The 57,671-nt window shown below is 39.1% G+C and carries 61 protein-coding genes (1 of these 61 running past the window's edge); 36 read left to right on the top strand and 25 right to left on the bottom strand.

Annotated features, from left to right (window positions below; genetic code table 11):
- The 15 genes in view from nuoF to AC1DDK_RS17960 are tightly spaced (at most 59 nt apart) and all read left to right on the top strand, a layout consistent with a single transcriptional unit that may run on beyond the window.
- Positions 1-897: the 3' portion of an NADH-quinone oxidoreductase subunit NuoF gene (nuoF, locus tag AC1DDK_RS18030; RefSeq protein ID WP_172662139.1), read on the top strand. Its footprint begins 471 nt before the window's first position; the window shows 897 of its 1,368 coding nt (coding positions 472-1,368); its start codon lies beyond the left edge, outside the window; it ends in the stop codon at positions 895-897.
- A gap of 5 nt (positions 898-902) precedes the next feature.
- Entirely contained in the window at positions 903-1,907 is a 1,005-nt protein-coding gene (locus AC1DDK_RS18025) for an NADH-quinone oxidoreductase subunit G (RefSeq protein ID WP_048903399.1), read from the top strand.
- Positions 1,907-2,944: an NADH-quinone oxidoreductase subunit NuoH gene (gene nuoH / locus AC1DDK_RS18020; protein WP_172662138.1), complete on the top strand. Its 1,038-nt coding sequence runs from the start codon at positions 1,907-1,909 to the stop codon at positions 2,942-2,944. Before AC1DDK_RS18025 ends, nuoH begins: the two co-directional genes overlap by 1 nt.
- A 36-nt stretch (positions 2,945-2,980) precedes the next feature.
- A complete protein-coding gene (locus AC1DDK_RS18015) occupies positions 2,981-3,478 on the top strand; it encodes a NuoI/complex I 23 kDa subunit family protein (RefSeq protein ID WP_048903401.1) in 498 nt (165 codons plus the stop codon).
- 59 nt (positions 3,479-3,537) lie between these two features.
- Positions 3,538-4,035 (top strand): NADH-quinone oxidoreductase subunit J family protein, encoded by a 498-nt coding sequence (locus AC1DDK_RS18010; RefSeq protein ID WP_048903402.1) that lies wholly within the window; start codon positions 3,538-3,540, stop codon positions 4,033-4,035.
- Between the two features lie 8 nt (positions 4,036-4,043).
- The gene (gene nuoK, locus AC1DDK_RS18005) at positions 4,044-4,364 is read left to right on the top strand and encodes an NADH-quinone oxidoreductase subunit NuoK (RefSeq protein WP_216854440.1); all 321 of its coding nucleotides are present in this window, start codon (positions 4,044-4,046) and stop codon (positions 4,362-4,364) included.
- Positions 4,365-4,386: 22 nt separating this feature from the next.
- Positions 4,387-6,279: an NADH-quinone oxidoreductase subunit L gene (nuoL, locus tag AC1DDK_RS18000; protein ID WP_337717140.1), complete on the top strand. Its 1,893-nt coding sequence runs from the start codon at positions 4,387-4,389 to the stop codon at positions 6,277-6,279.
- A gap of 21 nt (positions 6,280-6,300) precedes the next feature.
- Positions 6,301-7,767 (top strand): complex I subunit 4 family protein, encoded by a 1,467-nt coding sequence (locus AC1DDK_RS17995; RefSeq protein WP_172662137.1) that lies wholly within the window; start codon positions 6,301-6,303, stop codon positions 7,765-7,767.
- 4 nt (positions 7,768-7,771) lie between these two features.
- Positions 7,772-9,145 (top strand): NADH-quinone oxidoreductase subunit N, encoded by a 1,374-nt coding sequence (locus tag AC1DDK_RS17990; RefSeq protein ID WP_172662136.1) that lies wholly within the window; start codon positions 7,772-7,774, stop codon positions 9,143-9,145.
- A gap of 45 nt (positions 9,146-9,190) precedes the next feature.
- Entirely contained in the window at positions 9,191-9,853 is a 663-nt protein-coding gene (locus AC1DDK_RS17985) for a DedA family protein (protein ID WP_172662135.1), read from the top strand.
- Between the two features lie 8 nt (positions 9,854-9,861).
- On the top strand, positions 9,862-10,416 hold the full coding sequence (locus AC1DDK_RS17980; protein WP_048903407.1) for an inorganic diphosphatase: 555 nt from the start codon (positions 9,862-9,864) through the stop codon (positions 10,414-10,416).
- Entirely contained in the window at positions 10,416-11,732 is a 1,317-nt protein-coding gene (locus AC1DDK_RS17975; RefSeq protein WP_337716956.1) for a hemolysin family protein, read from the top strand. Before AC1DDK_RS17980 ends, AC1DDK_RS17975 begins: the two co-directional genes overlap by 1 nt.
- Positions 11,733-11,743: 11 nt before the next feature.
- Positions 11,744-12,448 (top strand): 16S rRNA (uracil(1498)-N(3))-methyltransferase, encoded by a 705-nt coding sequence (locus AC1DDK_RS17970; protein ID WP_337716954.1) that lies wholly within the window; start codon positions 11,744-11,746, stop codon positions 12,446-12,448.
- Complete coding sequence (locus tag AC1DDK_RS17965; protein ID WP_337716952.1) at positions 12,445-13,101, top strand: DUF4159 domain-containing protein; 657 nt, start codon at positions 12,445-12,447, stop codon at positions 13,099-13,101. The genes AC1DDK_RS17970 and AC1DDK_RS17965 overlap by 4 nt, the downstream gene beginning before the upstream one ends.
- Before the next feature lie 2 nt (positions 13,102-13,103).
- Positions 13,104-13,601: an acyl-CoA carboxylase biotin carboxyl carrier protein subunit gene (locus AC1DDK_RS17960; protein WP_337716950.1), complete on the top strand. Its 498-nt coding sequence runs from the start codon at positions 13,104-13,106 to the stop codon at positions 13,599-13,601.
- A gap of 55 nt (positions 13,602-13,656) precedes the next feature.
- On the opposite strand, the gene AC1DDK_RS17955 is transcribed toward AC1DDK_RS17960, so the two are convergent.
- Positions 13,657-15,243 carry an SUMF1/EgtB/PvdO family nonheme iron enzyme gene (locus AC1DDK_RS17955; protein ID WP_288883470.1) on the bottom strand — a complete coding sequence of 529 codons (1,587 nt, stop codon included), beginning with the start codon at positions 15,241-15,243 and terminating at the stop codon, positions 13,657-13,659.
- A gap of 212 nt (positions 15,244-15,455) precedes the next feature.
- Between AC1DDK_RS17955 and porV the strand changes: the two genes are divergently transcribed.
- Both porV and ispF read left to right on the top strand, forming a co-directional pair.
- Positions 15,456-16,634, top strand: a complete 1,179-nt coding sequence (gene porV, locus AC1DDK_RS17950; protein ID WP_337716948.1) for a type IX secretion system outer membrane channel protein PorV — start codon at positions 15,456-15,458, stop codon at positions 16,632-16,634.
- A 26-nt stretch (positions 16,635-16,660) separates the two neighbouring features.
- A complete protein-coding gene (ispF, locus tag AC1DDK_RS17945; protein WP_172662128.1) occupies positions 16,661-17,137 on the top strand; it encodes a 2-C-methyl-D-erythritol 2,4-cyclodiphosphate synthase in 477 nt (158 codons plus the stop codon).
- Between the two features lie 55 nt (positions 17,138-17,192).
- On the opposite strand, the gene AC1DDK_RS17940 is transcribed toward ispF, so the two are convergent.
- The 11 genes from AC1DDK_RS17940 to vapB form a co-directional block, all read right to left on the bottom strand.
- Positions 17,193-18,068, bottom strand: coding sequence for a pirin family protein (locus tag AC1DDK_RS17940; RefSeq protein WP_337716946.1), 876 nt, complete (start codon positions 18,066-18,068; stop codon positions 17,193-17,195).
- Between the two features lie 40 nt (positions 18,069-18,108).
- The gene (locus tag AC1DDK_RS17935; protein ID WP_172662126.1) at positions 18,109-18,639 is read right to left on the bottom strand and encodes a YceI family protein; all 531 of its coding nucleotides are present in this window, start codon (positions 18,637-18,639) and stop codon (positions 18,109-18,111) included.
- 87 nt (positions 18,640-18,726) lie between these two features.
- Entirely contained in the window at positions 18,727-19,323 is a 597-nt protein-coding gene (locus AC1DDK_RS17930) for a Crp/Fnr family transcriptional regulator (RefSeq protein ID WP_172662125.1), read from the bottom strand.
- Between the two features lie 9 nt (positions 19,324-19,332).
- On the bottom strand, positions 19,333-19,491 hold the full coding sequence (locus tag AC1DDK_RS17925; RefSeq protein ID WP_172662124.1) for a FeoB-associated Cys-rich membrane protein: 159 nt from the start codon (positions 19,489-19,491) through the stop codon (positions 19,333-19,335).
- Between the two features lie 50 nt (positions 19,492-19,541).
- Entirely contained in the window at positions 19,542-20,729 is a 1,188-nt protein-coding gene (locus AC1DDK_RS17920; RefSeq protein ID WP_337716944.1) for a hypothetical protein, read from the bottom strand.
- 2 nt (positions 20,730-20,731) lie between these two features.
- Positions 20,732-21,565: a type 1 glutamine amidotransferase gene (locus AC1DDK_RS17915; RefSeq protein WP_337716942.1), complete on the bottom strand. Its 834-nt coding sequence runs from the start codon at positions 21,563-21,565 to the stop codon at positions 20,732-20,734.
- Positions 21,562-22,668, bottom strand: coding sequence for a carboxylate-amine ligase (locus AC1DDK_RS17910; protein ID WP_337716940.1), 1,107 nt, complete (start codon positions 22,666-22,668; stop codon positions 21,562-21,564). The genes AC1DDK_RS17915 and AC1DDK_RS17910 overlap by 4 nt, the downstream gene beginning before the upstream one ends.
- Before the next feature lie 27 nt (positions 22,669-22,695).
- Complete coding sequence (locus AC1DDK_RS17905; RefSeq protein ID WP_337716938.1) at positions 22,696-23,691, bottom strand: ATP-grasp domain-containing protein; 996 nt, start codon at positions 23,689-23,691, stop codon at positions 22,696-22,698.
- Positions 23,692-23,711: 20 nt separating this feature from the next.
- A complete protein-coding gene (locus AC1DDK_RS17900; protein WP_337716936.1) occupies positions 23,712-24,425 on the bottom strand; it encodes an esterase family protein in 714 nt (237 codons plus the stop codon).
- 565 nt (positions 24,426-24,990) lie between these two features.
- Positions 24,991-25,254, bottom strand: coding sequence for a type II toxin-antitoxin system VapC family toxin (locus tag AC1DDK_RS17895; protein WP_288883073.1), 264 nt, complete (start codon positions 25,252-25,254; stop codon positions 24,991-24,993).
- A gap of 105 nt (positions 25,255-25,359) precedes the next feature.
- Positions 25,360-25,566: a type II toxin-antitoxin system VapB family antitoxin gene (gene vapB / locus AC1DDK_RS17890; protein ID WP_288883074.1), complete on the bottom strand. Its 207-nt coding sequence runs from the start codon at positions 25,564-25,566 to the stop codon at positions 25,360-25,362.
- A gap of 215 nt (positions 25,567-25,781) precedes the next feature.
- On the opposite strand from vapB, the gene AC1DDK_RS17885 reads away from it, so the two are divergent.
- Positions 25,782-26,603 (top strand): alpha/beta hydrolase, encoded by an 822-nt coding sequence (locus tag AC1DDK_RS17885; protein WP_288883075.1) that lies wholly within the window; start codon positions 25,782-25,784, stop codon positions 26,601-26,603.
- Here AC1DDK_RS17885 and AC1DDK_RS17880 read toward each other — a convergent pair.
- Together AC1DDK_RS17880 and AC1DDK_RS17875 are read right to left on the bottom strand one after the other, a co-directional pair.
- The gene (locus AC1DDK_RS17880) at positions 26,600-27,262 is read right to left on the bottom strand and encodes an oxidoreductase (protein WP_337716934.1); all 663 of its coding nucleotides are present in this window, start codon (positions 27,260-27,262) and stop codon (positions 26,600-26,602) included. The genes AC1DDK_RS17885 and AC1DDK_RS17880 overlap by 4 nt on opposite strands.
- 10 nt (positions 27,263-27,272) lie before the next feature.
- Positions 27,273-27,482, bottom strand: a complete 210-nt coding sequence (locus tag AC1DDK_RS17875; protein ID WP_337716932.1) for a hypothetical protein — start codon at positions 27,480-27,482, stop codon at positions 27,273-27,275.
- Between the two features lie 138 nt (positions 27,483-27,620).
- On the opposite strand from AC1DDK_RS17875, the gene typA reads away from it, so the two are divergent.
- Together typA and AC1DDK_RS17865 are read left to right on the top strand one after the other, a co-directional pair.
- Entirely contained in the window at positions 27,621-29,420 is a 1,800-nt protein-coding gene (typA, locus tag AC1DDK_RS17870) for a translational GTPase TypA (protein WP_337716930.1), read from the top strand.
- 92 nt (positions 29,421-29,512) lie between these two features.
- Complete coding sequence (locus AC1DDK_RS17865; RefSeq protein WP_337716929.1) at positions 29,513-30,229, top strand: 3-ketoacyl-ACP reductase; 717 nt, start codon at positions 29,513-29,515, stop codon at positions 30,227-30,229.
- Between the two features lie 5 nt (positions 30,230-30,234).
- On the opposite strand, the gene AC1DDK_RS17860 is transcribed toward AC1DDK_RS17865, so the two are convergent.
- From AC1DDK_RS17860 to AC1DDK_RS17850, 3 genes are read right to left on the bottom strand one after another with little or no spacing between them, the layout of a single operon-like run.
- Positions 30,235-30,966, bottom strand: coding sequence for an AAA family ATPase (locus tag AC1DDK_RS17860; protein ID WP_337716927.1), 732 nt, complete (start codon positions 30,964-30,966; stop codon positions 30,235-30,237).
- Positions 30,967-30,974: 8 nt separating this feature from the next.
- Complete coding sequence (locus AC1DDK_RS17855; RefSeq protein WP_172662114.1) at positions 30,975-31,724, bottom strand: glycosyltransferase family 2 protein; 750 nt, start codon at positions 31,722-31,724, stop codon at positions 30,975-30,977.
- A gap of 20 nt (positions 31,725-31,744) precedes the next feature.
- On the bottom strand, positions 31,745-33,016 hold the full coding sequence (locus tag AC1DDK_RS17850; RefSeq protein WP_288883082.1) for a glycosyltransferase family 4 protein: 1,272 nt from the start codon (positions 33,014-33,016) through the stop codon (positions 31,745-31,747).
- Between the two features lie 169 nt (positions 33,017-33,185).
- On the opposite strand from AC1DDK_RS17850, the gene AC1DDK_RS17845 reads away from it, so the two are divergent.
- Entirely contained in the window at positions 33,186-33,935 is a 750-nt protein-coding gene (locus AC1DDK_RS17845; protein WP_337716925.1) for a class I SAM-dependent methyltransferase, read from the top strand.
- Positions 33,936-33,938: 3 nt separating this feature from the next.
- Here AC1DDK_RS17845 and AC1DDK_RS17840 read toward each other — a convergent pair whose 3' ends face one another.
- The 7 genes from AC1DDK_RS17840 to upp form a co-directional block, all read right to left on the bottom strand.
- Positions 33,939-34,838 (bottom strand): glycosyltransferase, encoded by a 900-nt coding sequence (locus AC1DDK_RS17840; protein ID WP_288883085.1) that lies wholly within the window; start codon positions 34,836-34,838, stop codon positions 33,939-33,941.
- A gap of 4 nt (positions 34,839-34,842) precedes the next feature.
- Positions 34,843-35,466 (bottom strand): class I SAM-dependent methyltransferase, encoded by a 624-nt coding sequence (locus AC1DDK_RS17835; RefSeq protein WP_288883087.1) that lies wholly within the window; start codon positions 35,464-35,466, stop codon positions 34,843-34,845.
- A gap of 82 nt (positions 35,467-35,548) precedes the next feature.
- Positions 35,549-36,889: a flippase gene (locus AC1DDK_RS17830; protein WP_172662421.1), complete on the bottom strand. Its 1,341-nt coding sequence runs from the start codon at positions 36,887-36,889 to the stop codon at positions 35,549-35,551.
- A 23-nt stretch (positions 36,890-36,912) separates the two neighbouring features.
- The gene (locus tag AC1DDK_RS17825; RefSeq protein WP_172662109.1) at positions 36,913-37,302 is read right to left on the bottom strand and encodes a hypothetical protein; all 390 of its coding nucleotides are present in this window, start codon (positions 37,300-37,302) and stop codon (positions 36,913-36,915) included.
- A 30-nt stretch (positions 37,303-37,332) separates the two neighbouring features.
- Positions 37,333-38,073: a DUF4476 domain-containing protein gene (locus AC1DDK_RS17820; protein WP_337716924.1), complete on the bottom strand. Its 741-nt coding sequence runs from the start codon at positions 38,071-38,073 to the stop codon at positions 37,333-37,335.
- A 55-nt stretch (positions 38,074-38,128) separates the two neighbouring features.
- The gene (locus tag AC1DDK_RS17815) at positions 38,129-38,818 is read right to left on the bottom strand and encodes a YjjG family noncanonical pyrimidine nucleotidase (protein WP_288883090.1); all 690 of its coding nucleotides are present in this window, start codon (positions 38,816-38,818) and stop codon (positions 38,129-38,131) included.
- A 12-nt stretch (positions 38,819-38,830) separates the two neighbouring features.
- A complete protein-coding gene (gene upp / locus AC1DDK_RS17810; protein WP_172662106.1) occupies positions 38,831-39,475 on the bottom strand; it encodes a uracil phosphoribosyltransferase in 645 nt (214 codons plus the stop codon).
- Between the two features lie 172 nt (positions 39,476-39,647).
- On the opposite strand from upp, the gene uvrB reads away from it, so the two are divergent.
- The 15 genes from uvrB to rfbA all read left to right on the top strand — a co-directional run bounded on the left by uvrB (position 39,648) and on the right by rfbA (position 55,858).
- Positions 39,648-41,684, top strand: a complete 2,037-nt coding sequence (uvrB, locus tag AC1DDK_RS17805; RefSeq protein WP_288883094.1) for an excinuclease ABC subunit UvrB — start codon at positions 39,648-39,650, stop codon at positions 41,682-41,684.
- Complete coding sequence (locus tag AC1DDK_RS17800; RefSeq protein ID WP_337716922.1) at positions 41,684-41,884, top strand: YwbE family protein; 201 nt, start codon at positions 41,684-41,686, stop codon at positions 41,882-41,884. Before uvrB ends, AC1DDK_RS17800 begins: the two co-directional genes overlap by 1 nt.
- A 180-nt stretch (positions 41,885-42,064) precedes the next feature.
- A complete protein-coding gene (locus AC1DDK_RS17795) occupies positions 42,065-42,325 on the top strand; it encodes a DUF4834 family protein (protein WP_172662104.1) in 261 nt (86 codons plus the stop codon).
- An 84-nt stretch (positions 42,326-42,409) separates the two neighbouring features.
- On the top strand, positions 42,410-44,893 hold the full coding sequence (locus AC1DDK_RS17790) for a hypothetical protein (protein ID WP_337716921.1): 2,484 nt from the start codon (positions 42,410-42,412) through the stop codon (positions 44,891-44,893).
- 224 nt (positions 44,894-45,117) lie between these two features.
- On the top strand, positions 45,118-45,969 hold the full coding sequence (locus AC1DDK_RS17785) for a UDP-2,3-diacylglucosamine diphosphatase (RefSeq protein ID WP_337717138.1): 852 nt from the start codon (positions 45,118-45,120) through the stop codon (positions 45,967-45,969).
- A gap of 117 nt (positions 45,970-46,086) precedes the next feature.
- Positions 46,087-47,073: a glycosyltransferase family protein gene (locus AC1DDK_RS17780; RefSeq protein WP_337716917.1), complete on the top strand. Its 987-nt coding sequence runs from the start codon at positions 46,087-46,089 to the stop codon at positions 47,071-47,073.
- Positions 47,074-47,102: 29 nt separating this feature from the next.
- Positions 47,103-48,083: a DUF6427 family protein gene (locus AC1DDK_RS17775; protein WP_172662101.1), complete on the top strand. Its 981-nt coding sequence runs from the start codon at positions 47,103-47,105 to the stop codon at positions 48,081-48,083.
- An 80-nt stretch (positions 48,084-48,163) separates the two neighbouring features.
- Entirely contained in the window at positions 48,164-48,919 is a 756-nt protein-coding gene (locus tag AC1DDK_RS17770) for a type III pantothenate kinase (protein WP_337716916.1), read from the top strand.
- Positions 48,882-50,192: a BamG family beta-barrel-assembly machinery protein gene (gene bamG / locus AC1DDK_RS17765; protein ID WP_337716914.1), complete on the top strand. Its 1,311-nt coding sequence runs from the start codon at positions 48,882-48,884 to the stop codon at positions 50,190-50,192. Before AC1DDK_RS17770 ends, bamG begins: the two co-directional genes overlap by 38 nt.
- Positions 50,192-50,764, top strand: a complete 573-nt coding sequence (locus AC1DDK_RS17760; RefSeq protein ID WP_337716912.1) for a hypothetical protein — start codon at positions 50,192-50,194, stop codon at positions 50,762-50,764. Before bamG ends, AC1DDK_RS17760 begins: the two co-directional genes overlap by 1 nt.
- A gap of 127 nt (positions 50,765-50,891) precedes the next feature.
- Positions 50,892-52,988: a peptidylprolyl isomerase gene (locus AC1DDK_RS17755; protein ID WP_337716910.1), complete on the top strand. Its 2,097-nt coding sequence runs from the start codon at positions 50,892-50,894 to the stop codon at positions 52,986-52,988.
- Positions 52,989-53,052: 64 nt separating this feature from the next.
- Entirely contained in the window at positions 53,053-53,568 is a 516-nt protein-coding gene (locus AC1DDK_RS17750; protein ID WP_172662098.1) for a DUF2480 family protein, read from the top strand.
- 30 nt (positions 53,569-53,598) lie between these two features.
- Positions 53,599-54,375 carry a DUF3108 domain-containing protein gene (locus AC1DDK_RS17745; RefSeq protein ID WP_172662097.1) on the top strand — a complete coding sequence of 259 codons (777 nt, stop codon included), beginning with the start codon at positions 53,599-53,601 and terminating at the stop codon, positions 54,373-54,375.
- A 6-nt stretch (positions 54,376-54,381) separates the two neighbouring features.
- Complete coding sequence (locus AC1DDK_RS17740) at positions 54,382-54,960, top strand: DUF3109 family protein (protein WP_172662096.1); 579 nt, start codon at positions 54,382-54,384, stop codon at positions 54,958-54,960.
- Between the two features lie 37 nt (positions 54,961-54,997).
- Positions 54,998-55,858, top strand: coding sequence for a glucose-1-phosphate thymidylyltransferase RfbA (gene rfbA / locus AC1DDK_RS17735; RefSeq protein ID WP_288883107.1), 861 nt, complete (start codon positions 54,998-55,000; stop codon positions 55,856-55,858).
- Positions 55,859-56,655: 797 nt separating this feature from the next.
- Here the strand turns inward: rfbA and AC1DDK_RS17730 are convergent.
- Positions 56,656-57,671 (bottom strand): nuclease/transposase family protein (locus AC1DDK_RS17730; RefSeq protein ID WP_477634018.1); only part of this gene is annotated, 1,016 nt, incomplete at its 5' end.

Raw genomic sequence — 57,671 nt, 5'->3', positions numbered from 1 at the left:
TTGGAACTATATGTTCAACCAGGTGGCGGTGCATATATTTGTGGAGAAGAAACCGCATTATTGGAGTCTTTAGAAGGTAAAAGAGGAAATCCCAGGATTAAACCTCCTTTTCCTGCAATTGCAGGGCTTTACGGATGTCCAACTGTAGTAAACAATGTGGAGTCTATTGCGGCGACTGTGCCTATCATTAACGATGGTGGTGATGAGTATGCCAAAATAGGAATCGGCAGAAGTACAGGTACTAAACTGATTTCAGCTTCTGGTAACTTAGTGAGACCAGGTGTATATGAAATAGATCTGGGATTGCCTGTAGAAGAGTTTATTTATTCTGATGAATATTGCGGAGGTATCGCAAACGGTAAAAGATTAAAGGCTACTGTAGCCGGGGGATCATCTGTTCCTATCTTACCCGCAAATCTAACCCTGAAGTTAGCGAATGGCGAACCAAGATTAATGAGCTATGAATCGTTGTCAGAAGGTGGTTTTGCTACTGGATCAATGATGGGTTCTGGCGGTTTTATCGCATTTGATGAAGATCAGTGTATTGTTAGAAACACCTGGAACTTCGCTCGTTTTTATCATCATGAAAGCTGTGGACAATGCTCTCCTTGTAGAGAGGGAACAGGATGGATGGAAAAAGTGCTGCACAGAATAGAGTATGGCCATGGTAAAATGAGCGATATTGACCTATTGGTTGATGTTTCTAAAAAGATTGAAGGAAACACAATCTGTCCTTTAGGCGATGCGGCAGCATGGCCGGTTGCAAGTGCAATCAGACATTTCAGAGATGAGTTTGAATGGCATGTTAAAGAGCCAATCAAATGTTTAGATACTAATTATGGTTTGGCAAATTATGCTGAGCCTATTGCGAAAGCAGAAGTTACGACAGGAAATTAACAATCATGAGTGACAAAGTTAAGGTAACCATAGACGGGATAACAGTAGAAGTAGCACCCGGCACAACTATTCTAAATGCTGCAAGGCAAATAGGTGGTGATATAGTGCCTCCTGCAATGTGCTATTATTCCAAATTAGAAGGTAGCGGAGGAAAATGCCGTACTTGTATTGTTAAAGTTAGCAAGGGGTCTGAGAAAGATCCCAGGCCAATGCCAAAGTTGGTAGCATCATGCCGTACAACAGTTATGGATGGCATGGAGGTTCAAAATATCACTTCTCCGGAAGTTATTGAAGCGCGAAGCGGTGTAGTAGAAATGCTACTGATCAACCATCCTTTAGACTGCCCTGTTTGTGATCAGGCAGGAGAATGTGACCTTCAGAATCTTGGATATGAGCACGGTTTGCAGAAAACCAGATATGAATTTGAGCGCAGAACTTTTGAACGTATCGATATTGGAGATAAGATCCAGTTACATATGAACAGATGTATTTTATGCTATCGTTGCGTATTTACTGCCGACCAGATTACAAACAAACGTGTACATGGTATTTTAAATAGAGGTGATCACTCAGAAATTTCTACCTATATACAAACAGCTGTAGATAATGATTTTTCCGGAAACGTGATTGACGTATGCCCTGTTGGAGCATTAACCGATAAAACATTCAGATTTAAAAATCGTGTTTGGTTTACCAAGCCAATTGACGCACACAGAGATTGTCCTACATGCAGTGGTAAAGTTACTTTATGGTATAAGGGAGAAGATGTGCTAAGGGTTACAGCACGTAAAGATATTTATGGTGAGGTGGAAGAATTTATCTGCAATACCTGCCGCTTCGATAAAAAGAAAACGGCTGATTGGGTAATTGAGCATCCCACTCATATTAGCGATACTTCCGTTATTGCTTCTAACCATTATGAAACCTTAAAGCCTTTGCCTGTTATTCAAAACAATCCTCAATTACAACAGGCAAATAAAGTAGAACTAGAAAAAACAACCAAATTCTAATGGATATAGCTTTTGTAATAGAAAAATTTGTACTGGTTGCCATCATATTTGGTATCAGTTTATTGATTGCTATGTACTCTACTTATGCTGAGCGGAAAGTTGCTGCCTTTTTACAGGACAGGCTTGGACCAGACAGAGCAGGGCCTTTTGGGATACTTCAGCCATTGGCTGATGGGGTTAAAATGTTCATGAAGGAAGAGATTATTCCTTCAAACGCCAGTAAGTGGTTATTTATGGTAGGACCGGGATTGGCCATGCTTACCGCTTGTATTGGAACAGCAGTTATCCCATGGGGCAGCAATATAACCATCGGAGATCGTGTTATTCCATTGCAGGTAACGGATATCAATGTAGGTATTTTATACATCTTTGGTGTGGTTTCACTAGGTGTTTACGGAGTAATGATCGGTGGCTGGGCATCAAATAATAAATACTCATTGCTAAGTGCCATTCGTGCGGCATCGCAAAATATCAGCTATGAGATCGCTATGGGCTTATCTATTATTGCTTTGTTGCTCGTTACAGGAACAATGAGTCTTAAAGAGATTGTGGAACAACAACATGGCTGGCACTGGAATATACTTTACCAGCCCTTAGGGTTTGTCATTTTTATGGTTTGTGCCTTTGCAGAAACCAATAGGGCTCCTTTTGATTTGCCGGAGTGTGAAACCGAGCTGATTGGTGGTTATCATACGGAGTATTCTTCAATGAAACTGGGCTTCTATCTATTTGCTGAATACATCAATATGTTTGTGTCATCAGCAGTTATGGCTACGCTTTATTTTGGAGGATATAACTATCCGGGTATGGATTGGGTATTGTTACATACAGGACCGGTTATTGGTCCTCTGATTGGAACGTTTGTATTTTTTATAAAAATATTCGCATTCATATTTTTCTTTATGTGGGTACGCTGGACAATCCCTCGTTTCCGCTATGATCAATTGATGCACCTTGGCTGGAAGGGTTTAATTCCTTTGGCTATCGCTAACATCATTATCACAGGAATTGTGATTGCAATAATTGAAAAGTTTTAACTACCCGCACTAGCGGATAAATAATAAGGAGGTTTAATGGAACCATTAACCAGTAAAAAGAAAGTATTAGAACAAAAACCATTAACGTTTGCAGAACGAATGTATCTGCCTGCAATAGCCAAAGGTTTGTCTGTTACAATTAGCCACCTATTTAAAAAAGAGGCTACCATAAGATACCCTGAAGTTGAAAGAGAATTCTCAACCAACTTTAGAGGGATGCATTCTTTGAAAAGAGATGAGCAGGGAAGAGAGCGTTGTACTGCTTGTGGGTTGTGTGCGCTGTCCTGCCCGGCTGAAGCGATCACTATGATTGCTGCAGAACGCAAGCCTGAAGAAAAGGAACTCTATAGGGAAGAGAAGTATGCTGCAGTATATGAAATTAATATGTTGCGCTGCATTTTCTGTGGTTTATGTGAAGAAGCCTGTCCAAAAGAAGCAATCTACCTGGATGGCCCAATCGTACCTGCCGATTATCTTCGTAAAGATTTTATTTACGGGAAGGATAAATTGGTAGAGCAACCATTGAATAAATAGTAATTTAGTATACAATGCCTGTTAAGGGCCTTTTAATATAAACAGTTTAAACATAGATAATGGGTACTTCAGTATTCTATTTCGTAGCAACATTAAGCGTGATCTTTTCACTGATGGTTATTTTTTCAAAAAACCCGGTGCATAGTGTGCTTTATCTGATTGTTACATTCTTCACATTTACGGTTCACTACATTCTGTTAAACGCACAGTTTTTGGCTGTGGTAAATTTCATTGTTTACATGGGTGCAATTATGGTTCTATTCCTTTTTGTGCTGATGTTACTGAACCTCAATAAGGATAACGAGCCGTTAAAATCAGGAGCAGTAAAAGTTGTCGGTGTGATCGCAGGATGCTGTCTTGTGGTTACTTTGGTTGGATCCCTAAAGGCTACTGCAGTGTCTGATCCGGTGATTTTAAGAAATCCTAATTTGGGCTTACTGAAAAATCTGGGCAAGGAATTGTTCGGCCCTTTTATGTTGCCCTTTGAACTTTCATCAATCTTATTGCTTTCTGCGATGGTTGGTGCAGTATTGTTAACTAAAAAAGAAAAAGTATAGTGGAGAACATGACTCAACAATTGCAGGGCGTACCACTTAACCACTACATCTGGCTAAGTGCTATTATTTTCACCATTGGCGTTATTGGAGTATTAACCCGCAGAAACGCTATAGTTATATTTATGTCGGTTGAATTGATGCTGAATGCAGTTAATTTGCTGCTAACAGCTTTTTCAGTGCATAACAATGATCCATCCGGACAGGTTTTTGTGTTTTTCATAATGGCTTTAGCTGCTGCAGAGGTTGCGGTGGGCTTAAGTATTATTGTGATGGTGTATAGAAATACACAGTCAGTAGATATTAATGTGTTGAATCGCCTTAAGTGGTAATATTAAGTATAGATAAAAAATGATAATAGATTTAGTTTGGCTGGTTCCGTTGATTCCTCTGATTGGTTTTATAATCAATGGCTTGGGAAGAAACACATTATCTAAAAGCCTTATTGGTTTTATAGGAAGCAGTGTTATTTTTGTTTCTTTTGCGATCAGTGTTGGTATATTTCTGGCCTTAGGTGCAGACGCAAATAAATCTCATGAAATTTTTCTTTTTGATTGGATAAATGCCGGTGCGTTACATATTCCGGTATCTTTTCTGGTAGACCCGTTAAGTGCTATAATGCTACTTATTGTTACCGGAGTAGGGTTTCTGATCCATATCTACTCAATCGGATATATGCATAGCGATGAAGGATTCGGTAAGTTTTTTAGCTACCTGAACCTGTTTATCTTTTTTATGCTTTTACTGGTATTGGGATCAAACTACATCGTAATGTTCATTGGATGGGAAGGGGTTGGGTTATGCTCTTACCTTCTGATCGGGTTTTGGTATACAAATAGTAGCTATGCTTCTGCAGCTAAAAAGGCTTTTGTGATGAACCGTATCGGTGATCTGGGCTTTTTGCTGGGTGTATTCTTTATCTTCACTACTTTCGGAAGTGTAGAGTTTTCTAAAATATTTCCTCAGGCAGCTAATATGCTCCCTGGAAACACAACCATAGCGCTTATCGCATTGTTGTTATTTATCGGAGCCTGCGGTAAATCTGCTCAGCTACCTCTTTTTACCTGGTTACCTGATGCGATGGCTGGACCAACACCTGTTTCAGCCTTAATACATGCCGCAACCATGGTTACTGCCGGTATCTATATGATCGCCAGATCTAACCTGATCTTTGATTTGGCCCCTTTAATTCAACACGTAATTGCCATCGTTGGCCTTGCTACCGCTATTGTAGCGGCAATTATTGCACTCACGCAAACAGATATCAAAAAAGTACTTGCTTATTCTACTGTATCACAATTGGGATACATGTTTTTAGGTTTAGGTGTTGGCGCATATAATGGAGCTTTCTTCCATGTGATTACTCACGCATTCTTCAAAGCATTATTATTCTTGTGTGCAGGATCTGTTATTCATGCCTTACATCACGAACAAGATATGAGACATATGGGCGGTTTACGTAAAAAACTACCTGTAACTTTTATCACAATGCTTATTGGTACCATTGCTATAGCAGGGCTTCCTCCTTTTTCTGGATTCTTCTCTAAAGACGAGATTTTGGCACATGTGTACCTGCACGATAAAGTAATGTGGGGAATTGCAGTGTTTGGCGCGTTTCTTACTGCATTTTATATGTTCAGGATGTTGTTCCTTACTTTTTACGGTAAATATCGCGGAACGCATCATGCCGAAGAAAAAATTCATGAATCACCTAAATCAATGACAATTCCTTTGATCGTGTTGGCGGTATTGTCAGCCCTTGGTGGTATCATTGGTGTGCCTGAGGCTTTGGGCGGAAATCATTGGTTATCACATTGGCTTTCTCCGGTAATTAAGCATACCGGGGAATCACCGGATCACGCTACTGAATATATCCTTATGGCAGTTTCTGTGGTTGGTGTTTTAATCTCTATTGCAATAGCATATGGCAAATACATCAAACAAAATCACATACCGGCTTCAGATGAAGCTAAACGTTCTGTGCTGGCAAACCTGTCTTACCATAAATTTTATTTTGATGAGATATATGATGCATTAATTAGAAAACCTTTGGATGCAATTTCAGTATTCTTCTACAAAATCGTAGATAATAAGATCGTTGATGGTATTGTGAACAGCTTAGGCTGGGGAACTACCGAAGCCAGTAAAGGTTTGCGTTTAATACAATCCGGCAATGTTGGGTTTTATATTTTTATGATGGTGGTAGGAATCATCTCATTGTTATTGTATACTTATTTATCTCTATAAAAGATCGTTCAAGAAAACATAATGGAACAACTTTTACTACTTCTTATATTCTTACCATTGCTAGGTGCCTTGGTTACCGCTCTTTCCGGAAATGCAGCAAAGCATGTGGCATTGGTTTCGGCAATTGTCTCTTTAGGTTTTGCATTGGCGATGGTATGTAATTTTACACCTGATGCCAGCACCCAATTTGTGGTAAACTACTCCTGGATTCATGATCTTGGGATAAATTTCCACGCTGGTGTCGACGGAATAAGTATGATTACAATACTATTGACCAACGTGTTAATACCATTAATCATATTGGCAAGTTACCAGCATAGCTACAAAAGTTCAAATGCATTCTTTGCTTTAATTCTTTTCATGCAAAGCGGATTGTTAATCGTATTTACCGCTCTTGATGCTTTCTTGTTCTATATTGGCTGGGAAGCAGCATTAATTCCGATTTACTTTATCTGTGCAGTTTGGGGCGGAAAAGATCGTATTAAGGTAAACATGAAATTCTTTGTTTATACCATAGCGGGTTCGTTATTTATGCTCCTGGGATTGATTTACCTGTACTTACAGAACCCTGCGCATAATTTTGATATCCAGGCGTTCTATAATCTTAATTTGGATGCAACACAACAGGGCTGGATATTTTGGGCTTTCTTTATTGCTTTTGCAATTAAGATGCCTGTATTCCCCTTCCATACCTGGCAGCCAAATACATATACCGAAGCTCCTGCTGCCGGTACTATGTTATTGGCGGGTATCATGCTTAAAATGGGTATTTACGGGGTTATCCGCTGGTTGTTGCCTATAGTTCCTTCCGGAGTTCAGGATTGGGGTCATGTTGCAATTATACTGTCTGTTATAGGAATCGTATATGCATCAATTATCGCATTTACACAAAAAGACGCAAAGCGTTTGGTGGCTTATTCTTCAATTGCCCACGTTGGCCTAATCAGTGCAGGTATTTTTGCGTTGAATACACAGGGCATGCAGGGTGCAATGATTCAGATGCTTAGTCACGGTATCAATGTGGTAGGTTTGTTTTTTGTGCTTGACATTGTTTCAAGCCGTTTGAAAACAAATAGAATAAGTGAATTGGGTGGAATCGCCAAACAGGCACCAGTATTGGCAATTACGGCTTTGATCATCGTTCTTGGAACGGTTGCATTACCTGGAACCAACGGCTTTATAGGAGAATTCCTGTTGCTGATAGGCGTGTATCAGTACAATATCTGGTTAGCTGTTTTTGCAGGATTAACAATTATATTCGGGGCAGTTTATATGTTCAGGATGTACCAGAACATTATGCTGGGCAAAACGAATGATTTAACAATTACCTTTACAGACGTTAAAGGTTCGGAAAGGATAGTACTATATATCATTTGCGCACTAATTATTGTATTAGGCGTTTATCCAAAACCAATTCTGCAATTGTCTGAAGCATCAGTGCAGCATTTAATAGAACAAGTAACACAAAAATTAACATCGGTAAACTAAGCAAATGAATATCATAATAACAATTACTGTTACAGCTTTAGTAGTGCTTTACGCAGGTTTGTTTAAGGCTAAAAAAGCATTATTACCCATTACTCTTATTGGATTGCTTATTTCACTGGCTTTTGTTGCTACTTCATGGAACACTAATCAGACCTATTTTGGCATGATGCAGATGGATAATTTTGCATTGGCTTTTTCAGGTATAACCATCCTGGGTACATTGTTTGTATTTCTACTTACACAAAATTATTTTGCAGCGGATAGTGAAAATATTGCTGAATATTTCACACTAATATTATTTGCACTGGCAGGTATCATCATCATGGTTTCTTACAAGAACATGTCCATGTTGTTTATTGGCATTGAGATTATGTCTGTTTGTTTATATATACTTGCGGGTATTCGGAAAAGTAACTTTGCATCTAATGAGGCTTCATTGAAGTACTTTTTAATGGGAGCATTCTCAACAGGATTCTTACTATTTGGCATTACCTTGATTTATGGTGCGACAGGCTCGTTCGATTTGGAGACCATTAATCAGTATTTAGTGGGCAATTACAAATCCATCTCCCCGATGTTTTATCCGGGTGTAATTCTGATGTTAATAGGATTGAGCTTTAAAGTAGGAGCTGCACCGTTTCACTTTTGGACACCGGACGTATATGAGGGTGCGCCGACTTTGATTACAACTTTTATGTCCACAGTAGTGAAAACTGCAGGTTTTGCTGCCTTTTTACGCCTGTTTGCTGATACTTTTGCTCCGCTTCATGATTTCTGGCTACCACCACTAGTTGCAATTGTTTGTATTACATTGTTTATTGGAAATGTTACTGCCTTATTTCAAAAGAACTTTAAAAGAATGCTTGCCTATTCGAGTATATCTCATGCAGGTTACTTATTGTTTTCGTTAGTAACCTTGTCTGCAAACTCATCAAATAATGTATTGGTTTATGCAGCAGCTTATACTTTTGCCAGTATCATTGCGTTTGCGGTGCTAATTATGGTTAAACAGAAAACAGGTAATGATCATTTTGACAGCTTTAACGGACTGGCTAAACGCAATCCACTAACTGCTTTGGTGCTCACAATAGCGATGTTATCGCTGGCCGGTATACCGCTAACAGCAGGATTTATCGGGAAGTATTTAATGTTTCTGAATGTAATGGGAGAGTATCAGATCCTTCTTGTTGCATTCGCTATTTTAAATGCCTTGGTTGGCTTTTACTATTATTTTAAAGTAATCGTGGCCATGTACTTTAAAGAGGGTAATGAAATTGAGCTGGAAGTACCGCTTCAATACAAAGCAGTATTGATTTTTTCAGTTGTAATTACATTATTTTTAGGGGTATACCCTGCGGTAATTTTAAATTTGATATAACCATTTCTCTAGATAATTATTTGTAGTTTTACGAGTAATTGAACTATGCAAGATTTCTGGACCTCATTACAGCATTTTATCGACCCTGAAAAATTACTTAAAGAAGGTGGTTTTTATGTTGTAATGTTCGTTATTTTTGCTGAAACTGGTTTATTTTTTGGGTTCTTCCTACCAGGCGATTACCTTTTATTTCTTGCGGGCATGTTTGTAGCAACAGGAAAGTTGGATGTAAATATCTACGTGCTTATCCTGGGTTTATGCCTTTCTGCCATTTCAGGTAATTTTACCGGGTATTGGTTTGGTCGAAAGACGGGCCCTGTACTCTATCATAGGAAGGACACTTTCTTCTTTAAAAAGCGTTATTTGAAAGCTGCCGAGGAATATTACAACAAACAGGGAGCTTTTGCTTTAATAATGGGAAGATTTGTTCCGATCGTCAGGACTTTTGCCCCGATTTTTGCTGGCGTAGTTAAACTAGATTTTAAGAGATTTGCATTATATAACATTGCAGGTGCAATATTATGGATAGCTTCCTTAACTTTGCTTGGTTATTTCTTAGGTAAAAGATTTGAAAAAGAAATAACCGATTATTTATTATACATAATTATAGGCTTTATTATTGTTACGACCATTCCGCTTATCATCACGTTCGTGAAAAAGAAGGTGGTAAATAACACAGATAAAGAAACAACAAATACAGAACAATAAAATAAAAAATGAATAATTACGATCATCATCCATGGCACAGCGTTTCTCCAGGCGATAATTTACCTGAAATTGTTAATGCCATTATAGAAATTCCAAAAGGTTCAAAAGCGAAATATGAAATTGATAAAGAGTCTAATCTGATTAAATTAGATAGAGTATTATTCTCTTCAGTGATGTACCCCGCTAATTATGGGTTTATTCCACAAACCTATTGCGATGATAATGACCCTCTTGATATTTTGGTGTTATGCTCAGTGGATGTTTATCCATTGTCAATTATCGAGGCGAAAGTTATCGGCGTAATGCATATGGTAGATAACGGCGAACAAGATGATAAAATCATTGCGGTAGCTAAAAACGATATGTCGGTTAATTACATTAATGATTTGGCTGATCTGCCTCCGCATACAATGAAAGAAATCGTTAAGTTCTTCCAGGATTATAAAGCACTGGAAGAAAAGAAAGTAACTATCGAACATCTGTTGGGTGTAAGATATGCACATAAAGTCATACAGGAAAGCATTGCTCTCTATGACGAAAAGTTTAGAAATAAGAATTCTTAATGGAAGGTCTCAAGATATTTTTAACATTCTTCTTAGTAGCGCTGAACGGATTTTTCGTTGCAGCAGAATTTGCAATTGTAAAGGTTAGGGCCTCGCAAATTGAAATTAAAGCGAAATCCGGAAGTAGGGTTGCAAATATCGCAAAATACATTACCCAGCATCTTGATGGCTATTTAGCCGCAACACAGCTGGGTATTACGCTTGCCTCTCTTGGTTTGGGTTGGGTCGGTGAATCTGTGATGCATAACATTGTTCACGATGCGCTGATTAACTTTAATTTATCAGAGGTTTACATTACCTCTATATCTACGTTTATTGCATTTCTATTTATTACGGTAATGCACATCGTATTTGGAGAATTGGCACCAAAGTCGGTAGCAATACAAAGACCTGTGGCTACAACATTATTCATTGCTGTTCCCCTTCAGGCATTCTATTGGCTATTCAGACCTTTTATATGGGTTTTAAACGGCCTGGCTAATATAATCCTTAAGCTGTTTGGTATTTCCAATGTAGGTGGACATGAATCAGTACACAGTACAGAAGAGTTGTATTATTTATTGGATCAGGGTAAAGAAAGTGGCGCGCTGGATACCAATGAACACGAACTGATTAAAAACGTTTTTGATTTTAATGAGCGAGTTGTTAAAAATATCATGGTTCCAAGAACCAAAATTTCTGGAATTGAATTATCTACACCTAAACAGGAAGTTGTAGAAACAATAATTGGCGAAGGATATTCAAGGATGCCTGTTTATGATGACATTATCGATAAGATTATCGGAATTGTTCACGCAAAGGATATTCTCCCATTATTGGCGGGTAATAAAGAATGGTCTTTAAGTGATATTATCAGGAAGCCATATTTTGTACCTGAAACAAAGAAAATAAATGACCTGCTAAGTGAACTTCAACAGAAGCGCATTCAAATTGCTATTGTCATTGACGAATTCGGCGGTACAGCCGGAATGGTAACGCTGGAAGATATCGTAGAGGAGATTGTTGGTGAGATACAGGACGAGTATGATGAGGAAAAACCAACTGTTGAAAAAATATCTGATACAGAATTTATCATTAATGCTTATGCAACTGTTTATGATGTAAATGAGCATTTACCTCATGATCTGCCCGAAGATGAGGATTTTGATACAGTAGGAGGGCTTGTGTCTCATGCATTTGGAAAGATCCCTGAAGTAGGTGATAGCGAAGAATGTTATGGGTATTTATTTACGATCTTAAAGAAAACAGAACAGAATATAGAAACCATAAAACTGGAGCTCGTGATTAGCAAGAGTGATATGGTCGACAACCATTAATCTACTTTGTAATGCATGTTTTTTATACACCAGACATCATTTCTGATGATTATGTCTTAAATGAGGATGAAAGCAGGCATTGCATAAAGGTTTTAAGATTAAATATTGGTGCCGAAGTTTACCTTATTGATGGCGTTGGAGGACTTTACAAGGCTGCAATTGTAGGCCAGACAAAGAGAAACGTTGAACTAAAAGTTCTGGAAGCAACCCATAACTACAACAAGCGGAATCATCGGCTGCATATTGCTATTGCACCAACTAAAAACATAGATCGATTAGAATGGTTTCTGGAAAAAGCGACTGAAATAGGGATAGAAGAGATCACGCCAATAATTTGTGATCGTTCTGAGCGTCGTGTAGTTAAAGAAGACCGGTTGGTTAAGGTCGTTACTTCTGCTGTGAAGCAATCCCTTCAAGCCTATCATCCTATAGTTAATCCTCAGATAAACTTTTCCGATTTCTTAAAAATAGAAAATACCACTAATAGGATGATAGCGCATTGCATTGATGAGTCTTCCAGGCAGTACATCAGTCAAATTGCTGAACCTCATCAGCATTATACCATCCTGATCGGACCAGAAGGTGATTTTACACCGATGGAAATTGATTTGGCTTTGCAGAATGGCTATAAACCCTTAACTTTAGGTAATACACGGCTGAGAACAGAAACCGCTGCTTTAGCGGCCTGTTTTGAGGTGAATTATTTAAATCGATGAAGTTTAAACCCCTTTTTTTCGCCGGAATAATTTTGATATGCTCAAGCTTTTATTCCCCTACTTATAAATTAGCAAAACTAAAATATAATGGTGGTGGCGATTGGTATGCCAATAGAACCGCACTTCCCAACCTTATCGACTTTTGTAACAAGAACCTGCAAACAAACTTTGCCCCGCAGGAGGAAATTGTTGAGGTTGGAAGTGCAGAAATATTTAATTACCCATTCGTATACCTTACAGGACATGGGAATGTCGTTTTTAGTGGTGCTGAAGCCAGTAACCTCCGTAAATACTTAATCGGTGGCGGCTTCTTACACATTGATGATAACTACGGACTGGATAAGTTTATCCGTAAAGAAATGAAGAAAGTATTCCCTGAATTAACATTCACAGAATTACCAGCCAATCATCAGATATACAATCAAAAATTTAAGTTTCCCAATGGCCTGCCCAAGATCCATGAACACGACAATAAAAGACCTCAGGGTTTTGCATTAATCTGGGAAGGACGCATCGTTTGTTATTACACTTATGAATGCGATTTGGGGAATGGATGGGAGGATTATGGAACTTACCCTGGAGATACTCAGGATAAGCGCTCCAGCGCGCTTAAAATGGGCGCAAATTTAATTCAATACGCATTAACACAATAGTTATGAAGGTAAAAGTCAACGAACACTACAATTTCAATGTCGAAATAAACAATAATTCAATGAGTGTTAATGGTTTGGAAGTAACTTTAGATCCAAGAAGTTTGGGGAATAACCATACTCACGTGATCTACAATAATAAATCCTACAACATAGAGGTCGTCTCCGAAAGTAAAGCTGATAAAACAAGTGTCATCAAGGTAAATGGAACTACCTATACCATCGCAATGGAAGATCAATATGATCAGTTACTTAAGCAATTGGGCATGGATAGTGCTTTGGCCAATAAGGTTAGTGAAATTAAAGCCCCTATGCCAGGCCTGGTTTTGAGTGTTTTGGTTACTGAGGGGCAACAGGTGAGCAAAGGAGATAGCTTACTGGTGCTGGAGGCCATGAAAATGGAAAATGTTATTAAATCTCCAGCTTCGGGAATGATTAAGAAGATCCTCATCAATAAGGCAGACAAGGTAGAGAAAAATGAAATATTGATACAATTTCAATAAACAAAAACGGGGGCCACATGACCCCCGTTTTTGTTATATCAAAATAAAAATATGTTTATCTCTTGCCAGCTTTAAAGGCCTTTTGCGGTTTAGTCTTGAATTGCGGTTTTCCCATAGATCTAATTTCAGAGGCACCAAGCATTGTCATTGCACACCTGAAGCCAATGTCGGCTGTTGATTCATCCTGTTGAAGGAATCTTCTGGTTGCAGGATTTAACCACATGGCCTGGTCATCCCATGATCCACCCTTATATACCCTGGATTTATCCGTAATAAGTGTAATTTCACCATACAGGTCATTTGCCTTGTCACGGTACCCTCTTTGATCGGCGTAAGTATTCACAGAATCTGCAGGTTTACTCGCAGCGGCTTGTTTTTCCGCCCATGTTTGTTTTCTTGCCGATACAGCTGCAGTCATCACAGGACGGTTGTGTTTGTCTATTTCTATCCTTCCGGTACTGGGATCGGCTATTTTTTTATCCTCATAAAAGTTTCCTCTGTAAGGGTTAAACGCATCGGCAGCCTCAAAAGTTTTGGAGCGATAAACATCCGCAACCCATTCATTTACATTTCCAGCCATATTGTACAAGCCGAAATCATTTGGCGTGTAAGATCTTACCGGAACGGTTAGCCCGCCTTTGTCATTTAAAGAACCTCCAACACCCATATAGTCACCTTTTGTTCTTTTGAAGTTGGCTAATATCAAACCACGGGTTTTTTTCTTTGCAGAGCTTAACCCCAGCCCATTCCATGGATAAATTTTGTTTTCATGAATGTTTTCGTACTCCGTATTGCCAATTAATCCAAGTGCAGCATATTCCCATTCGGCTTCAGTTGGCAGGCGATACGGTTGTTTTAAAATCCCGTCTTCCAGTCTTACCGTTCTGGTTGCACCTTTCCCATTCGCGCCGGCATCGGCAGCTTTAGCACTGGTAGGGCTTAGATCTTTCATCGCCTTTTTACCTTTATCATTATGCTGGCCACTTAGGTAGGTTTCCGTATTAAAAGGTGCTGTCGGTCTTTCGCTTGCCTCGGCAACACCGCTTCTGGTATCCCCGTTTATGTCTTTAAAGCTCGTCATATAACCCTGATCCCTGAGGAGCAATTCGTTCACCCGATCAGTTCTCCAGTCACAATACCTTGACGCCTGTTCCCAGGTAACCCCAACTACCGGATAATCCTGGTAGGCAGGGTGCCTTAAATAATTGTCCACATAAGGTTCATTGTATGATAACGGTCTTCGCCAAACCAAGGTGTCGGGTATTTCGTTATAATAATATTCGTAATCAGTTGGATAATTGGTTCTTATCCAATTTAGGTATTCCAGCCAGTTCGTGTTCGAAACTTCCGTTTCATCCATATAAAAAGAAGAAACAGTAGTTTCTCTTTTATGGTTGTAATCGCTTAGTTCTTGTCCTGCAACATTTATTGCGCTACCACTCATTACAAAAACACCGCCTTCAATTTCGACCAGGCCGGGACCGGGTCCTCTTTTGAATTTATTGTTGACCTGAAATCCTCCATATTCCTTTTTATTATAGGCTAATCCTGTCTTGTCCGAAGTTCCTGATTTAGATTTACAGGAGACAAGGGAGGCTACAAGTGCGAGATATGCAAGCGAGTATAGGTATGATTTTTTCATTGGATTGCGCAAATAGTTACTCTAAAGGTTAAAACTACACAAAAAAAGGTGTTCGCTCCAAAAAAACTTTTTTTATAAAATTGAAACAAATTATCTCCGAACAGAGTTTTCAGGTAGGATATTATTCAAATGCTTTGTAAACCGGGGGAATACTTTGAAATTTAGCAGCACTATGTTAACTTGCGTGCAATAGTATTAATTATACGGGACGCATGAATTTAAGGTACACTGTAAAAACTGCATTAAGCATTTTTTCGCTGGCAACAGTTGCTACAGGACTGTTTGCCCAAGAAGTACAGCCAGGTACCCAAACAAATGGAAGTGTTCCAAATAATATCATTACAGCGGTCCCTTTTTTGTTGATTACTCCTGATGCCCGGATCGGAGGCATGGGAGATGCTGGAGTGGCAATTGCTCCGGATGCAAACTCAATGAGTATAAACCCTTCTAAACTAGCTTTTTTAGATAAACCATATGGATTTTCCGCTTCTTATAGTCCTTGGTTAAAAAGCCTGGTTCCTGATATTAATCTGGCCTATTTAAGTGGGTTTTATAAACTTGATGACCAGAGTACCCTGGGGAGCTCTTTAAGGTATTTTTCTTTGGGTGAAATACAGTTCGTAGACATTAACCAGCAAGATCTAGGAGTTTATAGTCCAAATGAACTAGCATTGGACGTAACCTATGCCAGAAGATTTGGCAGCTCGTTTTCACTAGGTACCTCATTGAGATACATTTATTCCAATTTGTTGTCAGGTCAGTTTGCAGCAGGACAGCAAACGCAGGCTGGCTCAGCAATTGCAGTTGATGTTTCTGCATATTACAAAAAACCGACTATTTTCCTGGGTAAAGATGCGATCCTCTCCGCCGGAATTAACATCTCAAATATTGGAACAAAAATCAGCTATGTACAGGGTGGGGAAAAGAACTTTCTGCCCACAAACTTTAAAATAGGAGGAGCCTCAACCTTTTTAATCGACGATTACAATCAGTTTACTTTTGCGCTTGATTTTAACAAGCTTCTGGTGCCAACTCAACCAATATATGATGAAAATGGAAGGATCTTAGCGGGAAAGGATCCTGATCGCTCGGTACCATCTGGAATATTTGGTTCATTTAGCGACGCTCCGGGAGGATTTTCAGAAGAATTAAGGGAAGTTAATATCGCTGCAGGCGTGGAGTATTGGTACAACCAGCAGTTTGCGCTAAGAGCCGGGTATTTTTATGAGAACCCGCAAAAGGGTGATAGAAGATATTTTACACTTGGTGCCGGATTAAAATACAATGTCTTCAATATCGATTTTGCGTATCTGGCGGCCAATGCACAAAAGAGTCCATTGGCAAATACATTACGCTTTACATTGCTTTTCAATTTTGGCGATGCCAAATAACAGTATATAACAACATAATTTAACAAATGAAAATTAAAGTAGGGTTTGGGTTCGATGTGCATCAGTTAAAGGATAATCACCCATTTGTAGTAGGCGGAGTTCATCTGGAACATCATAAAGGAGCTTTTGGCCATTCCGATGCAGATGTTTTGCTCCATGCAATTTGCGACGCCTTGTTAGGCGCTGCGAATTTAAGAGACATTGGCTTTCATTTTAAGAATACCGACCCTCAGTGGAAAGGAATAAGCAGTCTGATCCTCCTAAAGGAAAGTGTAAAGCTTCTTAAAGACAAGGGATGGCAGATTGGTAATATCGATGCAATGCTTTGCCTGGAAGCGCCAAAAATTAATCCCCATATTCCCCAGATGCAAAAGAATATAGCGGAAGCAATTGGAATGTCTATTGATGATATTTCTATAAAAGCGACCACCAATGAGCAAATGGGCTTTATAGGCAGGGAAGAGGGCGTAGTCGCCTACGCGGTATGCCTTATCGAGAAATAGAAAAACCGGAGGGCTGTAAAGCTTTCCGGTTTCCTAAAAATCAAAAAAGTACCTATTATTCGTCAAGGTATCCAAATTTACCCTGGTTGTAATCATTTATCGCTTGCTGTACCTCTTCTGGCTTGTTCATTAAGAAAGGTCCGTACTGAGCAATCGGTTCATTTATCGGCTCGCCGCTTAATATCAGGATAATGCAGTTTTCCAAGGCCTCAGCTGTTATTATCGAACCGTCATTTTTGAAATGAACAAACTGATCAGTTTTGGCAATTTCAGTATCATTAATTTTTACACGACCTTCTATAACTACAAAACCAGTATTGTGTCCGGCAGGAAAATTAAAAAATGCTTTGCCTCCTTCATTTAGCCGGGCATTGAATAAATTAAGTGGGGTAAAGGTGGTTGCAGACCCTCTGGTCCCGTTATAGTCACCTGCAATTACCTCAATTTCACCAGCTCCATTCTCCAGATTGTATTTTGCCATCTCGCTATGCTTTACATCCTGATACCTTGGTGAGGTCATTTTATCTTTTGCAGGTAAATTCACCCACAACTGAACCATTTGAAAGGCTCCGCCTTTTTTACTGAACTGCTCTTCATGATATTCTTTATGTAATATCCCACTTCCAGCGGTCATCCATTGCACATCACCGGGATAAATTACACCGCTGTTGCCTGCGCTGTCATGATGTGCAACTGCGCCATGGTATGCAATGGTTACCGTCTCAAACCCTCTATGAGGATGAACACCTACACCTCTGGGCTCGTTACGTGCAGAGAATTCTATCCTGGCGTTATAGTCCAGCAGAAAGAATGGACTCATTTTAATTTTATAACCTTTCGGAAAAAAATTGTGCACCCTAAAGCCATCGCCAACCATATGAGGTGCCGGCGCATTTAAAATGGCCGACACCGTTTTAGTTTTTGCTTCCATTTTTCTCTTTAATTTTTTATGGATGCTTGGTTTTAATTGTTTAGGCTTGTTTTACAAACTGTAATTCACCTGCTATTTTTACTGCCTCACTAACCATAACACCACCAGTTTCTAATGCCGCATTCCATGTTAGGCCAAAATCAGTTCTGTTTATTTTGCCGCTTAGCGTAAAACCAGCTTTTGTATTGCCCCATGGATCAGTTGCGATACCACCAAATTCAGCATTCAATTCTACCGGTTTGGTAACGCCTTTAACTGTCAGATTTCCATTTAAAATGTAATCATCACCGTCTTTTGTTAATGAGGTAGATTCAAAAGTGATTTTAGGGAAATTTTCTGCATCAAAAAAATCAGCACTTTTTAAGTGATTGTCTCTGTCAGCGTTTCCGGTATTGATAGAGGAGGTTTCGCCTTCAAAAGTAACCTTTCCGTTTTCGAAATCGTCACCTTCTGAAGTTAATGTCGCGCTGATCAGGTGCAAACTACCGGTTACAGTAGTAATCATTAAGTGTTTAACTTTAAATTGTAATTCGCTGTGGGTCGGGTCTAAAACCCATTGTGTAGTTGCCATAATATTGTTTTTTTAAGTTGTTCTTTAATTACAACACAAAATTACAAACAGATGTTTGGCCCCACATTGACCTATGATAAGAAAACACTAAGGTTTAAAATGCTTATGCGCCAGGTCTTTACGGACCCTGCTTAATGATTCAGGTGTAATGCCTAAATAAGAGGCAATCATCCACTGTGGCACCCTTAAGGTAAGATTTGGATATAATTTTATAAAATTCAGATAGCGTTCTTCGGCTGTAGCACTTAAAAGCATATTGATCCTTTTCTGCATAAACCGGATGGAATTATTGAGCATGGTGCTATTAAGGTCACTCATGCAGGGAACATGCTTTGCAGCATCATTCATAAAATCCTTGTTTACTGCAATAGCTGTTGTAGGCTCAATGGCATCAATAAAAAACTCTGATGCTTCATTGAACATCCCGTTACGTTCCGAAAGCCACCATTGTTCGGGGGCAAACTGAATGATATGCGTCTTCCCCTTACTATCTATTGAATAACTGCGTAACAGACCACTTAAAACAAAAAAGCCATGAGATAAAACTTCGCCCTTCATCAGGATCATCTCGTTTTTATCGAAGGTTTTTACTTTAAGTTTGTCAGAAATGAGGCCAAACTGCTCATCAGTTATCGCTACTTTGTTTTTTAAATAAGTTTTAAATGGCTCAAGTAAGGCTGTCATAGATAAAATCTATTTCTTGTCTATTTTAACATTGGAAAAATCTACGCCACACTTGCAGTTGGAACCACAGCCACCATTTTTAGGTGCTATTGAGCGATAAACGATGCGGCCAACATAAAATAATGCCCCCGCAAACAGTATAATTACCAGAATAGTCTGAATATCCATATCCCAAAATTAGTTAATGCCTGCTTCTCGCAGGTCTGTTAATTGTAAATTTACTTTTCCATAAGGCCAATCGTGCCACCAACCCAATCAAAGTCTTTATTGTATCTCACGCCAATCATTTTTCCTCTGCTTAAGCGTGCTAAATTAATGCACAACTGGGGCTCCTGGCCATCCGCCCATAAATACATCAATCTGATTTCCAGTTTTACCCCACCATCCGGCGATTGCACAATGGGCTCATAAACAACTTTTCGCTGAAGTATCCAATTCTTCGGGTCTTTAATTTCAGCGATGTCCGCTTTTGTTACATCAATAATCACACCCATGCCTGCAAAAGAAAACAAGGGTTTTAAAACATAGTTTTCGAGATCTGAAGGGATTTCAGTTAACGTATCTAGGAAATGAGTTTCTGGTACAAATTCGCTTTTCAAAAAGGGCATGGTATATTTACTGATCCTGTAAAACCAGTTTGGGTGTGTGATCCATTCCACATCAATTTCTGATCGGGGATCAAAGCATTGCTCAAAAAGAGCTGTTTTATCTTCAACTTCATCAAAAATCAATCGGTTGTAAATCCTTTTTAACCGTATTTTTTTTCCTTCCTCTTTATAGAATAGCGCATTCCCTTCTTTAAAGATATCTGTCAGGCTCAAAATTTTTATACCTAAATATTTTTGGGTAATTAAAAAATCAATTGCTGTTTTTTGATTCGGCGCATCAATATCCATTAGTGCTACCTCCTGAGGTGCGTAATCGCCAATAATTACCCTTTTAAGTAGGCTAACGTATTTCTGCTCATCCAATCCATTAAAAAACGGGGTTAAAGCCGCAGGCAATTCATACGACTCCTTATAAACCCTCCCCAGCTCAGGCTGAAATCCATATAAGGAGGGGAAACCCTGCATTTCAATTAGCTTTGGTGTCAAAAGACCATTTGCATCCTTGCATATCCCAAAATCGAAAGTTAAAAAATGCGGGTGTTCATTTTCATTTGGAACATTCCAATTTGAGGGAATAGCATCTTTAGTAAGTGCCTTAAAGTCAGGCTGCTTTATGAGTTTTATGATTTCTTCCCCTGCATCAATTAGTTTCTTCTGCAGATCTGAAGGAATAAACACAGGAGTTTCGGCAACTCTAAAAGGGATGCTTGTTAATCCGGATTCCAGAATTTTTAAAAAGCTTTTGTACTTCTGTTCCGTGAAGGAACTGTTAAACTGGCCCCTGTATTTGCTAATCATAGTTACGCTTCCTGTAAGGCATTTAATGCCTCAGTTAAAAAGTTAGGCAGAATAACACTCTGCGTGAGTTTAATTCTATCAGGATTGTCAAGACTTGACAACATGTCTTCATATTTTTCCTGCCCGTAACTCTCGGTAATTGCTTTCTTCTTATCATCCTGTAACAGATACATTTTCATCCCAACAGGATCTGCCTCGGGATGAAACTGTGTTCCGATTATTTCGTTGGTAAAACGAACCGACATTACACAGCGTTCCAAATCAACATGTGGTCTTTCTTTTTCCAAAGCCAAGACCTTGGCCTGCGAGTTGGAAAATAGCACATCATCAGGATTTATCACCTGCCAGTCGCGACTGTCAACAGCATATAATGGATTAGGTAAACCACTAAAAATTAAATCATTTTCCCCTTCTTCCGTTAAAAACACAGGAAAAATGCCAAAAGCGGTTGATTTTCGTCTGATCACTTCTCCAACATGATACTTTCTGCAAGCCATTTGAAAAGAGTGACAGATTAAAAAAACGTGTTTTTTCTGTTGGCTGATCTGATTATGGGTTTCTATTTTACCTAGCAGGTTAAAAAAGTCACTTTCCCATTTTTCCCCCACACCATCAAAGGGACTTCCCGGGCCCCCGCTTGAAATATAGATATCATAATGCTCATCAGGGATTTCTCCCCGCTGTCTTAAGTCAAAAATATCATACCCCAGATCTATATCATTCTCCACGCGATAGCGCAACAAGATTTCCTGTATCCCACGCATCCCCTGGTTGGTCACGCCATTATTCATGTCAATTACGGCAACCCTAATCTTATTTCTATCTATTATGCTCACTGCTTAGCCCCAATTAATGTTTGAGTAGTAATGTAGTCTACTACGGCCTCAAAGTTACCACTTTGTTCGTAAACAGCCAATTGCCTATCAGCCCCGGTTCCATTCTCAAGTATTTTAAGTACATAGTTGATCTCATTTCTGCAGCCCAGATCATCTACCACATCGTCAATAAAATCCAGTAATTCCAATATCAGATTTCTGCAGTTTACCTCCATCTCCTTACCAAAATCAATTAGATTCCCGTCAATGCCGTAACGGGCAGCCCTCCATTTATTTTCATTTATCAGGGCTCTGGAATAGCTGATAAATTTCATATTCTGCAGGCGTAGTTTATACAACTTGGCACAAAGGGCCTGAAATAAGGCTACAAAAGCCATGGTTTCATCAATCAACATTGGACAATCGCAAATCCTGAACTCTATGGTTTCAAAGAAAGGGTGTACCCTGATGTCCCACCATATTTTTTTGGCATTGTCAATGCTATTGGTCTTAATGAGCAGCTTAACATAGTTGTCGTAATCTTCAATGCTATTGAAAATATCAGGAATGCCCGTCCTGGGGAACTTATCAAACACCTTAGTTCTAAAAGATTTGTATCCCGTGTTCCTGCTTTCCCAGAAGGGGGAATTGGTAGATAGGGCAAACACATGCGGTAAAAAATAGCGCACCTGATTTGCAATATGAATGGCAAGCTCCCTGGATTGGAAACCGACATGTACATGTAAGCCAAAAATCAGATTGGATCTTGCAGCCTCCTGCAACTCATTTACGATTTCACTATAACGTGGATGCTCAGTGATCAGCTGTTTTTCCCAATGGGAAAAAGGATGTGTGCCTGCCGCACCAATTCTTAACCCTTGCTCCCCTGCCAGCTGCGAAACCGTATACCTTAATTGCGAGATTTCGGCTCGTGCCTGCTCCGTGTTTTTACAAATTCCTGTTCCTACTTCTACAACAGCCTGATGCATTTCAGCTTTAACCTGATCTTTATGTATTTTTTGAGCCGCTTCAACTATTTTTTGATCATGTGAGGTAAGTTCACGGGTTACCGGATCAACCACCATGTATTCTTCTTCTACACCAAGCGTAAATTCATTCATCATAATTCATTCCCTCCTGTTTATCCCTGATTATTTTTTTGTAGCGGGAGCTTTTTTAGGTTTGGTTTTACCGTCTAATGATAACCCTGCCGCCGAGGCTTTAACATACGCTCCCCATGTTAAATTGTCTTGCCCGTCGATTTGAGCCTTTGCTCTTTCTATTGCATACTGTGCCGAGGTTTCAACAACCCAATCAAAATTCTCCTGGCCAACACTGGTTACCTCAGCGTCAGGTGCCGGATTACAGAAATCAATGGCATAGGGTATTCCATCACGTACAGCAAATTCTACGGTGTTAAAGTCATAACCCAAAAACTGATTCAGTTTTATCACATAGTCGTGAATGGTTTTTAATAATTTCTCGCTCGAAGGAGGGGTGTTTACCTGGTAGCGCAGGTGAAAAGGATTACGCGGTTCATATTGCATTATCCGAACATATTTGCCACCGATACAATAGCACCTAAAATATTCTTCAAAAACGATTTCTTCCTGAAGCATCATCACTGTCTTTTTTGTCTGACTATGCTTATCAAAAAAATCTTCCATATCATGTAGCTTGTAAACTTCTTTCCACCCTCCGCCATCAAAAGGTTTCATATATGCGGGGAAACCTGTGTATTCAAAAATAGCCTCCCAATCCAAGGGAAATGCCAGATTGCTGAACGATTCGTCAGAGGTGTCATCAGGTTGTTCGTAAGAAGGTATCAAAGCCGTTTTAGGGACAGGAACTCCAATTTTTACGGCCAATGCGTTATTAAAAAACTTTTCGTCGGCACTCCACCAAAAGGGATTGTTTATTACGGCGGTTCCTGTAATCGCCGCGTTTTTTAGCGCAGAACGATAAAAAGGAACATCCTGAGATATTCGATCGATAATCACAGCGTAGTCCAATGCTTTAGCCTGAAATATTTTATCAATATTTACAAATTCGGCTTTAATGTCCTTTCCTGCAATCTCGTTTACGCGCTTTACAAAAGCCTCGGGGAAAGATCTTTCTTTGCCGAACAGTATTCCGATTTTTTTCATGGTATATATTTTAGATGTTTTTAGTTAAATGATAATTGTGATAGGTATTCCGGCAGCATCTTTCGCCATATGGGCCAGTCATGATCTGCATTCTCTTTCACATCCAGCCAATGGTTAATTCCCTTATCGGTTAAAATCTGCGACAATCGTTCATTATCTGGCTTGCATATATCTCTTTCAGCTGTACCCAGTATTATTTTCATGTTCCATAGCTCCGGATTATTGTCATTTGGTAAAAAATCTACCGGATTATTAAAGTAAACCTCATCATTATAAAATCCGTCCAATTGCGATCTAATATCAAAAACCCCACTCAGGCTAAACATATGGCTGACCAGCCATGGGTGCCTGAAAGCAAAATTTGCCGCATGATATCCTCCAAAACTACAGCCTGCAGTGATGATTTTGGAATGCCCTGTTTCCTGACGGGCCATTGTCGAAACCTCTTCCAGTAATAGCTTGTCGTAACAAATATGATTTTTTACCCTGTCGGCCGGATGGATGCCTTTGTTGTACCAGCTCAAACCATCAATGCTGTCAACACAGTAAACCTTAACTTTCCCTTCATCTATAAACCACTGAATAGATTCGATCATTTTAAAGTCCTTATTTTCAAAATACCTCCCCATACTGGTAGGAAAAAGGAGGATTGGATAGCCGCTGTGCCCAAAAGCGAGCAATTCAAAATCGGCACTTAAGTTATTGCTGTGCCACTTTTTATATTCCTCTTTCATCCGGTAAAATTTAGATGCTTTAAGATAAGAAATAAAGAATGTTAAAAGCAAGCAACCTGCTTATTTCTTACACTAAATATCATTTATAGTTCCCCCCGCAACATCTAGAACGCCGCCAAAGAAGAAAAACATTGTAGCTTTAACAGATCTTTTGGAGGTGCTTTGTGTAGAGCAAGTAATAATAGCAATATATTGCCTTCATCATTTTATAACGGTATTGTCAATTGGATACTTGTAATGTCAATGGTTCTAATGGTAAGTATCTTTCTGCTCTTAGTGTCTAATCCTTAAGGATCAATATAGGCTAAATGAATATTCGAAACATAATTGTAGGGATTTGTTTTAAACAAGTTCAAGGGGGGCATCGGTGACATTGGTCAATTGAAAGAATGCTCCAATTTGGAATTATGGGGAGACACCCCTAGGAATAAAAGAAAATCAAATCGTAAACCCTGTGCACAGTAGCGATACAACATATGCGCCGACAAAAGAACAATAAATTCAGGAAACAGCATAAAAGGCCCCTTATATCAAAGTCAGATCCAGAAGCATTACCAAAGAAGCTTTACAGGGTATTTAGGAAATTTTGGTCTTTTCCGACAATTGTCAACCCTTTAACAATAGCTTGAGAGATGATCATTCTATCAAAGGGGTCCCGATGATGAAATTCCAAACCAATCAAGCCGGCGGAATGTTCAAAAGTTAGGGGAAGAAATTCAAAGCCATTTTTTATTGCCTGGAGCTGTAACTCTTCATAAGAAATGCCTAGTTCCAGCTTTCCAAGACTTACTCTTAATGGCAATTTTCCAAAATGAAACAAGACTGACATAGTTCAATTGCCTATTGTCTTCAACAGTCTTTCTTGCTTTGGCCGATAAGTCATCACTTCCATTCAAAAACCAAAGAAAAGTATGGGTACCCAGCAGATATGCCATTACGTATACTCCTTAAAGTCTTCTAAAGGGGCATTAAAATCATCAGACAACGTGATCTTACCTTTTAGACTGCCAAATTTAGCGACACCAGCCTTATGATCTTTTTTCTTCGCCTTTTCCATCAAAAAATCGATAAAGTCATTCGCCTCCGATTTAAGATCAGGTGGAAGTGTTTCTAGTTTTGCATAAAGAGTCAAGCTGGTCATACCTTAATTATTTCAGTTAAACACAAATTTAATGAATATTTCTACAATAACCATGCTGAAAAACACACCTTACATTTTTACATTTTTTGACGCAGCGAAAGCCCTTCATATTATGCTAAATGTCTGTTTGATATAAAATTACACACCAATTATTTTAATTTTTAATAAGAGTATTACTTTTGCAGTGCATTTGAGAGAAGGGAAATTGCTGAATTATGTATACTACACTAACACTTCCGGAAGTTATTAAAACTGAAAAAACCATACCATCTAAACATCTTAAAAGAGGAGTAGAGCTTGAAATCTTTGTTCCAGACAACCTTTTGGGGAATGAACAATTAAATCTGCTGTTGTTAAACGATGGTCAGGATACAGAAGAATTAGCGTTGCAACACACACTTGCTGCCCTTTATGGCCAAAACAAAATAGAACCCCTGGTCGTGGTGGCTATAAAAGCTTCAAAAGATCGTTTACAAGAATACGGAGTTGCTGGTGTACCTGATTTTCAGGATAGGGGAAGCAAAGCGCAGGCTTATACAGATTTCATTATTAAAGAGCTTATTCCTTTCATACAAACCACAGTTGAGTTTCCGATAAATGGGAAGCGTGCTTTTGGGGGATTCTCGCTTGGCGGATTAACCGCGTTTGATATTGCCTGGAACAATGATAACTACTTTGATGCTGTCGGTGTTTTTTCAGGATCATTCTGGTGGCGTAAAAAAGACCTTAAAGATGGTTATACAGATAGCGATCGTATTTTGCATCAGCGAATTATTGATACGGAGGTCAAACCGGAATTAAAGTTCTGGCTGATGACAGGTACTGAAGATGAGCTTGCCGATCGAAATAAAAACTTTATCATCGATTCCATTGACGATACCATTGATGTGATCAAAGAGCTTTTAAAGAAAGGCTACAAGAGACCTGATGATATCGCGTACTATGAAATGGTCGGAGGCAAACACGAATTAAAGACCTGGGCCAAAGCCATGTCGCCATTTCTGATTTGGGCTTTTGGGAAAAAGAATCTTTTTTAAATCTGTCCGAGTGCCTGAATCTGATCCGAAGAGTAAATAAATACACCTTTTTTATCAGTTAATGATTCTTTAAGCATTGCTGAGGCAACAGTTTCAATTTTGATGCTTCTGTATTTTTTTAAACCACCAATTAAGATTGGGTTGAGCAGACGCATCAGACCTATCAAAATTCTTTCTGCACAGCGTTTTTCTTTGCGATCACCATCAAGCAGCGAAGGGCGATAAATATAAATGCTTTTGAAGGGGATCGCCTTTAGATCTCTTTCTACCTCTCCCTTGGTTTTGGGGTAGAATAAGGATGAATTGATATCTGCACCCATTGAAGAGATCAAATGATATGAAGTAGCACCATTGTTTTGCGCAATCGAGCCAATGTCTAAAGGGTACCAGTAGTCAATTTTTTTATATTGTACTTTATCCGGGGTTTTACTGTTTGTGGTGCCCAAACAACAAAATACCACATCTCCGGTAATACCTGCTGCGTACTGATCTATATGATCAAAATCAACAATCAGTTCTTTTAGCTTTGGATGTTCAATATTTAACTTTTTTCGCCCAATAGCAAGCACCTCACTATAACTAGGGTTATCCAGTAGTTGTGCCAATAAGTTGTTGCCTATCAATCCACTCGCACCAAGTAATATTGCTTTTTTTGACATTTAAAGGAACTTATTTTTGAATATCTATGGTTTCGTCCGATTGGTCTCCACTTCCGGCTTTATAGGAATAATCTCTTGCTTTTTCGTCAGCAAGCTCATTGCCCTCGTGTTCATTTTCACAGTTTTCATCCAAACGGTCATTCCACTCATCTAGTCCTGTTTTATTGTGCTGGTCCACTTTTGGCGGATTCTGTTTATCGGTTTTTTTTGTTTTGCTCATCACCGTTGTAATTTAGTATATATGAAACATCTGAAGGTATACATTGTTTAAAATTAAAAAGAGTTAAATGCCTCTTAACTAATGTACTGAAATCTCGATAATTAATCTTATCTTTGCGCCAAAAATTAGTAGCATTTTATGCAAAAAATAAGAAATATAGCTATCATAGCCCACGTTGACCACGGTAAAACTACACTGGTCGATAAGATCTTACACTCTTGTTCAATCTTCCGCGATAACGAACAATCGGGAGATTTAATACTTGATAACAATGATTTGGAGCGTGAGCGCGGTATTACCATCGTGTCAAAAAACGTTTCGGTTCAGTATAAGGACGTTAAAATCAACATTATCGATACCCCTGGTCACGCCGATTTCGGTGGTGAGGTAGAGCGTGTATTGAAAATGGCTGATGGTGTATTGTTATTGTGTGATGCTTTTGAAGGTGCCATGCCTCAAACACGTTTCGTAACTCAAAAAGCTTTAGCTTTAGGTCTAAAACCTATTGTTGTTGTAAATAAAGTTGATAAAGAAAACTGTCGCCCTGAAGAAGTTTACGAACAGATCTTCGAATTGTTCTTCAACTTAGAAGCAACAGAAGAGCAACTTGATTTTCCAGTAATTTACGGTTCATCTAAACAAGGATGGATGAGTACTGACTGGAAAGTACCTACAACAGATATTTTCGCACTTTTAGACGCAGTTGTTGAGAAAATTCCTGCTGCGCCAACAAACGACGGTACTTTACAAATGCAAATCACCTCTTTAGATTATTCATCTTTCGTAGGTCGTATTGCAATTGGTCGTGTACACCGTGGCGTAATTAAAGAAAACCAACCGGTTACTTTGATTAAACGTGATGGTAAAATGGTAAAATCAAGAGTAAAAGAATTATATACTTTCGAAGGTTTAGGAAAAATCCGTGCCACTGAAGTAAAATCAGGTGATATCTGCGCAGTGGTAGGTATTGATGGTTTTGACATTGGTGATACTATTGCTGATTTCGAAGCTCCGGAACAATTGCCTGTAATCAAAATTGATGAGCCAACAATGAACATGTTGTTCACAATCAATAACTCACCGTTTTTTGGAAAAGAAGGTAAATTCGTAACGTCTCAGCGATTAAAAGAGCGTTTATACAAAGAAATTGAGAAAAACCTTGCACTTAAAGTTGTAGAAACTGAGTCTCCTGATTCTTACTTGGTGTACGGAAGGGGTATCCTCCATTTATCAGTATTGATCGAGACCATGCGTCGCGAAGGATATGAAATTCAGGTTGGTCAGCCGCAGGTAATCATCAAAGAAATTGATGGTAAAAAATGTGAGCCTATCGAAACCTTAATCGTTGATGTACCGGGTGAAGTTGCTGGTAAGGTAATTGAATTGGTAACACAACGTAAAGGAGAGTTATTGATCATGGAACCAAAAGGAGATTTACAACATTTAGAATTTGATATTCCTGCACGTGGTATTATCGGTTTAAGAAATAACGTGTTAACTGCTACAGGTGGTGAAGCGATTATGGCCCACCGTTTCAAAGCATACGAACCTTGGAAAGGTGTTATCCCTGGTAGATTGAATGGCGTATTGGTTTCTATGGAAAAAGGAAGCACTACAGCTTATTCAATTGATAAATTACAGGATCGTGGTCGTTTCTTTGTTGATCCGGGAGTAGATATCTACGAAGGACAAATTTTAGGAGAGCACATCCGTGATAATGACTTGGTAGTTAATATTGTAAAAGGTAAAGCTTTAACTAACATGCGTGCTTCTGGTACAGATGATAGTCAGCGTATTGCTCCGGCAATTAAATTCTCTTTGGAAGAAGCTATGGAATACATCCAGGCTGATGAGTACATCGAGGTAACACCGTTAAGCATGCGTTTACGTAAAATTCACTTAACTGAAGCTGCGCGTAAGCTTAATAAAATTGTATAAATAGGAAATTTTCTATTGATAAGTCATAAAGCCTGTTTCGCAAGAAACAGGCTTTTGTTTTTTGTTATTTTTGAATTTTAATAAAAGATACTATGGAATCATTAAAAGGTAAAAACGCAATCATTACCGGAGCAGGTAAGGGAATAGGAAAAGCAATGGCTATTGCTTTGGCACAGGAAGGCGTCAATATAGGTCTAATGGCCAGAACAATATCGGATTTACAAATTCTTGCAGAGGAATTAAAGCAATATGGGGTTAAAACAGCAATTGCTACAGTCGATGTTTCTGATATTGAAAATGTGAATGACGCGGTTACAAAGGTTAAATCTGAATTGGGTGTAATTGACATTTTAATTAATAATGCCGGAACTGCTTCTTTTGGGCCTTTCCTGGAGTTGGAACCGTCAAGATGGGAAGAGATTGTTAAAGTAAACTTATTTGGTGCTTATTACACCACCAGGGCAGTTTTACCTGAAATGATAGAAAGAAAAACCGGTGATATTATTAATATATCATCTACAGCAGGTAAAAATGGCGCGGCAGTAACCAGTGCCTATAGCGCTTCAAAATTTGGTTTAATAGGAATGTCAGAGTCGTTAATGCAGGAAGTGCGTAAGCACAACATCCGCGTAAGCACGCTATTGCCAAGTACCATTGCAACCGATATGGCTAAGGATCTCAAATTGACTGACGGAAATCCCGATAAGGTGATGCAACCAGAAGACTTTGCCGAATTGGTTGTTGCCCAGTTAAAATTAAACAGAAGGGTATTTGTAAAAGAAGCAGGTCTTTGGTCTACAAATCCGTAATCTGGCTATTCAAATAAAAACCTGAAGTAGGCATCCGGATTTTCCAGAAAACCTCTGGTTAAACGGTAATGCTCCGTTTCTTCGTAGCAGGTCTCTTTTAGTCCGTCTTCGCCGAAATTAAAGATTTGTGAATTAGGATAACAAAGAAGCATCGGGGAGTGAGTCGCAATCAGAAATTGCGCCCTTCCCGATCTTTCGAGATTATTAATGATTGACATAAAGGTCATCAGTCTGGTTGGTGATAATGCAGCCTCAGGCTCATCCAGAATATAAATTCCACTCTGAAACTGATTTTGAAAAAGAGCCAGAAATGATTCTCCATGTGATTGATGATGAAGCGATTTTCCTCCATACGCCTCAAATATCCTGGGATCAGATAGGGCTATTTCATCTATGTAATCTGCAAAGTTAAAGAAGCTTTCTGCTCTCATAAAAAATCCTTCAGTAATACGTCTGGGTATCCATTGTAAGCCCAGATGTTGTGTTAATGGATTTTCATAGCCCTCAAAATTATGTCCGGTATTTAAGTTATGATTGCGATTTCCTCCGCGCAGGTTAAATCCACAATGTTCTGCAAGTCCTTCCAGCAAGGTAGATTTGCCTGAACCATTTTCTCCAACAAAAAAGGTAACATTGCTGTTTATTTTTAACAGTACTCCTTCCTTAAACGCAGGGATAGAAAATGGATAATCAGGTGCATCTATTTTAGGTAACGATATTTGACGCAAAAAAGGCATTTATGAAACTAATCGTTGGTTCTGCGGTGACGGATAAAATACTGAGCCAGGTTAATCCCGATAAAAATATGATTAATCAGGTTTGGAATTAGACCGTAATACTTTGTGAAGATGTGAAACCGCTCTTTAAGACTAGCCAGATGCTTTTTCTTAGAAATTCCGCCCACCAGATATTTGGCCACGTAAATATGTGTATTCACAATACTCGAAGCATGTTTGGCAGCTTTAATGATCCAGTCAATATCGGAGCTATACTTGTATTTTAAGTCGAAAGGCTCTGCCAGGCTTCTTCTAACATAGATGGCCTGGTGACTTATACTCATTCCATACCTGAAGCTTTGCCAGTCAAAGTGCTCAGGTGCATGGTGTCGTCTTTGGCCCAAGCTGATCCAGTCCTGGTCAAACATTTCAGTTTCACCATAATAAATATCTGCCGATGCAGCACTCTGAAATACTTCGGTTACTGTTTCAGGTGCATAAATCTCGTCCCCGGAATTCATGAAAAGCACATAATCCCCGGTTGCAAGCGCTAGCCCTTTATTCATGGCATCGTATATGCCCTTATCGGGTTCAGAGATAAACTGGGCTAACCTCGATTTATAATTATAGATTTTTTCTACAGTACCATCCTTTGAAGCGCCATCAATAATGATGTATTCAATGTTTTGATAGGTTTGATTCAGCACAGAAAGCATGGTGCGTTCAATATCCTTTACATTATTATAAACGATAGTAATAACACTTAACTTTGGCTGCATGCGGTTCTGAATCTAAAAAATTATCGGGGTTGTAAATCTATCAGTGACTGATACAATAATAAGTGTTTTTCTGCAATTACTTGCTCAGAGAATTGATTTAAAATTGTTCTTCTTGCTTCTTTCTGAATTTCAGGCGCATTTTCATCGTGATATAGCCACTCTATCCCTGTAGCAAGATCTTCAGATGACTCGTATTCTGCCAGATACCCATTTTCAAGATGTTTTACCATGTCTGGTATCCCGCCTGTTTTAAAGGCCACTACAGGCGTTGCGCACGATAAGCTTTCCATTACTGTGTTTGGCAGATTATCTTCAAGGGAGGGGGTTATAAATACGTCTGCCGCCGAATAGCACTTGGCCAGGTGGGCGTCATTGCTAATGGTGCCTAGAAATGTTGTCTTAAACGGAAACTCCGGCATTTCGGCACTATCCTTATTGCCAAAAATCACCAGTTCTATATTCTCTTTAATAATCCCCGGTCTTGTTGCAAGATCATTTAGCGCATCTATTAAATAAGATGTGCCTTTATGCTTGTCATTTTTAGACGGCATAAAACCACTCATCAGTACAAATTTCTTTGGATCTATCTTAAGTATTTTTTTGGCTTCAGATTTTACATAAGGTTTAAAAACCTCAGTCTCAATTGTGTTTGGGATAACCGTTACTTCTCTAAATCCCATTAAACTGCTCAGTTTAACTGAATCGGCCATCCATCTGCTTGGGGCAACAATATGACAGTTTAATTCCGAGTAAGCTTTTTTCTTACGCAACCATGTTTTGTGCGAGAAATCATTTTTACCACTCGACCTAAGTAAAGGGCAGTTCCCACATTCTTTAAAGTAATTTTCGCATGAGTAACGTACATGACAACCACCTGTAAATGCGTTACTGTCATGAAATGTCCAAACTACTGGTTTCTCCAACTCATCAATTTCTGCCAGGAATTTTGGAGATAAGAAGCCATGGTTAATCCAGTGCAGGTGTATAATATCAGCCTCTTTTACTGTCGGATGGTCAATTACTGAAGTGCCAAACCATTGGAGCGAGAAAGGTGTTTTCACAGCTTTGGCTACGGCTTTAGATAAATAACGTTCAGAAAGGATATTAAACACGGCTTTTGCTTTTGCAAAGGGCCCCTTACTAAAAGTTCCCGTTTTTGTGCTTTCGCTGAACTGAAAGTAAACCATTACTTTAGATTCGATGCCACTTGCATTTAGTGCATCACTTAATCTGAGGCAGGCCCTTCCGGCGCCTCCATTACCTTCGTATGTATTTAGGTGTACTACTTTCAATGAATCAAACTTAGATAATTGTTTCTTTTTAAACGGTTATGCAGCCTAAAATAATATATATTTTCAATCTTTATTAAATTCTTGTGTATTTTCGTCAGAATTGATTTTTTACAGACTTTAGGCAACAGTCCTGTAATGATCGTCTATTTATAAGAACAAAAAAAGCAATATGGGTAACCTGTTAACCGACAGACAGTTTTGGGTGAATTATTGGGAAAGCAAGACCGGGTTATCGGTTAGTATTCCCGAGGACTATCTTTTTCATAAAGAACTCGCAGACATCATTAATGGCCAAAAAGTTAAAACGGCTATTGAATTGGGTGGTTTCCCCGGATATTATGCCGTGTTTCTGAAGAAGTATTTTAAACTTGATGTTACCCTGCTCGATTATTTTGTGCACCCACCGGTTACCAACTCTTTATTGCAGGCCAATCAACTAAACGAAGCGGATATCCATATTATTGAAACGGATTTGTTTAATTACGTGCCGGAGCAACAATACGATCTTGTTTTATCTTGTGGTCTTATTGAGCATTTTAATGATACTGCCGACATCATTAACAGGCATATTAATTTTGTAAAACCAGGGGGAACTCTGTTTATTACACTGCCTAATTTTAAAGCTTTAAACGGTTGGTTTCAAAAGAACTTTGATAAGGAGAATTACGACAAGCACAATATTGATTGTATGGATCCCAGGCTGCTCGAAAACATTTGTAAACAAGCGGGTTTAGAGGTGGTAAAAGCCAAATATTTTGGTCATTTTAGTTTATGGCTAGAGAATCAGCAGCAAAAACCGGCAGGAATAAGGTTGTTAAAAAAATCACTGTGGCTGGCTGGTAAAATCTTCACCAAAGTATTCCCCTTCAATTCCAAACAGCTTTCGCCTTACATTATTTTAGAAGCAAGAAAGCCTTAGATTTTACTTAATTCGCTGTACTACGTAACGTTTCAATCTATCCCATAAGGTTCCTTTTCTGTTTTTCAGGAAACCCTTGATGGCTGCATATGCAGCAGGACTTTCGGCTATCGTATCAGGAAACTGGGTGATAGGTTTCGGATTGATGATGACATTGTAAATATCGTTAATCCCCGAATGTATGCCTGATCCATCATGACCTATATTGTTTACCAGCGATTGAGAGGGATTAAGCGTTAATCCTCCTTTTAAAAATATGGAAGCGTACCATCTTATTGCCCACGAATTGTTCCTGCCGCTTTTAAAGTCTTCCATCTGTTTCCAGAAATTCATCGTATGCTCAATAGAAAAGGCACTTTTTGCTGATTTGTCAAACTTAGCCATCAGGGTATCTATGTTTGGCTCAAAGTGGTCCCATGCGCGTTCCCAAGTAGCCCAGCCCCAGCTGGTGGCAGCACGATAGAAGAAGGTTTCAGGTAAATCAGCATCCTTTAAATTGTACATATAAGCGCCAATATGCATTACTTTGCTTTCATCGCGGTACCGACTTAATGCTTCATTGAAATACGTTAAGGTATAAGGTGAAGTGATCAGATCGTCTTCAAAAACAATTACTTGCTTGTAGTCTTTTATGAGTTTGCTTACCCCAATGATAATCGATTTGGCAAGCCCCATATTTTCCTTGCGCTCTACAATCTCTACCGATTTAAACCCATCAATATTTCTAAGCAATTCCCTTACTTCAAGCACATTCTTTTCGTCGGCCTCCGATTTAAATCCATCAGAAAACACAAATAGCCTGCTTTCAGATGCAAGTTCATTCTGCTGTAAAAATTTAATTGTTCGCGCAGTATGTTCAGGACGATTGTAAACAAATAATGCTATGGGAGCAAAGGTTTGCATAAATCTAATCTTTTATACCTTCTACAATTAAAGACGAATAACCCAGTGGTTCATTAAAACGTTTATCGTACCTTTTAGATCTGATCACGTGCCCATCTTTACTATCCCATTCATTAAAATGGAACTGACCATTCTCATCATAATACTCCAAAAGATTTACGCGATAGCCTGACTCTTCGAATGCTTTTGATAGCGTTTTATAATCATATAATAATTTATGGTCATGAGCGCCCTCTCCATGTCCACCTGGTTTTACCATGTTTATATAGTCTGGATTGGGGTGGAAACCATCTGGAACAGCAATTCTAACCACTCCGCCTTTTTTAAGGTATTTGTTGCAGTTTTTTAAAGCAACTATCGCATCGTCGTAGCTGATATGTTCAAAAACATGCTCGGCTAAAAAGCGGTCAGCTTTTTTATCGCCAAATAAATTGTCAAACGAAGCAATCTCCAACAAATTAAGATTCTCAATGTTTGTAGGTAACCAATCCTTATAATCAGTGGTATGTGCCCCGATGATGATCTGGAGTTTTCCGGTGCTGTTCTTTATTTTAGCCTTAAGCTGAATGAGCTCCAGGATGTTTTTGGGCTTATATACAATTTCTCTTATTACCTTTCTTAAGGACATCTTTAATGTGTTATGATTTATGGTAAACTTAAAACGTTAAATGCAAGGTGCTAATATATCAATATTAAAATTTATGTTAGGTCTAACCTGGCTGGTCTTTTGAACCTTTTAATTTCTGGTATAATGTAATTAGCAGCAACGATTTAAGCATCATTATACCTTGATGCCTTGTTTTTGGGATAAGTAAAATCCAAAATGTAGAACAGGCATAAGCAACCAATGTCGCCATTGCTGCCCCAGCTATTCCATATTTAGGAATCCAGAAAACGTTTAATATAATATTGATCAAGGCACCCATCGCGGTACGCAGCATAGATAATTTTGTGTAGCCCTCGGCAATTAAGAACTGAGCACTTGCAGTACCCAAAAATACAAAGATACCTGCCCAGATGTGTATCGACAACACATGCGCACCACTATAAAATTCAGGTTTAAATATTCTGAAGAGATATGGAGCCGTAAATGTGATAAATATGGCCAGAACCATGCTTATCCAAACCATTAAATCGTACAGGTTTTGCATCCTCTTTTCATACCGCTGGAGGTTGTCCCTGCGGGCATTCATAATGGCGGGGAATACTGAGGCGGCTACAGCAACGGGGATAAAATACCATGCTTCGGCAAACTGAACTGCATTGGCATAAATCCCCAGCTCTCCGGTACCTTTATAGTATTCGATCATTAGCTTATCAATGTTCATGTAAATGGAAACAAGGATCGCTGAAAATGCCAGGGGCCAGGAGTTTTTTAACAGAAATTTGGCGATATCGCTTTTAAATGTCCATCTGAAAACTGATTCTCCATTGTTCTGATAAATAAAGAGGTAACCCGCTGCCAGCAATGCGGCGTCTAGCAAAAGTGCAAAAATAAACCATTTCAAACCGGCGCCAATGATGATCAAAGCAAGCTTAATCGCAGCAGAAAGAACGTTTCCTGCAATTTGTACACGCATAATGTACTTGCCTTGCGTTCTGGATTGAAAGAAACTGTCAATGATATTGAACGATTGGATTAAACCGGTAAATCCAACAGTCATAATAAAAACCAATGGAGTGTCGATTCTGTTATAGCTATTAGCTATAACGTATGTTGTGTAGATCAGTGGAAGAACAATAAGGCCTCCCATAAACTTTATGGCAAAGCCTGTTCCAAGCAATTCATTTTTCTTTTCAGGATTGCGCAATAGTTCTCTGGTTATAAAACCATCTACCCCCAAGGCTGCTGCTGCAGTAAAAAAGGTTACAAAAGCCACGGGGTAATTAAGTATTCCGTTTTGGTCTTTCCCTAAATAATTTGTTACGGCAATACCTACCACAACTTTAATGGCCATGCTTCCAACTCTGGCCAACATTAGCCAGCCTGTGTTTTTCACATATTTCTCCAGGGCCGCCTGATCAAAACCTTTAATGCTTGGGATCTTCACACTCAATCTGTCTCTTAGTTTTTTTAGGTTAAGGGTGCGCCAACTGATACTTTACAGTCATGTCCAGGTTGTCCATGCGGTGGGTTCAATTTTACTTCTTTATCTGTTGCAGGCGCTTGTTGTTGTGCAGGGGCTGCAACAGGAGCTTGTACGGCAGGAGCGGTTGTGTTTTTTGCATTAAGTGGGGCGCCTACAGGAATTGAGCAGTCGTGAAATGGCTGACCATGTGCCGGATTATTTGCCGGCCTTTCGCCAGTAGCTGCACTTTGCTGAGCAGGAACCGATGTGGTAGTAGATGGTGCTGATGGAACGCCATTTGGTGTAGGTGTAACAATATTCTGAGTTTCTTTAGGGCTGGTCTGACAAGCAGAAAAGCCGAATGCTAAAAAGCAGATGTAAAGGATTTTTTTCATTGAATATTTTTTTAGGGATTAAAGGGATAATTATCTTGAAGTTTTTTTGTTGATGTAATCCATTAGTTGGTCTTTACTAAAGTCAAACTCAAAGGCTTCGGTTACTTTAAAATAGTTCTGTTTATCTGCAACCGAATCATAGGCCGATTTACTTATCTCAAGCCTGGAGGCATCAAAGTCAAAAACTTTTACAAGAGCTGTCAGTTGAGATGCTGAAATTTTATTGTTGTTCAATGCGCTTTTAACCAGCTTTATTTTGCCGCTATCAAAATCCGCACGCCTCACCATATTTAAAAGTTGATCAAAGGATTGGTTACTCATGATTTTATCTCTGGACAATGTAGGGCGTGTAGGTCTGCCAGGTTCAGCAGGTCTCGAAGGGCGTGTTGGGCCATCGGGGGTACTATCAAATATCCCGTCCCAGTCATCTAAGGCATATTGATTGGCATCAAACATGGGTAGGGTTTTAACCACCTTGAGCCCATCAAAACTTGAATAACGTGCAATTGTTCTGCTATTTCTTGTAAGGGATAGGGTTGTTTTTGCGATCTGTCTATTGTTTCTCATGATGATAACAGTTGGAGAAGTGTTTTCTACGTCATAAAAGCGGAAGCGGCCTTTTGAAGAACCAACCTGTTCATCATTTACATAGACAACAATTTTTCCCTGTTCGGCAACTTCAATAAACAATTCTGTGTCGGTGCCTGAATTCTGTGCAAAGATTAAAGATGTTTGCAGCAGTGCTGCGATAAATAATAAGAGCGTTTTCATAATGATTTTCTTAGTATGTATGTTGTTAAATCTAATTTCATAAGATCTGCAACATTTAAAAATGTAACATTAATTCTTCAAGATGTGTAATTTGCCATTCAACATCTTCAGGTTTTTCTTTATTTAAAGGGTTAAAGTAAATGGCCTTAATTCCATATGCCTGGGCACCGCGAATGTCTGCTTCAACGCTGTCCCCAATCATAACAGATTCATGTTTTTCTGCGCTGGCCTTGTCCAGCGCATATTCAAAAATAGCTTTGTCAGGTTTATTAACACCAACATCCTCAGAAATGATCACATTTTTAAAGTACGGATTTAAACCTGACCGATCCATTTTGGTTAATGTACTTTCCTTAAAGCCATTGGAAATGATATGTAAGGTGTACTTTTTTTGAAGGTAAGCCAATACCTTTTCGGATCCTTCAAATAAATTAGTTCTTGTCGGGGTCAGGTTCACATAGTCCTCTTCAAATTGTTGTGGCACAAGTTCAGGGGATACCCCTAGCTGAATAAAAGTCTTTTTAAATCGCTCTGATCTTAAAGTTTCTTTGGTGATGGTGCCTACATGATATTGCGCCCAAAGCAGATGATTGTTTTCAGTATAAGTCGTTATGAAATCCTCAGCAGATGTTAATCCGAGTTTCTGAAGCTCATAATGTGTATAAAGCTCATGCAAAGTTTCCTGAGCATTTCTGTCAAAATCCCAAATGGTATGGTCTAAATCGAAAAAAATATGTTTAATCATAGTAAAAACGCCTTACTGCTTAAGCCCATATGCCAAATCTCCGGCATCGCCTAATCCGGGCACAATATACGCTTTACTGGTCATTTCTTCGTCAATAGCGCCAAGCCATAACTTAGCTTTGGGTAAATTTGCCCTTACATGTCTAACGCCTTCGGTACTTGCAATTACCGAAACAATGTGTAATTCTTTGAGTGGATATCTTCGTATTAATTCCTTACAGCAAAGTACCATTGTCAGACCGGTTGCCAGCATAGGGTCGGCTATGATCACGGTTTTATCCGTTAAATCAGGCGACGAAACATGTTCCATTTGTATCTCAAAACTTCCGCTTTTGTGGGTTCTTCTGTAGGCAGCAATAAAAGCAGCATCAGCTTGATCAAAAACATTCAGCAATCCCTGGTGTAAGGGGAGTCCTGCCCGTAAAATCGTTGCCAAAACCGGCTGATCCAACAATTGCACGCTTGGTGCAATGCCCAATGGGGTTTGGGTTTCCGTTTTTGTGTATTCAAGCGTCTTGCTGATTTCATAGGCAAAAAATTCACCTATACGTTCCATATTTCTGCGGAAACGCATGGCGTCTTTTTGGATGTGCTCATTCCGAAGTTCCGAAATGAAAACATTGGCATGTGAATTTATTTTGCTGAGTTCGAATATCATCACATAAATTTAAACAAAATTGCCCTCTAAAACAATTGGTTGCTCTTTTAAGTTAAAGGTGTTACAGTTGCCACCTTCAGCTTGGCGGCTGCATAGCCGTTGTGTACTTTTTTTTGTAAATTTGAAAATTATGCCAGGTACCATCTAAAATTAAAAATCATAAAAAGCACGGATGAAATTTCAACTTGTTTCAGATTATAAACCTACAGGCGATCAACCTAACGCCATTCAACAACTGGTTGAGGGTGTGAATGGAGATGAACATTATCAAACGCTTTTAGGTGTTACCGGTTCAGGAAAAACATTTACTGTTGCCAATGTAATTCAGCAAACTCAAAAGCCTACTTTAATCCTCAGCCACAATAAAACGCTTGCGGCACAACTGTATGGAGAGTTTAAACAATTCTTCCCAGAAAATGCCGTGAACTATTTTGTGTCTTATTACGACTATTACCAACCTGAGGCTTTTATGCCCAGTACCAACACCTATATAGAAAAAGACCTTAGTATAAATGAAGAAATAGAGAAATTAAGATTACGTACTACATCGGCACTCATGTCGGGTCGCAGGGATGTGATCGTGGTTTCTTCCATTTCCTGTATCTATGGTATGGGTAATCCTGAAGATTTTTCAAGATCAGTATTTCGTTTCTCAGTAGGAACTCGGATCTCACGCAATTCATTTTTACATAGTCTGGTCGAGATTTTATATGCACGTACCACAAATGATTTTAAGAGGGGGACGTTTAGGGTAAAGGGCGATACCGTAGATATTTTTCCTGCTTACCTGGATACGGCTTATCGTGTTTCATTCTTTGGCGACGATATTGAAGAGCTTAGTGCTATTGATCCTGTGACTGGGAAAACACTTGAGAAGCTTGAAGATATGGCCATTTACCCTGCCAATTTGTTTGTAACGCCAAAGGACAGGTTTAACTCTTCTATCTGGGGTATCCAGGAAGAACTGGAGATCAGGAAAAATCAATTGATTGACGACAGACAATTACTGGAAGCAAAAAGACTTGAAGAAAGGGTAAATTTCGATATCGAAATGATGAAAGAACTGGGCTATTGTTCAGGTATTGAAAATTACTCAAGGTTTTTCGATGGACGTTCGCCGGGAATGAGGCCTTTCTGCTTACTTGATTATTTTCCCGACGATTATTTGATGGTGATTGATGAGAGCCATGTCACTGTTCCGCAGATCAGAGCCATGTATGGCGGCGACAGATCCCGTAAAATGTCGCTTGTAGAATATGGCTTCCGCTTGCCTTCAGCACTGGATAACCGCCCGCTTAATTTTGATGAATTCGAGCGTTTGGCACCACAAACGATTTATGTAAGTGCGACACCTGCCGATTATGAACTGCAAAAATCTGATGGGGTGTATGTGGAGCAGGTAATTCGCCCCACTGGCTTGCTAGATCCCTTAATTGAAGTTCGTCCGGCAATCAACCAGGTCGATGATTTGCTTGATGAAATCGATAAAACCATTAAAATGGGCGATAGGGTATTGGTAACCACGCTTACAAAAAGAATGGCTGAGGAATTGACCAAATATATGGACCGCTTAAACATCAAAGTCCGCTATATACACTCTGAAGTAAAAACACTGGAACGTGTAGAAATTTTAAGGGGACTTAGATTAGGTGAATTTGATGTGCTGATAGGGATTAACTTGTTAAGGGAAGGTCTGGATTTGCCGGAAGTTTCTTTTGTAGCCATACTGGATGCAGATAAGGAAGGCTTTCTTCGTTCTGATCGCGCGTTAATTCAAACAATTGGACGAGCTGCACGTAATGATAGGGGGAGGGTAATCATGTATGCCGATAAAATTACAGATTCTATGGCAAGAACTATAGAGGAGACCAACAGAAGAAGAGACAAACAAATTGCTTATAATCTGGAAAATGGCATCGTCCCTAAAACTGTAGGTAAAAGCAGAGAGGCAATACTCGAGCAAACATCAGTATTGGATTTCTCTGGTAATGCTACCCGTGCAAAGGCATATGTAGAAGTTGATGAAGTGAGCATAGCTGCTGATCCGATTGTTCAGTACATGACTAAGCCCGAAATGCAAAAATCAATAGACAAAACACGTAAAGACATGGCTAAAGCTGCAAAAGAGATGGACTTCTTGTTGGCTGCAAGATTGAGAGATGAGATGTTTGCAATGGAAAAAATGTTTGAAGAAAGATTTGGTAAATAATGGACGGAAAAAACAGAAAAGACATATATCCGGGTTTAGAAGTGGATATCATATTGAAAAAAGATCAGCGTAATGGTGCATTAACAAGAGGCATTGTCAGTAATTTATTAACCTCAGCACCATATCACTCCAGAGGAATTAAGGTTCGGTTGGAAGACGGGCAAGTGGGCAGGGTTGCAGCCATTGTTGATGAAGAATAAATATGAAGAATAAATAAGGTATATTGTAATTGCTTTGCAATAATCTAATTGCGTTTGTAATATTGATATCGCAACTGTGTCTATATTTTACCAATAAATCTCTTTTCAAAGGTTGCAGAGAGGTTAGTAAGGCTGTAATTGAACAGTTTTACTTAAATTTGTAAATATTAAAATAAAGAAATGGGACTTATAAAATTCATATTAATATCGGTACTGGTCATGTATATTATCCGGATCATCCTCCGTTTAATATTTCCTGTAGTATTGAGAAGTATGTTTAGCAAAGTTCAGCAGCAAGCTGCAAACCAGTCTCGCCAGCCGAACAATCAACGCTATTCAAAGCCAGAAGGCGACATCTCAATCGAATACGTACCACCTAGAGAAAAGAAGGGAAATTCAGATAAATTAGGCGATTTTGTAGATTACGAAGAGATAAAATAGCCGTTTTTTTGCCAGTTTTTTATTTTTTTTAAAAAGGATTTTTTATCTAAGTTTGGGGTTAGTTTAAATCATAAACAAACCTTAATGAATAATTGGTTAAAAGCAAATGGCATACACCTGGCCATTATTGGATTTTTTATAATCATCTGTTTTGTCTACTTCAGTCCTGTCCTGCAAGGTAAGGCACCTGCTCAGGGAGACGTTTTGGGAGCTAAGGCAACCGCCACGGAAATCATGCACTACAAAGAAAAAGATGGTAAAGGTCCATTATGGACTAACCAGATTTTTGGTGGTATGCCGGCATACCAGATTTGGGTTCAGCATCCGTATAATGGAGCAACTTATGTCATCTCTCTAATAAAAACTATTTTTCCTGACCCGGTAGATTCGGTTTTATTGTACCTTGTTGGTGCCTATTTCCTGTTTATCGTGCTGCGCATCAATCCATGGCTGGCAGCAGCGGGAGCAATAGCTTTCGCCTTTACATCGTATAATTTTATCATTATTGCTGCAGGGCATAGCAACAAAGCACTTGCTATTGCATTTTGTGCGCCAATAATCGCCAGTGTAATTTTAACACTCAGGGGAAAATATTGGATAGGGGCAAGTTTAACTGCTTTATTCCTTGCATTAGAGATCAGGTCAAACCATATTCAAATGACCTATTACCTGATGATTGCTTTGTTAATATTCATCGGTATTGAAATTTACCATGCTGTAAAAGCTAAGAAACTTGACCAGTTGGGCAAGGCTTTAGGCTTTTTGGCCGTTGGAATGCTGGTTGCATTTATGGTTAATACAGGTAAGCTATGGACTACTTACGAGTACGGCAAAGAATCTAACAGAGGCAAATCTAACTTAACTACCGATGCGGCAGAGGAGAAAAATGGCTTGTCAAAAGAATATGCTTATGGCTGGAGTCAGGGTATTGGCGAAAGTTTTACTTTCCTGATCCCGGACCTTTATGGTGGTGCAACCAGTATAGATGCATTGGTAAAGCCCGAAAGCCATACTTATAAAACTTTGCAGGGTATAACCGGCGGCGATCCAACACAGGCAATAGGCCAGCTGGCAGGACAAATCGGCTTGCAGCAATATTGGGGCGAGAAACCTGGAACATCCGGCCCGTACTACTTTGGTGCTATCGTATGTTTCCTGTTCGTGTTTGGCTTACTAATCGTAAGAAGCAGATTAAAATGGTGGATACTCGGTACAACCATTCTGTTCATGTTCCTGTCATTCGGAAAGAACTTCCCGTTGATCTCTGACCTTTTCTTCGAGTATTTCCCGTTGTATAATAAGTTTAGAGCAGTTGAGTCTATTCTGGCCCTTGTTGGTTTAATGGTCCCTGTTTTAGCTTTTCTTGCCATTAAAGAAGCTCAGGAAGGCACTTATGATCAAAAAACACTTGTTAAAAAACTGACGATCGCAGGTGGGATAACTGGTGGTTTTGCACTAATTGTGGCCATCATGCCTACCGCGCTGTTTAGCTTCACTACAGCTAATCATCAGTTAATGGTACAGGCGCTTACACAGATGCTTCAAAATAATGCCAGCGTTGCGCAATCTATCGCCAATGCACTTATTGCCGATAGGGCTGATATTGCACGTGCAGATGCCATTCGTTCATTCCTGTTTATTGCTGTTGGATACGCTTTGGTATGGGCACTTATCACTAAAAAGATCAACATGCAACTTGCATTTATCCTGTTGGGATGCGCCGTTATGATTGACATGTGGCAGGTAGATCGCCGTTATCTGAACAACGGTAATTTTGCGAGTAAAACGGATTTAAATAACCATTTCCAACCACGTGAAGTGGATACTTTCATCTCTTCAGATAAGGATCCTGATTTCAGGGTAATGGATTTAACCATTAATACTTTCTCCGATGCAAGTACTTCTGCTTTCCATAAAACCATCGGCGGGTATCACGCAGCAAAACTGAAAAGATATCAGGAACTGATAGACAACCAGCTTACCAAAAGTGTTAACCAGGATGTGCTGGACATGCTGAACACGAAATATATCATCACCCAGGATCCTAAAAACGGATCTTACCAGATGAAAAATAATGCAACAGCAGCAGGAAACGTATGGATTGTTCAGAACGTCCAGTTTGTTAAAGATGCGGATGAGGAAATGAAAGCAATTAGCAGCTTTGATCCTAAAAAAGAAGCTATTGTTGATGTCAGATACAAAGATCAGATCAGCTCTAAGAATGTTGGGGCAGATCCAACGGCTTCCATTAAGCTGGATAGCTATAGCCCCGATCATATGATTTACTCTTACAGCGCTCCTCGTGATATCATTGCTGTGTTCTCTGAAATTTATTACGATAAAGGATGGAATATGTATGTTGATGGGGTTCAGAAACCATACTTCAGAGCAGATTATGTACTTCGTGCTGCGCAGCTTGATGCGGGTAACCATAAGGTTGAATTTAAATTTGAGCCAACTTCATATTATTTGGGTGAAAAAATCTCTTTGGCCGGTTCTATCCTTTTAGTAGCTGGTCTTGGATTTGCGTTCTATGACGATAAGAGAAAGAAAAAAGCAGCTAAATAATAGTCGTTTATAAAATTTTACACAGGCCGTTACTTTAAAAAGTGGCGGCCTTTTTTTTTGTCCTTCCGGTTAATCATAATGTTTTCTTAACGCCTTGTTAATCTACGTGTTGCAAATTTGTATAATAAACTAATATCCTATGTTGGAACTGTTTTTAATAGTATGTGTCATTGCAATAGTAGCTTTCTTTTTCAGCCCATACGAATTAACAATGGAGGAAGATGATATCTAAAAGAGAAGTTGATATAGCTGTAATTTCCGACGTTCACCTTGGGACATATGGTTGTCACGCCAAAGAATTGTTAAAATACCTTAAAAGCATTAAACCTAAAATGCTGGTGCTGAACGGCGACATCATAGATGTATGGCAGTTTAGTAAAAGATACTGGCCAGAAACCCATATGAAGGTCGTTCGAAAACTAATGAAATTTGTAGTAGAGGGCGTTCCAGTATATTATTTAACAGGTAATCATGATGAATTGCTGAGAAAATTTGCCGACATGCATTTAGGTGCATTTCACCTTCAGAATAAGCTGATCCTGGAACTCGATGGAAAAAAGGCATGGTTCTTTCATGGTGATGTTTTTGATGTAACCATGCAGCATTCTAAATGGCTGGCCAAACTTGGTGCAGTAGGTTATGATACACTGATTTTGATAAACAGTTTTGTAAACTGGTGCCTTACTTCTATAGGAAGCGAGAAGATGAGTTTCTCTAAAAAAATTAAAGCCAAGTTTAAAGATGCGGTAAAATTCATCAATAAGTTTGAGTATACCGCTGCAGAACTTGCAGTCGAAAAAGGTTACCAGTATGTGATCTGTGGGCACATTCACCAACCCGAAATGCGTACCATTACCACAGAAGATGGTGAAGTAACTTATCTGAATAGTGGCGACTGGGTTGAAAATTTAACAGCACTCGAGTACTACGATAAAGGCTGGAAGATTTTTAAGTACGATCAAAAGGACTTTGAGAAGGATGAAGCAGAGGAAGGTGTTTTGTCAGACAGTGAAGATCTTCACAGTAAATTGGATATTAATACTTTATTGCAAAAGATTAAATTAGAAATTGCCTAGCGCGTTAAACCTGCATGAGCTTACATTTGTTCTTTTACTTTGAATTCAGCTCATGCAAGCTTTATAACCTATAAAAAAGCAATATATTCTGATTAAAATTACAGATATTCGGTGCGGATGAAGATACTTTACGCCATTCAGGGAACCGGTAATGGACACATTAGCCGGGCAAGAGAAATTGTGCCATTGCTACAGCAATATGGAGATGTTGATCTTTTAATCAGCGGAACCCAGGCCGATGTTAAATTAACACAGCAGGTGAAATATCAGCTTCATGGCTTTAGCTTTATTTTCGGTAAAAAAGGTGGTGTAAATCATTATGAAACGTGGAAGGAAATGAATCTTCCCCTTTTTATTAAAGACATGCGTAGTGTGCCGCTTAAGGAGTATAATCTGATCCTTAATGATTTTGAACCGGTTACCGCCTGGGCTTGTAAACGCCAGCGGATAGAAAGCGTTGGGCTCAGTCACCAGGCTTCCTTTCAATCTAAAAAAGTTCCTAAACCTAAAAGTATAGATTGGGCGCAGCTGGTTATGAAATACTATGCTCCTGCATCTCATTATGTTGGCTTCCATTTCGATAGATATGATGATTTCATTTATACACCGGTAATTCGTGCTGAAATCAGGAATATGATTGTTTCAAACCTGGGCCATTATACCGTTTACCTGCCTGCAATAGACGATAAATTTCTCGTTCCTATCTTAAAACAAATCCCGCATATCAAATGGGAGGTCTTCTCTAAACATACTAAAGTGGCCTATACTGATGAAAATGTGGCTGTTCAGCCGGTGAATAATGAGTTGTTCAATAAGAGCTTAGCTTCCTGCGAAGGTTTGTTTACAGGTGGCGGATTTGAGGGGCCTGCCGAAGCATTGCATATGGGTAAAAAATTGCTTGTTGCGCCCATGAAATTTCAGTACGAACAGCAATGTAATGCTTTCGCATTAAAGCAATTCGGACTACCCGTAATATGGGGAAGCAATAGAAACTGGTTGCCAATTATTAAAAACTGGGTAAGCAATCCTCAGGAGCATCAATTTCATTTTCCAGATGAAACCGCTGCGGTAATTGATAAAGTTGTGAGGCAGTTTGCCAGATAATTTGCTTTACTTTGCCTTAATATACAGGCATGATCAATCAATTTAGAAATTTAAACCCCATAAACCTGCTCATATTATTCGCATATACATTTTTTATGCGCATGGCAATATTTGCTGACCTCCCTCCATCGCTTCAGTTTGAATTTTTAGAACCGTATACTAAATTCTTTATTCAGATGCCTCTTCAAAATACTTTTTCGCCTGCAGGCAATGTTTTTTTTGCAGGGATAATCATTTTTGTACAGGCAATCCTGTTTAACAGGGTGGTCAACAATCATGGCTTGTTAAGTAAGCCGGGGTATTTACCTGCACTGTTATATGTTACCGCTTCGAGCTTGTTTATGCCTTTTCTTATTCTGAGTCCTACTTTGATTTGTAATTTCCTCATGATATGGATAATGGACAAATTTTTGAAGATGGGGAAATCTCTAAACGCAATCATGACGATGTTTGATGTAGGGATGATCATCGCTATCGGAACGCTTATTTATTTTCCTTTTATTGTCATGCTGGCCATGCTGTGGTTTACATTATTGCTATACAGGTCGTTTAGCTGGCGAGAGTGGATTTCTGGTCTGGTGGGGTTCTTAACCATATTTTTCTTTGTAGGCGTTTACTACTATTGGAATGATAATTTGTCCATGTTCTACAAGATCTGGCTGCCGTTAACCAATAAATTCCCATCTGTATTTACAATCAATTATAACGACTACCTGGTGCTGGTTCCGGTGGTGGTGATGATTGTTCTGGCCACACTGCAGCTGCGCGAGAACTTTTTTAGAAGCTTCATCAGTACACGAAAGGCATTTCAAATGCTGTTCTTTATGTTCATCATCAGCATTGTCAGTTTTTATACCAAACCCGATTTCAGGTTATATCATTTCTTGTTGTGTGTACCCCCGGGAGCGGTTTTATTGGCGTACTATTTCTCAAATGCCAAAAAAAGATGGTTTTATGAAAGTATGTTTCTAATCCTGGTTTTTGCTATTCAGTACTTTTTGTTTGTTTAACTTTTTTTAACAATTTGAAATGTTGAAACTTGCTAAAGATTAATAGCTTTGTGCAATGAAGTTTGGAGTAGCTGTCCTGAATGCATAATCTTGTCATAGATATTGGTAACACGAATAGTAAACTGGCTGTTTTTAATAACCGGAAGCTGGTTGAATATCAAACGCTGAAACAAGTAACGGCTGAGGCGCTGATAGGTTTAATTAAGCAGTATAAGATTAGCAATTCAACAATTTCAAGTGTAGCCATTGAATTTGAAGATGTCATTGGCATTTTAAAAGAGAACACAAATTATATTGAGTTTTCTACAAGGATAAACACTGGAATCAAGAATCACTATAAAACACTTTCTACGCTGGGTTTGGACAGGTGGGCAAAGATTATTGCAGCCCATTATTATTATCCCAAAAGAAATTGTTTTATAATTGATGCAGGAACTTGCATCACATATGATTTGCTGGATAGCGATGATGCCTATTTTGGAGGTAGTATAAGTTTAGGCTTACACATGCGTTTTGAAGCATTACATCATTTTACCCGCAGATTGCCCCTCGTAAAGTGGGATAGAACTGAAACAGAGATACCCGCGGGTGAAGACACGCCAACTGCCATTAAAAGCGGAGTTTTACAAGGCGTAATTAATGAAGTTGAGGGATTTATTTCCCATAAAAATAAAGAAAATAAGGATCTGACGGTACTAATAACAGGAGGAGATGCAGCTTTTTTGCTGAAACAATTAAAAAACAGCATCTTTGCGCCTCAAATTATACACGATCCATACCTAGTATTAAAAGGATTAAATGAAGTCATTGCTTTTGAATATGTACAAAAAGATTAATTATATAGCGGCAGTATTGTTATTGCTTACCAGTATTTCTGTTAATGCGCAGGTTACAACACAGTCGCCATACTCCAGGTTTGGACTTGGAAACGTAAAAGGAGCATTACTTCCTCAGTTTAAGGCAATGGGTGGTATTTCCACAGGGGTTTATAAACCCAGCGGATTTAGCAATATTAATATGCAGAACCCCGCATCCTATTCCGGAATCACAATGACCACACTTGATATGGGTTTAAGCGGAGCTTTTACTACCCTAAAAGATGGCTCAAAATCTGAAAGCAGTTTTAACGGTACACTTAGTCATGTTGCACTTGCTTTCCCGGTAATATCAGGAAAATCAGCTTTAAGCTTTGGTTTGTTGCCATTTACAGAGCTTGGTTACGAATATACGGTTAGTGATAAACTGGATACAAACAGCGTAAATTACCTTTATTCAGGAGAAGGAAACTTAACAAAAGCATATTTTGGTTACGGACAGCAATTCGGAGACCATTTCAGAATTGGTGGTAACATCGAATACATATTCGGAAACCTGCAGGAAAGCGCCTCTTTAGAGCCGGTTAATCAGGTTGCCCGTAATAGCCGCAACATTAAAAAGAATAGTGTTGGTGGAATTGGTTTTTCTTACGGCGCACAATATGAAATTCCACTGGGAACAAGAAAACGCATTACTTTAGGTTATTCAGGATCCTCTTCTTCGTCAGTCAATTACAAAAAGACTTTCTTAACTACCTTATACCAAAGGGATAATGAAGGTAATGAATTGCCACAAGTTGATACTGTTAAAATAGTTGAAAACAGCTCAGCTAAAATGAAACTTCCATTAATGCACAATTTCGGGATCTCTATTCAAAGAGATAACAAATGGATGATTGGTGCCGATTATAGAATGGGCCAGTGGTCTAAATTGAGCATGGATGGTGTTAATCAGGGATTGCAGGATAGCTGGGGTTTCTCGGCAGGTGGACAAATCACGCCGGATGCAAGTGCAGTTTCGGGATATTTTAAGCATGTAGATTATCGTGTTGGATTCCAGTATGATAAAACCTATATCCAGCTAAATAATCAGGACGTAAAGCAAATGGCAGTTACCTTTGGTGTAGGGCTTCCTTTAGCACTTAGCAGAAGCTCTTTTTACAAGCTAAACTTTACTACTGAAGTAGGAAAAAGAGGATCACTAACGAACGGACTTATCCAGGAGAACTATATTAATTTCCATCTAGGATTTACACTTAACGATACCTGGTTCAGAAGATATAAATTCGACTAATGAAAACCGGGGGTATAATATATGGAAGTGTTATACTTTGTCTGCTGCAAATTTGTTTAAGCTCCTGTGGAGAAGACGACTTGAAGAAAGCCGCAAAGCTATCTGAAAAGATTGCCTTAAACAGGGACCGTACAACCGGTGTCGACATTATTTATAGCGACTCTGCTAAAGTTAAAGCGCAAGGGTTTGCACCTATTCTGGATAAAGTTACTCCCGCCAATGGCGCTGTTTATCAGGAAATGCCAAAGGGTGTAAAAATCAACTTCATCGACGAAATCACGACAAAGATCAAAGGCTCTATAACTTCAGACTATGCGATTATGAAGGATACCGAGAAGCTGACCATCTTCAGGAGAAACGTTGTTGTTGTTAATGAAAACATGACCTTTAATACCGAAGAATTGGTTTGGGACCAAAACAAGAAACTGTTTTTATCTCCAAAGGGAGTAGTTACAAAACCAGACGGTACAGTGCTTAATGCGGTCGACTTTACTGCTACCGAAGATTTCAATTTTATCAACTGGAAAAACGGATCGGGTGAGACCTATGTGCCGGATAATTTCGGAGAATAAGCACAATTATTTAAGGGCCTTATTTCCCTAATTTTTAAATACTTATTCAAATACAATTTAATATTTTCTTTTTTTAGCAAAAGTTGTATCTTGCGCCCTCTTAAAAAAAATTATAAATAAGAATATTATGGGTTTAATGACATTTTTGCGGAATCGCGCAGGCTATATTCTGATAGGAGCCATCGGTTTTGCAATTGTTGCATTTTTGGTTGGTGATGCAATTAACGTAGGTAAGCCTTTTTGGGCTGCTTCTCAAAAAGTTGTGGGGTCTGTTGATGGTGAGGATATAAACATAGATGAGTTTGGGGCTAAGGTTGATCAAAGCCTTGCTCAGTTCAAACAACAATATGGTGGTTCAGGCAATGCCCAAATGCAGGCTATGGCGGTTGATAATGTGTGGCAAGGTGAAGTAGCAAGAGTTCTTTTAGGAAAAGAGTATAACCGTTTAGGTATAAACGTTTCTGGTGATGAATTGGCTGACCTGATTAAAGGAGACAATCCAAGCCCGATAATTGTACAATATTTTGGAAACCCTCAAACTGGTCAGGTTGATAGAGCTCAGGTGATCAGAACCTTTAAAGAAGGTTACAAAGATCCTAATATGGCAAAACAGCTTCAGGCAGTTGAAGCTGAAATAGAAAGACAGGCATTACAACAAAAATATGTTAAGATGATCAGCAACGCTGTTTATGTAACTTCATTAGAAGCTAATGATGAATATATAAACCGTAATAAACTGGCTAACTTTAAATATGTTGGTCTTGAATATGCATCTATTCCTGACGCAAGCGTAAAGATTGCAGAATCTGATTACTCAGATTACTATAACGATAACAAACAACGTTTTGAAAACCCTACAGAAACACGTGCATTTGAGTATGTGTCTTTCAGTGTTAGCCCAACTAAAGAAGATTCTGCAGCGGTTAAATCTCAGGTTGAGAAACTTGCAGCCGACTTTAAAACAGCAGCCAACGATTCTCTTTTTGCTGCGGTTAACTCAGACGTTAAAGTTCCATACACTTATATTAATAAAGGTAAATTGGACCCAGCTGTAGATTCAGTAGTATTTAATCTGCCTGCAGGAAGTTTCTTCGGGCCTAAATTCTCAGGTAACTCTTACAAACTGGTTAAAGTTATAGATACCCGTTTCTCTCCTGATTCAGTGAAAGCAAGTCATATTTTACTTGATGCCAGCAAACTTGGTGGTGTAGATAAAGCTGTAAAAATGGCCGATTCGTTAAAAGGACTGATTCAAAAAGGCGCAAGCTTTGCTACTTTAGCCGCTCAGTACAGCGAAGACGGATCTAAAGATAAAGGCGGAGATCTTGGTACTTTTGCACGTGGCCAAATGGTGCCTGAATTCGAGAATGCTGCATTTAACGGTAGCGTTGGCGACCTTAAAGTGGTAACCTCACAGTTTGGTGTGCACTTAATTAAAATCGAGAAACAAATTGGTTCTTCAAAAGTGGCTAAACTGGCTTACATCGAGAAGAGCTTATTGGCAAGTAATAAAACTAAAGATGCGGCCTATAAAAAAGCAAGTAACTTCTTAAGTGAAGTTAAAGGTGGCAGTTTCTCTGAGCTTGCTCAGAAAAAAGGTTATACTGTAGGTGTAGCTGATAAAATTACACCAACACAAGGTTTCGCTCCGGGCTTAGATAATCCACGTCAATTAATTCGTGATGCGTATGATGCTAAAAAAGGAGATGTGTTAGACCAGGTATATCAAATGGATAATTCATTTGTGGTAGCACGTGTTACGGATATTAGACCAAAAGGAACATTACCATTAGATGCAGTGAAGAAAGATATTGAGCCAATGGTTCGTAACCTAGTTAAAGCTAAAATGCTTAAAGAAAAAGTTGACAAAGCATTACAAGGTGCGGCCAACATTGATCAGGTAGCTCAAAAACTGGCTAAACCAGCAACACCGGTTCAAAACATCGTATTCTCTAATCCTATTATCCCAGGCGGTGGCCAGGAAAATAAAGTGGTTGGAGCAGTATTTGGATCTCAGCCAGGTAAGCTTTCTAAAGCAATTGATGGCGAGCGTGGTGTTTATGCATTCTCAGTAGATGGATTTACTAATCCTGCACCGTTAGCGAATACTTATAAACAAAAAGAAATAATGATGCAGGCTACTGCTCAGCGCTCTTTGGGTGCGGCATTTCAGGCATTGCAAGATAAAAGCGACATAAAAGACAATAGGGTGAAATTCTATTAATCTTATTTTACGTAATTTTGTAACCGGAAGTAGTTTCTACTTCCGGTTTTTTTATTTTAGAGAGATGGAGATTCAAGAAAATTTTGTCAATAAAGTAGCGGCCAGCGGTTTAATTACGTTTAACCTTGAAGATTACCTTAATCAGGGCGAGAGAGTCGTTTATGATATTAAGGATAATCTTTTTCACGGACTAATGTTAAGAGAGAAAGATTTCAGAGAGTTTATAAAAGCGCACGACTGGGCCGCTTATACTGGTAAAAATGTAGCAATCACCTGCAGTGCCGATGCTATAGTACCTACCTGGGCTTACATGCTGTTAGCCAATAAAATGAAACCATATGCAAATGAGGTTGTATTTGGTAGCCTTGAAACATTAGAAGCCGTGTTGTTTACTAAAGCCCTGGCAAAGATTGATCTTAATGCCTTTGCCGGTGAGCGTGTGGTCGTAAAAGGTTGTGCAGATATTGATCTGCCTGTTGCAGCTTATGTAGAGATTACTAATCTGCTAACGCCAGTTGTAAAAAGCATTATGTATGGAGAGCCATGTTCTACTGTGCCCATATATAAGCGAAAGGATTAATTTTGGATTGTTTTTTGTTTTAGCTTAGGTATGAGAAAATCACTATTGTTTATTGTTGTTGCATTCCTAAGCTTTAGAGCCGCGGCCCAGGAGTTACCTTTTGTAAAGGAACCGGTGTTTCAACCCGGAGAGGTTTTAACCTATAAATTGAAATATGGATTTATTACCGCGGCAGAAGGCACATTAAAAGTGCTTAACTCTGATCTTAAATTTGAGGGTAATCCGACTTATAAATTAAGTGTGGATGGAGTAACCTCCGGAACATTCGATATCTTTTATAAGATCAGAGATCATTACGATTCCTACATAGATAAGGTTAACTTAAAGCCCTATTTCTTTCAGGAGAATATCAGGGAAGGGAGTTACAGGCGACAGGACAAAGCCAGATTTAATCAGGAGGAGAGGAAAGTAGTGGCTACAAAGGGTACATTTATTGCCCCTAGTAATCAAACATTCGACCTGGTTTCTTCTTACTATTTTGCCAGAAGCCTTGATGTCTCTAAAATGAAATCCGGTGATTTTGTTAAACTAAACTATTTCCTGAGCGATGAGATCAGTCAGCTCCAAATACAATATTTAGGTAAGGAAGTGATAAAGACTAAGCTTGGAAAAATAAGCTGTCTTAAATTTAGCCCTTCCATAAAGCCAGGAAGGATATTCCGTAAAGACAGTAAATTGTACTTATGGATTACTGATGATGGCAACAGGGTGCCTGTAAAGGCTCAGGTGGAGATTCTGGTAGGGTCAGTAATAATGGAAATTAAATCGGCCGATGGATTAAGGTATCCCCTGGCTATAGTAAAATAGAAGAAGATGATAGAAGTACAAAATACCCTCGTGCATGAAGACCTGATCAGGGAAAACTTTGTGTGCAACCTCAACAAATGTAAGGGTATTTGTTGTGTAGAGGGTGATGCTGGTGCACCTTTAGATGTAGCAGAAACAGCAATACTTAAAGAAATTTATCCAAAGATTCAGCATTTGCTTGAACCTAAGGGAATAGCCGCAATTGAAGAGCAGGGAACATCTGTCGTTGATGCAGATGGCGATTTAACTACGCCATGCGTAGATGGGCACAAAGAATGTGCTTATGTTACCTTCGAGAACGGAATTACGAAGTGTGGAATTGAGAAGGCATATGAGCAGGGAATAATCGATTGGCAAAAACCAATCTCTTGCCATCTATATCCGATCAGGGTAACCCAATACCCGGAATTTGAAGTTTTAAATTACGACAGATGGCACATCTGCCATGATGCATGTTCATTTGGAAGAGAGTTAAAAGTACCGGTTTATCAATTTTTAAAAGGGCCTTTGACCAGAAAATATGGTGCGGAATGGTTTAAAGAGCTGGAAGATAATGTATCTTCGGATAAAGACGTAAATAGTTAACACCTTAATAGATTTTTAAACAAACAAACGCTATAACTTGAAAGGAATAATTTTAGCAGGGGGAAGTGGCACAAGGTTGCATCCTTTAACCCTGGTAATGAGTAAACAAATGATGCCGGTTTATGATAAGCCGATGATCTATTACCCATTGTCTATATTGATGCTGGCGGGAATCAAAGAAATTCTGATCATCTCAACACCTCACGATCTCCCTAATTTCGAAAAACTTCTTGGCGACGGAGCATCTCTTGGTTGTAAGTTCTCTTACGCCGTACAAGAGCAGCCAAATGGTCTTGCACAGGCTTTTGTAATCGGGGCTGACTTTATTGGAAATGATAAAGTTGCTTTAGTGCTTGGAGATAACATCTTCTATGGCGATGGAATGGCTAAATTATTACAATCAAGTGCAGATCCGGATGGTGGTGTTGTATTTGCATACAGGGTTTCAGATCCTGAACGTTATGGTGTTGTGGAGTTCGACGATCAAAACAAAGCGATTTCAATTGAAGAGAAACCAGCTCAACCTAAATCAGATTATGCAGTTCCAGGCTTATATTTTTATGATAACTCTGTTGTAGAAATTGCGAAGAACATCAAACCTTCACCAAGAGGGGAATACGAAATTACTGATGTAAATAAAGTTTATCTGGAGCAAGGCAAGCTAAAAGTTGGCGTATTGAGCAGAGGTACTGCCTGGTTAGATACAGGTACTTTTGCTTCTCTGATGCAGGCCGGACAATTTGTACAGGTAATCGAAGAACGTCAGGGATTGAAAATCGGATGTATCGAAGAGGTTGCCTACAGAATGGGCTTTATTGATAAAGAGCAGTTAAGGAAAGTAGCCGAGCCTTTGGTGAAAAGTGGATACGGCTCTTACCTGTTGAAGATTTTAAGATAGCATTTTTTGCAAATAATAATTTTACCAACGAGTCATCCTGCAGTGAGCTTACCGCTGCCAATGCCTTCTGTTGGTGGAGGACTTTTTACCCTGCATGTTTTAGCTTATTAATGCATGCGGGGGAAACCTATAAAAATATAAAAGGCCTTTTTTACGCTAGTTGCAAAGATGTTATATACGTCATATTAATAGAGCCCGTAGCGGTTGTATTGTCTTTTACACTCAGTGAGTACATTTTTTGTCTCACCCTATGGCTGTACAAGCAGCCTCAAGTTTCTTTAATATTTACATGTAGAAGTAACCTCTTATACTTTTTTTCCAGACCTAAATGTCCAAAGGGATTTTAATAAGCTACCCCGGCATGGTATGTTCGCTATGGAGCAGGCAAATGACACTGCCAAATGCTGCCAGGAACTTAGTGAGCACGGTTTCAGTCTCACCCTATGGCTGTACAAGCAGCCTCTTATTTCTATACAAACAGCCTGGTGTCCCGTGGCATTCGAAAAGAGATAAAATTTTCCCGGATGGCATATCTATCAACCCAGGATCTAATCAATTACCAAGATCTACATTTTGTCATGCCTAGAGCATATGCGTTTCTGAAACGGACTTACAATAGAGCATTGTATATTGCTTTCAAGATAGGTGATGTCCACTAATAGACATTTCTACCTAAACAATTCAGTGAGTGTTAAAGTAACCTCACCCTATGGCTGTACAAACAGCCTCCATATTAAATAGCTTCCTTTCAAAGAACTGACTTTATCACCATCAGGACTGGCCTGAGCCTGATACTTCTATTCAACTACTAGCTGAATGCCCGCTCTGTCAGCTTTATAGGCAATTTTTTCTTTCAGGCTGTAATAACTCCAGTTCTGCAATAAGAACGGATCTTCTTTCGCTATTTCCTCCTTTAGTTCCTGATTGACGAGAATAAGTGTTGCCGCCTCATGCTTTACACACAGGTCTATCAGCATGCGGCTATACACATGAAGTTTATAGTCAATATATTTTCTTTCCTGATGCCGGTAGTCTTCCAGGCTTTTCCTTTTTCGCTTCCGTCCATGGCCACCTCGGTTAAAAGCAACCGCCTTCTTTACCCGGTAGATCGCCGCCTGTATGGCTAGTCTCCGGTGTAGGAATTCTTCCTTGTTGCCAATAGTATGTTCCTGGCTGCCGATTTTAACGGTAACGGGATGTTCAATAGATAAGGATGCTTCAGCAATGACGGAGGTATCCAAATGATGTTGTTCCTTTTCGATCTGAATGGCTGCGAGCAAAAAGATTTTACCCTGATCCAGCTGGATCTGACTTGACCGGAGTTTTAGTGTGCTGTTCAGTACTCTGTTCAATAAAACTTTTTTATCTGATCTGTCTTTACCCAAATAAGTTCTGAGTGGGATCTGAAATAATCTAAAGCAAAAATTACGTCCATCGGACGTATGGCTCAGCTTTGAAATCACTTCCGCCCCGAAAGGCAAGGGAATATTCTTTTTATAATTCCTGAGCGACTTTTCACCTTTCCAATAGGCCACCTTTTCCTTGTTAAAAGAGGATATCAGGGTGTTGTTTAGGTAGCTGAGAATATTTGTAGGAATCTGTCCTTTAAAATGATTGGAGAGCAGCCGATAGGTGGTGTTTTGACGGGAGGATTTTAAAATGCCGTTTTCCTCTTTCTTTTCATCCGCGATTTTAAGCTTGATTTCTTCTGTTAAATAAAAAAAATCTTTGACCTGTTCCTGCACAAAATGATGGCTCATGATCATGTTGGCGGCACGGAAACAAATCCGCTGCCAGCTGTACAATTGATCCT

The sequence above is a fragment of the Pedobacter sp. 05T44 genome, from assembly GCF_056395985.1.
This window is presented reverse-complemented; position numbering and strand designations above follow the sequence as displayed.

Bases quoted from the DNA above. Each gene is read 5' to 3' on its own strand.
- uvrB (WP_288883094.1), top strand. From the start codon at position 39,648: ATGAAATTTCAACTTGTTTCAGATTATAAACCTACAGGCGATCAACCT.
- AC1DDK_RS17860 (WP_337716927.1), bottom strand. From the start codon at position 30,966: ATGCCTTTTTTGCGTCAAATATCGTTACCTAAAATAGATGCACCTGAT.
- AC1DDK_RS17820 (WP_337716924.1), bottom strand. From the start codon at position 38,073: ATGAAAACGCTCTTATTATTTATCGCAGCACTGCTGCAAACATCTTTA.
- AC1DDK_RS17975 (WP_337716956.1), top strand. From the start codon at position 10,416: ATGGAAGGTCTCAAGATATTTTTAACATTCTTCTTAGTAGCGCTGAAC.
- AC1DDK_RS17790 (WP_337716921.1), top strand. From the start codon at position 42,410: ATGAATAATTGGTTAAAAGCAAATGGCATACACCTGGCCATTATTGGA.
- AC1DDK_RS17760 (WP_337716912.1), top strand. From the start codon at position 50,192: ATGAAAACCGGGGGTATAATATATGGAAGTGTTATACTTTGTCTGCTG.
- AC1DDK_RS17800 (WP_337716922.1), top strand. From the start codon at position 41,684: ATGGACGGAAAAAACAGAAAAGACATATATCCGGGTTTAGAAGTGGAT.
- AC1DDK_RS17905 (WP_337716938.1), bottom strand. From the start codon at position 23,691: ATGAAAAAAATCGGAATACTGTTCGGCAAAGAAAGATCTTTCCCCGAG.
- AC1DDK_RS17965 (WP_337716952.1), top strand. From the start codon at position 12,445: ATGAAGTTTAAACCCCTTTTTTTCGCCGGAATAATTTTGATATGCTCA.
- AC1DDK_RS18010 (WP_048903402.1), top strand. From the start codon at position 3,538: ATGGGTACTTCAGTATTCTATTTCGTAGCAACATTAAGCGTGATCTTT.
- AC1DDK_RS17775 (WP_172662101.1), top strand. From the start codon at position 47,103: ATGATCAATCAATTTAGAAATTTAAACCCCATAAACCTGCTCATATTA.
- AC1DDK_RS17990 (WP_172662136.1), top strand. From the start codon at position 7,772: ATGAATATCATAATAACAATTACTGTTACAGCTTTAGTAGTGCTTTAC.
- AC1DDK_RS17995 (WP_172662137.1), top strand. From the start codon at position 6,301: ATGGAACAACTTTTACTACTTCTTATATTCTTACCATTGCTAGGTGCC.
- AC1DDK_RS17885 (WP_288883075.1), top strand. From the start codon at position 25,782: ATGTATACTACACTAACACTTCCGGAAGTTATTAAAACTGAAAAAACC.
- ispF (WP_172662128.1), top strand. From the start codon at position 16,661: ATGAAAATTAAAGTAGGGTTTGGGTTCGATGTGCATCAGTTAAAGGAT.
- vapB (WP_288883074.1), bottom strand. From the start codon at position 25,566: ATGACCAGCTTGACTCTTTATGCAAAACTAGAAACACTTCCACCTGAT.
- AC1DDK_RS17920 (WP_337716944.1), bottom strand. From the start codon at position 20,729: ATGATTAGCAAATACAGGGGCCAGTTTAACAGTTCCTTCACGGAACAG.
- AC1DDK_RS17845 (WP_337716925.1), top strand. From the start codon at position 33,186: ATGGGTAACCTGTTAACCGACAGACAGTTTTGGGTGAATTATTGGGAA.
- nuoH (WP_172662138.1), top strand. From the start codon at position 1,907: ATGGATATAGCTTTTGTAATAGAAAAATTTGTACTGGTTGCCATCATA.
- AC1DDK_RS17740 (WP_172662096.1), top strand. From the start codon at position 54,382: ATGATAGAAGTACAAAATACCCTCGTGCATGAAGACCTGATCAGGGAA.
- nuoK (WP_216854440.1), top strand. From the start codon at position 4,044: ATGACTCAACAATTGCAGGGCGTACCACTTAACCACTACATCTGGCTA.
- AC1DDK_RS17940 (WP_337716946.1), bottom strand. From the start codon at position 18,068: ATGGAAGCAAAAACTAAAACGGTGTCGGCCATTTTAAATGCGCCGGCA.
- AC1DDK_RS17985 (WP_172662135.1), top strand. From the start codon at position 9,191: ATGCAAGATTTCTGGACCTCATTACAGCATTTTATCGACCCTGAAAAA.
- AC1DDK_RS17980 (WP_048903407.1), top strand. From the start codon at position 9,862: ATGAATAATTACGATCATCATCCATGGCACAGCGTTTCTCCAGGCGAT.
- AC1DDK_RS17855 (WP_172662114.1), bottom strand. From the start codon at position 31,724: ATGCAGCCAAAGTTAAGTGTTATTACTATCGTTTATAATAATGTAAAG.
- AC1DDK_RS17910 (WP_337716940.1), bottom strand. From the start codon at position 22,668: ATGATGAATGAATTTACGCTTGGTGTAGAAGAAGAATACATGGTGGTT.
- AC1DDK_RS18025 (WP_048903399.1), top strand. From the start codon at position 903: ATGAGTGACAAAGTTAAGGTAACCATAGACGGGATAACAGTAGAAGTA.
- AC1DDK_RS18015 (WP_048903401.1), top strand. From the start codon at position 2,981: ATGGAACCATTAACCAGTAAAAAGAAAGTATTAGAACAAAAACCATTA.
- AC1DDK_RS17745 (WP_172662097.1), top strand. From the start codon at position 53,599: ATGAGAAAATCACTATTGTTTATTGTTGTTGCATTCCTAAGCTTTAGA.
- upp (WP_172662106.1), bottom strand. From the start codon at position 39,475: ATGATATTCGAACTCAGCAAAATAAATTCACATGCCAATGTTTTCATT.
- AC1DDK_RS17930 (WP_172662125.1), bottom strand. From the start codon at position 19,323: ATGACAGCCTTACTTGAGCCATTTAAAACTTATTTAAAAAACAAAGTA.
- AC1DDK_RS17835 (WP_288883087.1), bottom strand. From the start codon at position 35,466: ATGTCCTTAAGAAAGGTAATAAGAGAAATTGTATATAAGCCCAAAAAC.
- AC1DDK_RS17960 (WP_337716950.1), top strand. From the start codon at position 13,104: ATGAAGGTAAAAGTCAACGAACACTACAATTTCAATGTCGAAATAAAC.
- AC1DDK_RS17875 (WP_337716932.1), bottom strand. From the start codon at position 27,482: ATGAGCAAAACAAAAAAAACCGATAAACAGAATCCGCCAAAAGTGGAC.
- porV (WP_337716948.1), top strand. From the start codon at position 15,456: ATGAATTTAAGGTACACTGTAAAAACTGCATTAAGCATTTTTTCGCTG.
- AC1DDK_RS17770 (WP_337716916.1), top strand. From the start codon at position 48,164: ATGCATAATCTTGTCATAGATATTGGTAACACGAATAGTAAACTGGCT.
- AC1DDK_RS17750 (WP_172662098.1), top strand. From the start codon at position 53,053: ATGGAGATTCAAGAAAATTTTGTCAATAAAGTAGCGGCCAGCGGTTTA.
- AC1DDK_RS17780 (WP_337716917.1), top strand. From the start codon at position 46,087: ATGAAGATACTTTACGCCATTCAGGGAACCGGTAATGGACACATTAGC.
- AC1DDK_RS17935 (WP_172662126.1), bottom strand. From the start codon at position 18,639: ATGGCAACTACACAATGGGTTTTAGACCCGACCCACAGCGAATTACAA.
- AC1DDK_RS17755 (WP_337716910.1), top strand. From the start codon at position 50,892: ATGGGTTTAATGACATTTTTGCGGAATCGCGCAGGCTATATTCTGATA.
- AC1DDK_RS17865 (WP_337716929.1), top strand. From the start codon at position 29,513: ATGGAATCATTAAAAGGTAAAAACGCAATCATTACCGGAGCAGGTAAG.
- bamG (WP_337716914.1), top strand. From the start codon at position 48,882: ATGAAGTCATTGCTTTTGAATATGTACAAAAAGATTAATTATATAGCG.
- AC1DDK_RS17895 (WP_288883073.1), bottom strand. From the start codon at position 25,254: ATGTCAGTCTTGTTTCATTTTGGAAAATTGCCATTAAGAGTAAGTCTT.
- AC1DDK_RS17795 (WP_172662104.1), top strand. From the start codon at position 42,065: ATGGGACTTATAAAATTCATATTAATATCGGTACTGGTCATGTATATT.
- AC1DDK_RS17970 (WP_337716954.1), top strand. From the start codon at position 11,744: ATGCATGTTTTTTATACACCAGACATCATTTCTGATGATTATGTCTTA.
- AC1DDK_RS17925 (WP_172662124.1), bottom strand. From the start codon at position 19,491: ATGGATATTCAGACTATTCTGGTAATTATACTGTTTGCGGGGGCATTA.
- AC1DDK_RS17900 (WP_337716936.1), bottom strand. From the start codon at position 24,425: ATGAAAGAGGAATATAAAAAGTGGCACAGCAATAACTTAAGTGCCGAT.
- AC1DDK_RS17955 (WP_288883470.1), bottom strand. From the start codon at position 15,243: ATGAAAAAATCATACCTATACTCGCTTGCATATCTCGCACTTGTAGCC.
- AC1DDK_RS17825 (WP_172662109.1), bottom strand. From the start codon at position 37,302: ATGAAAAAAATCCTTTACATCTGCTTTTTAGCATTCGGCTTTTCTGCT.
- AC1DDK_RS17815 (WP_288883090.1), bottom strand. From the start codon at position 38,818: ATGATTAAACATATTTTTTTCGATTTAGACCATACCATTTGGGATTTT.
- AC1DDK_RS17840 (WP_288883085.1), bottom strand. From the start codon at position 34,838: ATGCAAACCTTTGCTCCCATAGCATTATTTGTTTACAATCGTCCTGAA.
- AC1DDK_RS17880 (WP_337716934.1), bottom strand. From the start codon at position 27,262: ATGTCAAAAAAAGCAATATTACTTGGTGCGAGTGGATTGATAGGCAAC.
- typA (WP_337716930.1), top strand. From the start codon at position 27,621: ATGCAAAAAATAAGAAATATAGCTATCATAGCCCACGTTGACCACGGT.